General features: G+C 34.6%; 46 protein-coding genes, 1 tRNA gene and 1 pseudogene (2 of these 48 only partly in view). 22 read left to right on the top strand and 26 right to left on the bottom strand.

Translation table 11 applies throughout. From position 1 onward, the window contains the following. Positions 1-20, bottom strand: a pseudogene (locus PI23P_RS01340) (M20/M25/M40 family metallo-hydrolase); its annotated part reaches 677 nt to the left of the window's first position; the annotation flags it as partial. Between the two features lie 127 nt (positions 21-147). On the opposite strand from PI23P_RS01340, the gene PI23P_RS01335 reads away from it, so the two are divergent. Together PI23P_RS01335 and PI23P_RS01330 are read left to right on the top strand one after the other, a co-directional pair. Then, positions 148-229: transfer RNA gene (locus tag PI23P_RS01335), tRNA-Leu, on the top strand. A 422-nt stretch (positions 230-651) separates the two neighbouring features. Continuing rightward, the gene (locus tag PI23P_RS01330; RefSeq protein WP_004568901.1) at positions 652-1,629 is read left to right on the top strand and encodes a type I phosphomannose isomerase catalytic subunit; all 978 of its coding nucleotides are present in this window, start codon (positions 652-654) and stop codon (positions 1,627-1,629) included. Positions 1,630-1,632: 3 nt separating this feature from the next. Here PI23P_RS01330 and PI23P_RS01325 read toward each other — a convergent pair whose 3' ends face one another. Further along, on the bottom strand, positions 1,633-2,076 hold the full coding sequence (locus tag PI23P_RS01325) for an acyl-CoA thioesterase (protein WP_004568900.1): 444 nt from the start codon (positions 2,074-2,076) through the stop codon (positions 1,633-1,635). 65 nt (positions 2,077-2,141) lie between these two features. Beyond that, positions 2,142-4,271, bottom strand: coding sequence for a carboxy terminal-processing peptidase (locus PI23P_RS01320; RefSeq protein WP_004568899.1), 2,130 nt, complete (start codon positions 4,269-4,271; stop codon positions 2,142-2,144). A gap of 225 nt (positions 4,272-4,496) precedes the next feature. On the opposite strand from PI23P_RS01320, the gene surE reads away from it, so the two are divergent. The 4 genes from surE (at position 4,497) to PI23P_RS01300 (ending at position 8,865) form a co-directional block, all read left to right on the top strand. After that, a complete protein-coding gene (gene surE / locus PI23P_RS01315) occupies positions 4,497-5,267 on the top strand; it encodes a 5'/3'-nucleotidase SurE (RefSeq protein WP_004568898.1) in 771 nt (256 codons plus the stop codon). Continuing rightward, positions 5,255-5,542 carry a hypothetical protein gene (locus tag PI23P_RS01310; RefSeq protein ID WP_004568897.1) on the top strand — a complete coding sequence of 96 codons (288 nt, stop codon included), beginning with the start codon at positions 5,255-5,257 and terminating at the stop codon, positions 5,540-5,542. Before surE ends, PI23P_RS01310 begins: the two co-directional genes overlap by 13 nt. A gap of 78 nt (positions 5,543-5,620) precedes the next feature. Then, entirely contained in the window at positions 5,621-6,739 is a 1,119-nt protein-coding gene (lpxB, locus tag PI23P_RS01305) for a lipid-A-disaccharide synthase (protein WP_004568896.1), read from the top strand. A 185-nt stretch (positions 6,740-6,924) separates the two neighbouring features. Further along, entirely contained in the window at positions 6,925-8,865 is a 1,941-nt protein-coding gene (locus tag PI23P_RS01300; protein WP_004568895.1) for a ComEC/Rec2 family competence protein, read from the top strand. Here PI23P_RS01300 and PI23P_RS01295 read toward each other — a convergent pair. The 4 genes from PI23P_RS01295 to PI23P_RS01280 all read right to left on the bottom strand — a co-directional run bounded on the left by PI23P_RS01295 (position 8,862) and on the right by PI23P_RS01280 (position 14,218). Next, positions 8,862-9,380, bottom strand: coding sequence for a thioredoxin family protein (locus tag PI23P_RS01295; RefSeq protein WP_238299958.1), 519 nt, complete (start codon positions 9,378-9,380; stop codon positions 8,862-8,864). The genes PI23P_RS01300 and PI23P_RS01295 overlap by 4 nt on opposite strands. 114 nt (positions 9,381-9,494) lie before the next feature. Next, positions 9,495-10,919 (bottom strand): peptide MFS transporter, encoded by a 1,425-nt coding sequence (locus PI23P_RS01290; protein WP_004568893.1) that lies wholly within the window; start codon positions 10,917-10,919, stop codon positions 9,495-9,497. Positions 10,920-10,924: 5 nt separating this feature from the next. Beyond that, a complete protein-coding gene (locus PI23P_RS01285) occupies positions 10,925-13,153 on the bottom strand; it encodes a S9 family peptidase (RefSeq protein ID WP_004568892.1) in 2,229 nt (742 codons plus the stop codon). Between the two features lie 204 nt (positions 13,154-13,357). After that, the gene (locus tag PI23P_RS01280; RefSeq protein WP_004568891.1) at positions 13,358-14,218 is read right to left on the bottom strand and encodes a prohibitin family protein; all 861 of its coding nucleotides are present in this window, start codon (positions 14,216-14,218) and stop codon (positions 13,358-13,360) included. A gap of 251 nt (positions 14,219-14,469) precedes the next feature. Between PI23P_RS01280 and PI23P_RS01275 the strand changes: the two genes are divergently transcribed. From PI23P_RS01275 to PI23P_RS01250, 6 genes are all read left to right on the top strand, one after another. After that, positions 14,470-15,744: a hydroxymethylglutaryl-CoA reductase, degradative gene (locus PI23P_RS01275; protein WP_026288474.1), complete on the top strand. Its 1,275-nt coding sequence runs from the start codon at positions 14,470-14,472 to the stop codon at positions 15,742-15,744. 34 nt (positions 15,745-15,778) lie between these two features. Continuing rightward, the gene (locus PI23P_RS01270; protein ID WP_004568889.1) at positions 15,779-16,705 is read left to right on the top strand and encodes a GYDIA family GHMP kinase; all 927 of its coding nucleotides are present in this window, start codon (positions 15,779-15,781) and stop codon (positions 16,703-16,705) included. Positions 16,706-16,714: 9 nt separating this feature from the next. Next, positions 16,715-17,929: a BaiN/RdsA family NAD(P)/FAD-dependent oxidoreductase gene (locus PI23P_RS01265; RefSeq protein WP_004568888.1), complete on the top strand. Its 1,215-nt coding sequence runs from the start codon at positions 16,715-16,717 to the stop codon at positions 17,927-17,929. A gap of 197 nt (positions 17,930-18,126) precedes the next feature. Beyond that, positions 18,127-18,681, top strand: a complete 555-nt coding sequence (locus PI23P_RS01260; RefSeq protein ID WP_004568887.1) for a thioredoxin family protein — start codon at positions 18,127-18,129, stop codon at positions 18,679-18,681. Positions 18,682-19,118: 437 nt separating this feature from the next. After that, on the top strand, positions 19,119-19,445 hold the full coding sequence (locus PI23P_RS01255) for a nucleotide pyrophosphohydrolase (protein ID WP_004568886.1): 327 nt from the start codon (positions 19,119-19,121) through the stop codon (positions 19,443-19,445). Next, the gene (locus tag PI23P_RS01250; protein ID WP_004568885.1) at positions 19,446-19,694 is read left to right on the top strand and encodes a hypothetical protein; all 249 of its coding nucleotides are present in this window, start codon (positions 19,446-19,448) and stop codon (positions 19,692-19,694) included. Between the two features lie 100 nt (positions 19,695-19,794). On the opposite strand, the gene PI23P_RS01245 is transcribed toward PI23P_RS01250, so the two are convergent. After that, the gene (locus PI23P_RS01245; RefSeq protein WP_004568884.1) at positions 19,795-22,902 is read right to left on the bottom strand and encodes a WD40/YVTN/BNR-like repeat-containing protein; all 3,108 of its coding nucleotides are present in this window, start codon (positions 22,900-22,902) and stop codon (positions 19,795-19,797) included. Between the two features lie 55 nt (positions 22,903-22,957). Between PI23P_RS01245 and PI23P_RS01240 the strand changes: the two genes are divergently transcribed. The 4 genes from PI23P_RS01240 to PI23P_RS01225 all read left to right on the top strand — a co-directional run bounded on the left by PI23P_RS01240 (position 22,958) and on the right by PI23P_RS01225 (position 27,886). Continuing rightward, positions 22,958-24,187 carry a 3-phosphoshikimate 1-carboxyvinyltransferase gene (locus PI23P_RS01240; RefSeq protein ID WP_004568883.1) on the top strand — a complete coding sequence of 410 codons (1,230 nt, stop codon included), beginning with the start codon at positions 22,958-22,960 and terminating at the stop codon, positions 24,185-24,187. A gap of 72 nt (positions 24,188-24,259) precedes the next feature. After that, on the top strand, positions 24,260-25,309 hold the full coding sequence (gene queA / locus PI23P_RS01235; protein ID WP_004568882.1) for a tRNA preQ1(34) S-adenosylmethionine ribosyltransferase-isomerase QueA: 1,050 nt from the start codon (positions 24,260-24,262) through the stop codon (positions 25,307-25,309). A 113-nt stretch (positions 25,310-25,422) separates the two neighbouring features. Further along, a complete protein-coding gene (gene rlmN, locus PI23P_RS01230) occupies positions 25,423-26,460 on the top strand; it encodes a dual-specificity RNA methyltransferase RlmN (protein ID WP_004568881.1) in 1,038 nt (345 codons plus the stop codon). Positions 26,461-26,908: 448 nt separating this feature from the next. Further along, positions 26,909-27,886, top strand: a complete 978-nt coding sequence (locus PI23P_RS01225) for a polyprenyl synthetase family protein (RefSeq protein WP_004568880.1) — start codon at positions 26,909-26,911, stop codon at positions 27,884-27,886. A 28-nt stretch (positions 27,887-27,914) separates the two neighbouring features. Here the strand turns inward: PI23P_RS01225 and PI23P_RS01220 are convergent, their stop codons facing one another. Beyond that, a complete protein-coding gene (locus PI23P_RS01220; RefSeq protein ID WP_004568879.1) occupies positions 27,915-29,423 on the bottom strand; it encodes a GH3 auxin-responsive promoter family protein in 1,509 nt (502 codons plus the stop codon). A gap of 82 nt (positions 29,424-29,505) precedes the next feature. Between PI23P_RS01220 and PI23P_RS01215 the strand changes: the two genes are divergently transcribed. Together PI23P_RS01215 and PI23P_RS12635 are read left to right on the top strand one after the other, a co-directional pair. Continuing rightward, on the top strand, positions 29,506-30,297 hold the full coding sequence (locus PI23P_RS01215) for a DUF2797 domain-containing protein (RefSeq protein WP_026288475.1): 792 nt from the start codon (positions 29,506-29,508) through the stop codon (positions 30,295-30,297). Positions 30,298-30,627: 330 nt separating this feature from the next. Beyond that, entirely contained in the window at positions 30,628-30,792 is a 165-nt protein-coding gene (locus PI23P_RS12635; RefSeq protein WP_004568876.1) for a glycine zipper domain-containing protein, read from the top strand. Positions 30,793-31,168: 376 nt separating this feature from the next. Here PI23P_RS12635 and PI23P_RS01210 read toward each other — a convergent pair whose 3' ends face one another. The 7 genes from PI23P_RS01210 to PI23P_RS01180 all read right to left on the bottom strand — a co-directional run bounded on the left by PI23P_RS01210 (position 31,169) and on the right by PI23P_RS01180 (position 40,028). Continuing rightward, positions 31,169-31,984, bottom strand: coding sequence for a Cof-type HAD-IIB family hydrolase (locus PI23P_RS01210; protein WP_004568875.1), 816 nt, complete (start codon positions 31,982-31,984; stop codon positions 31,169-31,171). A 3-nt stretch (positions 31,985-31,987) separates the two neighbouring features. Continuing rightward, entirely contained in the window at positions 31,988-33,016 is a 1,029-nt protein-coding gene (locus PI23P_RS01205) for a LacI family DNA-binding transcriptional regulator (RefSeq protein ID WP_004568874.1), read from the bottom strand. A gap of 59 nt (positions 33,017-33,075) precedes the next feature. After that, positions 33,076-34,449 (bottom strand): MptA/MptB family glycosyltransferase, encoded by a 1,374-nt coding sequence (locus PI23P_RS01200; RefSeq protein WP_004568873.1) that lies wholly within the window; start codon positions 34,447-34,449, stop codon positions 33,076-33,078. Next, the gene (locus PI23P_RS01195) at positions 34,449-35,939 is read right to left on the bottom strand and encodes a cellulose synthase family protein (RefSeq protein WP_004568872.1); all 1,491 of its coding nucleotides are present in this window, start codon (positions 35,937-35,939) and stop codon (positions 34,449-34,451) included. Before PI23P_RS01195 ends, PI23P_RS01200 begins: the two co-directional genes overlap by 1 nt. After that, the gene (locus tag PI23P_RS01190; protein ID WP_004568871.1) at positions 35,939-36,634 is read right to left on the bottom strand and encodes a glycosyltransferase family 2 protein; all 696 of its coding nucleotides are present in this window, start codon (positions 36,632-36,634) and stop codon (positions 35,939-35,941) included. Before PI23P_RS01190 ends, PI23P_RS01195 begins: the two co-directional genes overlap by 1 nt. Positions 36,635-37,052: 418 nt before the next feature. Continuing rightward, positions 37,053-38,675 (bottom strand): 4Fe-4S binding protein, encoded by a 1,623-nt coding sequence (locus PI23P_RS01185; protein ID WP_004568870.1) that lies wholly within the window; start codon positions 38,673-38,675, stop codon positions 37,053-37,055. Positions 38,676-38,678: 3 nt separating this feature from the next. Beyond that, positions 38,679-40,028, bottom strand: a complete 1,350-nt coding sequence (locus PI23P_RS01180; protein WP_004568869.1) for an NAD(P)/FAD-dependent oxidoreductase — start codon at positions 40,026-40,028, stop codon at positions 38,679-38,681. A gap of 271 nt (positions 40,029-40,299) precedes the next feature. Here PI23P_RS01180 and PI23P_RS01175 point away from each other — a divergent pair, with 271 nt between their 5' ends. The 3 genes from PI23P_RS01175 to PI23P_RS01165 all read left to right on the top strand — a co-directional run bounded on the left by PI23P_RS01175 (position 40,300) and on the right by PI23P_RS01165 (position 43,563). Further along, positions 40,300-41,310, top strand: coding sequence for a glycoside hydrolase family 113 (locus tag PI23P_RS01175; protein WP_437438058.1), 1,011 nt, complete (start codon positions 40,300-40,302; stop codon positions 41,308-41,310). Continuing rightward, positions 41,300-42,703: a hypothetical protein gene (locus tag PI23P_RS01170; protein WP_004568866.1), complete on the top strand. Its 1,404-nt coding sequence runs from the start codon at positions 41,300-41,302 to the stop codon at positions 42,701-42,703. The genes PI23P_RS01175 and PI23P_RS01170 overlap by 11 nt, the downstream gene beginning before the upstream one ends. 131 nt (positions 42,704-42,834) lie before the next feature. Continuing rightward, positions 42,835-43,563 (top strand): metallophosphoesterase family protein, encoded by a 729-nt coding sequence (locus PI23P_RS01165; protein WP_004568865.1) that lies wholly within the window; start codon positions 42,835-42,837, stop codon positions 43,561-43,563. A gap of 57 nt (positions 43,564-43,620) precedes the next feature. Here PI23P_RS01165 and PI23P_RS01160 read toward each other — a convergent pair whose 3' ends face one another. The 3 genes from PI23P_RS01160 to PI23P_RS01140 form a co-directional block, all read right to left on the bottom strand. Further along, positions 43,621-47,073: a pyruvate carboxylase gene (locus PI23P_RS01160; protein ID WP_004568864.1), complete on the bottom strand. Its 3,453-nt coding sequence runs from the start codon at positions 47,071-47,073 to the stop codon at positions 43,621-43,623. Between the two features lie 96 nt (positions 47,074-47,169). Then, positions 47,170-48,054: a sterol desaturase family protein gene (locus PI23P_RS01155; RefSeq protein ID WP_004568863.1), complete on the bottom strand. Its 885-nt coding sequence runs from the start codon at positions 48,052-48,054 to the stop codon at positions 47,170-47,172. Between the two features lie 1,332 nt (positions 48,055-49,386). After that, positions 49,387-50,241, bottom strand: a complete 855-nt coding sequence (locus PI23P_RS01140) for a hypothetical protein (protein WP_004568860.1) — start codon at positions 50,239-50,241, stop codon at positions 49,387-49,389. Positions 50,242-50,598: 357 nt separating this feature from the next. On the opposite strand from PI23P_RS01140, the gene PI23P_RS01135 reads away from it, so the two are divergent. Continuing rightward, positions 50,599-51,327, top strand: a complete 729-nt coding sequence (locus PI23P_RS01135; RefSeq protein WP_004568859.1) for a heavy-metal-associated domain-containing protein — start codon at positions 50,599-50,601, stop codon at positions 51,325-51,327. Positions 51,328-51,382: 55 nt separating this feature from the next. On the opposite strand, the gene PI23P_RS01130 is transcribed toward PI23P_RS01135, so the two are convergent. The 7 genes from PI23P_RS01130 to PI23P_RS01100 all read right to left on the bottom strand — a co-directional run. Next, positions 51,383-52,198: a purine-nucleoside phosphorylase gene (locus PI23P_RS01130; RefSeq protein WP_004568858.1), complete on the bottom strand. Its 816-nt coding sequence runs from the start codon at positions 52,196-52,198 to the stop codon at positions 51,383-51,385. Positions 52,199-52,284: 86 nt separating this feature from the next. Beyond that, positions 52,285-52,887: a TIGR04282 family arsenosugar biosynthesis glycosyltransferase gene (locus PI23P_RS01125; RefSeq protein ID WP_004568857.1), complete on the bottom strand. Its 603-nt coding sequence runs from the start codon at positions 52,885-52,887 to the stop codon at positions 52,285-52,287. Positions 52,888-52,949: 62 nt separating this feature from the next. Further along, complete coding sequence (gene arsM / locus PI23P_RS01120) at positions 52,950-53,918, bottom strand: arsenosugar biosynthesis arsenite methyltransferase ArsM (protein ID WP_004568856.1); 969 nt, start codon at positions 53,916-53,918, stop codon at positions 52,950-52,952. Between the two features lie 35 nt (positions 53,919-53,953). Further along, entirely contained in the window at positions 53,954-54,781 is an 828-nt protein-coding gene (locus PI23P_RS01115) for a metallophosphoesterase family protein (protein ID WP_004568855.1), read from the bottom strand. Further along, positions 54,766-56,100 carry a sodium:solute symporter family transporter gene (locus PI23P_RS01110; RefSeq protein WP_004568854.1) on the bottom strand — a complete coding sequence of 445 codons (1,335 nt, stop codon included), beginning with the start codon at positions 56,098-56,100 and terminating at the stop codon, positions 54,766-54,768. Before PI23P_RS01110 ends, PI23P_RS01115 begins: the two co-directional genes overlap by 16 nt. A 6-nt stretch (positions 56,101-56,106) precedes the next feature. Further along, complete coding sequence (locus PI23P_RS01105; protein WP_004568853.1) at positions 56,107-57,546, bottom strand: SusD/RagB family nutrient-binding outer membrane lipoprotein; 1,440 nt, start codon at positions 57,544-57,546, stop codon at positions 56,107-56,109. A gap of 10 nt (positions 57,547-57,556) precedes the next feature. Then, positions 57,557-57,671, bottom strand: the 3' end of a protein-coding gene (locus PI23P_RS01100; protein ID WP_004568852.1) for a SusC/RagA family TonB-linked outer membrane protein. Its footprint extends 3,080 nt past the window's final position; only the last 115 of its 3,195 coding nucleotides appear in the window; the start codon falls outside the window, past its right edge; the stop codon is at positions 57,557-57,559.

Below are 57,671 nucleotides of genomic sequence, written 5' to 3'. Positions count from 1 at the left end.
TAGTTTTGAATTGTACTCATAAATGGGTTTTTTTTAATTCTAGATCAAAAGTAGAAAAATTATAATGAACACGTTTGTAGTTTAGAACTATTGTTTATATTTGCATCCCGAATCTAGGGAATTATTGCAAGTTTACTTGCAGTTTATGCAGGCGTGGTGGAATTGGTAGACACGCTAGATTTAGGATCTAGTGCCGCAAGGTGTGAGAGTTCGAGTCTCTCCGCCTGTACAAGTAAAAACCTCAACAAATTGGTAAACAATGCGTTGAGGTTTCTTGCTTTTAGTAGCAGTGTGATTTCTGTGGTTCCATCTTCTTTTCTCAAAAATTAACACAAATATATTTTGGGCACGAAATTAATATTAGAAATCGATAAAACGTGAAAGATTAAGTTTGTTGGTAGCTACTTGTTTGATGCACAATCCTTAAAAACATGAATGGTGTTCTCTTCTACTGGTAACGCTTTGTCAATTTATTCTTATTTTTTGTTATTAGACCTACTGAAAGCCTTTGTTGTCTATCTTTGCATTTAGAAAGAGAAAGCTGTAAGTAAACGTTAAGTGTATAGTGCTGTTCGCGTGTTTTAAGTGTCTAGCGATGCTTTTAAATTGGAAACTTTGGCTTTTTCATATAAAAAAATAAAAATTTAGATCATGGAATTATATCCTTTAAAATTTGTTCCTATTTTTAAGTATCGACTTTGGGGTGGAGAAAAGTTAAAGTCGGTATTAAATAAAGATTATTCTGAGACCAATATTGGAGAGTCTTGGGAGATTTCTGATGTAGAAGACGGTGAAACTGTAGTTGCTAATGGTAATTTACAAGGGAGAACACTGCGTAATTTAATAAAAGAGTACAAAGGGTCCTTTTTAGGAAAGCCGGTATATGAGCAATTTGGGAACGACTTTCCATTGTTGATAAAGTTTATAGATGCCAAAACACCCTTGTCTATTCAAGTACATCCAGGAAATGAAATTGCGAAAGAACGCCACAATTCTTTTGGTAAAAATGAAATGTGGTATGTGATGGAGGCAGATACAGCTGCAGAATTAATTGTCGGTTTTGATAAAAAGCTAGCAAAGGATGCATACCAAAAGAGCGTGGCAGACGGCTCAATTTTAGATCTTATGCACCATGAAAATGTGGCAGAAGGTGATACCTTTTATATTCCTACTGGAAGAGTGCACGCTATTGGAGCAGGTGTTTTATTAGCAGAGATTCAGCAGACTTCAGACATTACTTATAGAATGTTTGATTATAATAGAGTAGATGCGAAGACGGGTGCGTTAAGAGATTTACACAATGACTTGGCTATCGATGTAATCGACTTTGAATGCCATGAGTCCTATAAAACAAGGTATGAAACAAAAAAGAATGTTTCGAATACTTTAGTACACTCTCCTTACTTTACTACGAACATATTAATTATTGAGGGTAGCCTTCAGAAAGACTTTTCAAAATTAGATTCTTTTGTAATCTATATTTGTGTGTTGGGTGCTGTAGAATTGAATTGCAAAAATGAAACATTCTCACTTAGAAAAGGAGAAACTCTGCTTTTGCCAGCAACAATAACACATATAGATTTAAAATCGATTTCAAAAGAAAGTAAACTTTTAGAAGTGTATTTGTAATATTTATTTTTTTAAAGAGATTGCTTCAAAATCTGCTGTTCTTTCTGCAAAATCAAACATTTCTTTTGTTTCTATTGGAGGTATGCATAATTTTCTTTTGGTAAGATCGATCCAAGCTCCATAGACCTTTATAATTGCAGAAAGTTTTCCCGCCTCGTTAAAAACTTCGTGCACAATTTTCCAGCGTTCGTTGTTTTCAGAAACTCCTTGTAGTTTTAGATTTACGGTTATATTTTCGCCAATATGAATTTCCTTGCGAAAAGAGGTCTCTTCTGTAAATAAGATAGGGCCCAAATTGTGCTTTGTAAATACAGCAATTGAAAAGTTGTGTTCTGCAAAATAGCGCACTCTAATTTCTGCAGCATATTCGTTGTAAGCAGTATGACGCATGTGTCTGTTTGGATCAAAATCAGACCATTTTGTGGGGAAAGTTACTTGGAAAGTCATGGTTTAAAAAATAAAAAGACCTGAAAAATTTTAGATTTTCTCAGGTCTTAAAGATTATTATAAATTTAATTCTTTGTAATTTTACGGGTATTTTTAAGCTTTAAATCTTGTAGTACATTGAGGGCTTCTGCCACATACATGTCTTTTGCTAGATTGGTATGCCACGCAGCGCGTTTGTCACCCAAAACACTGTCCTTTTTTATCAAAGGAAATTCATATTTAGGTGATTTAAAATGAAGGTTAGAGTTGTATTCAAAAGCGGCAGCGTATTTTTTCGATGTTTTTTCGAGTACTTTACTTTCTGTAGAAAACATTGCTGTGCTCAGTGAGTATGTAGTGTTTTCTTGGTTTGATTTCAACCATTTTGCATACTCATTTATTAGTTTGAACTTCGGATCTGACGCAACCCGATTTTTGCTTTTATTTACAACCTCTGAAAAATTTTCATAGGAATTTGTCTTGGTGTATTTTGCTTGTGGAACTTTGTCCCAAATTAAAGCACCTTCTAAATCGCGTTCTCCAAATTTCATATAGCTGTATTTATTTGGCATCGCAATATCAGAATATACACCTTCAATTTGTGTAGAACCACCATTGACTCTGTAGAACTTTTGAATGGTCATCTTTATAGCACCTAAATCTTTTTCGTAATTTGGATAAAAATTATTAATGGGAATTACGCTTTGTACAGTCCCTTTACCATAGGTTTGATTTCCTCCAATAATTACAGCTCTCCCATAGTCTTGCATGGCTGCAGCAAAAATTTCTGATGCCGAAGCAGACAATTCATTTACCAAAACAACCACTGCACCATTCCATTGCATTTTAGGGTCAGTATCGTTTTTCACCTCAGGTGCGCGTCCTCGAAATTTTACCTGGACAATAGGACCCTCGGGTATAAATAAACCAGCAATTTCTATGGCTGTTTTTAAAGATCCTCCACCATTATTTCTTAGGTCTATTAGGAGTCCAGAAACATTTTCACTTTTTAAGCGTTCAATTTCCTTTTCCATATCTTTTGCGGAGTCCCTAGAACTGATGTCAGAAAAATCAATATAAAATCTTGGCAAGTCAATTAACCCGTATTTTCTGCCCTCTTTTTCGACAATCGACGACTTCACAAAAGTTTCCTCTAACTCAACAACATCTCGTGTAATAGAAATTATTTTTGTAGAACCATCTAATTTCTTTTTCACGGTAAGACGCACTTCCGTTCCTTTTTTGCCTTTGATAAATTTGATAGCGTCATCCAAACGCATGCCAACAATGTCTAAAGGTTCTGCTGCTCCTTGTGCCACTTCTAATATAATGTCACCCGCTTCAAGGTCGCCTTGTTTCCATGCTGGCCCTCCTGAAACTAATTCGAAAATTTCCGTGTAGATGCCTTTTTTTACTAAACGTGCTCCAATTCCCTCCAATTTACCAGACATATCTTGATCAAACCGTTCTTTAGTTCTAGGCGCCATATACGTAGTGTGTGGATCAAAAGCGCCAACAACACTGTTTAAAAAAGTAGAAAACCAATCTTCATGCTCCAACTCTTCAATTCTTAAATACAGTTCATCCATGTTTTTTAAAATGTTTGCTCTGGCCTCTTTTTCTAAAATTTTAAATGACTTGATATTAAACTTTTTATCTTCTTTTAGTTGCGCTTCTTGTTTTTCTAGTTTGTCTTGAATTCTACTAAGGACATTTAATTTTAATTGTTTGCGCCAATAATCAATTAGTTCTTTTTCGTCTTTTGCAAATGGAGTTTTCTCATAATCGATGTCTATACTTTCATTTTTATTAAAATCAAAAGGGCTTGCTAGTAGTGCGCCATAATAGGATTTTGCGTTTTTAATTTTCTTGATAAAACTTTGATAGACCGTATTGTAGAAAGCAACGTCGTCTGCTAATAATTGATTGTCTATTTCATACTTGAACCTTGAAAACTTCTTTAAATCTACTTGTGTAAAATAACGTTTACTGGGATCTAAACCGTCAATAAAGTTTTTGTAGACCTGCTCTGAAAAAGCATCGTTCATATCTTTTTCAACAAAATGTCCTCTGGTTAAAATATTTTTTAAAACATAAATTAATATTTTATCCTTTTCTGGATCCGAATCTGTATCAAACGTATTGTTTGCCTGTAAGCTTGTGAAAATTAGTAAAAATGCAATAAAAGCAATGGTGAATTTATTTGTGATTTTCATAAACCTGTTGTGTTGTGTGTAATTTTAATATTACTTTTTTATTTCTGAGTTTCTAGAATAAAACCTTTTTTAAACGTGGCACTGGCAAACGTTTTTTTGGTATTTTGTCATGTATCTTAAAATATTCTTTACAAATTTAAAGAAAAATGTGTTCTTATATTCTTTACAAATTGTTAAAAAGAAAATAGTTTAAATAAAGTACATTTGCAGTTAAAAGAAAGCAATATGCAAGAAAAACCGTTGATTTTAGTCACAAATGATGATGGAATTACAGCTCCGGGAATTAGAGCGTTGATAAAGACAATGAATGCGATTGGCGACGTGGTAGTAGTTGCCCCTGATAAAGCACAAAGTGGTATGGGACACGCAATTACAATGGATACGGTATTAACGTGCAATCCAATTACTATTGATGACGGTCCACAATTAGAATATACCTGTTCCGGTACTCCAGCAGATTGCGTAAAAATGGCGATTAATGAAGTTTTAAATAGAAAGCCTGATTTATGTGTTTCTGGAATTAATCACGGAGCAAATTCTTCTATTAATGTTATTTATTCAGGCACAATGGGTGCTGCAATTGAAGCTGGTATCGAAGGAGTGCCAGCAATCGGTTTTTCTTTATTGGATTATAAATGGGATGCTGACTTTGAGGCATCCGAGGAATACGTGAAGAAAATCGTGCTGAATGCCTTGTTAGAAGGAATTCCGGAAGGGGTGGTTTTGAATGTAAACATTCCTGATTTTAAAAATCACGAAATTAAAGGTATTAAGATTTGTAGACAGGCAAATGGCTCTTGGAAAGAAAAATTTGACAAACGTACAAGCCCATTTGGCAAGGAGTACTATTGGCTTTCAGGAGAATTTGTTTGTAAAGACAAAGAACAAGATACTGATATATATGCATTAGAAAATGGGTATGTTTCTGTGGTACCGGTTCAATTTGATCTGACCGCACATCATATGATTCAAAAATTAAATGCTTGGGAGTTGTAAAAAAAGATTTTATTATTGGTTATTTAATAGCCATATTTGCCACGTTGGGAGGTGCTTTTTTATATTTAGAGTACTGTATTGTCTATAGTTTTGAAGTCTCTTTAGAAATGATAAAAGAACGTGGTTTAGAAGGGGGAGTTCTTTCTTTGGCTGCGATTCCTAATCTATTTGTATTTTTTATTTTTATTAAAAAGAGACAGGATAACAGGGCAAAAGGAGTACTTTTTGCCACGATAATGATCGCATTGATAACATTAATTTTTAAGCTAAATTAAAAAGTATCATTTCCTTGGACACAGTTTAGCACTTTTCATTATAAGGCTGACGGTGTTCGACTAAATAGTTGAAGAGGTATGAAATATTATATAATTGCTGGCGAGGCTTCAGGTGATTTACACGGTGCAAATCTGATGAAAGAATTGTATTGCCAAGATGCCAGTGCAGACATTCGCTTTTGGGGTGGGGACTTAATGCAATCTGCTGGAGGTTCTCTTGTCAGTCACTATAAAGAGAGAGCTTTTATGGGTTTCTTTGAAGTCTTGAAAAATCTATTTAAAGTGTTGAGCTTTATAAAATTATGTAAAAAAGACATTGCACTTTTTTCTCCTGATGTGCTTATTTTTATAGACAACTCTGGTTTTAATTTGCGAATTGCTAAATGGGCAAAAGAGCGGGGTTTTAAGACCAATTATTATATTTCTCCACAAGTATGGGCAAGCAGGGCGCGGAGAATAAAAGATATTAAAAGAGATATTGACGCGTTGTTTGTCATTCTTCCTTTTGAAAAAAGTTTTTATAAAGAGCATGGATATTCAGTCGAGTTTGTAGGGCATCCTTTAATTGATGCTATTGCAAATAGGGTGCAAGTAGCTGAGGTACACTTTAGAAAAGAGCACCATCTGAGTAATAAAAAAATTATTGCCTTGTTGCCAGGAAGTAGAAAGCAAGAGATTACAAAGATGCTGTCTGTAATGCTGACCTTAGTTCCTAATTTTTCAGACTATCAATTTGTGATTGCTGGAGCTCCAAGTCAGGATTGGTCTTTTTATAAAAAAATTATAGGTGCTACAGAAGTGGCATTTATCAATAATAAAACCTACGATTTATTAAGTGTTTCTTATGCTGCTTTGGTTGCTTCTGGCACGGCAACTCTGGAAACAGCATTATTTAAAGTGCCACAAGTGGTCTGCTATAAAGGCGGAACGATTTCATATCAGATTGCAAAAAGGATTATTACGCTTAAATTCATCTCTTTGGTAAATTTAATTATGGACAAAGAAGTGGTTAAAGAATTAATTCAATCTAATTTTAACAAGAAGGATTTAAAAGCGGAGCTCACAAAGATTTTAGAGTTTTCCAATAGAGAAAGCATGTTTTTATCTTATTTTGAATTAGAGAAAAAGTTAGGAGGAAAAGGGGCCTCAAGAAAAGTAGCATCTCAAATTATAGCGGGACTAAAAATATCAAAATAAGATCTTGCCTATAGGTTTTTTGGTTGTAAAGGATTTTAATTAGAAAGAAGCTGTGTAAGAAAAGTGCAGGTTGCTATTTATTTTTAGTAACTTCAGCCTGCTATGAACCCTTTATTCAAATATGTGCCTTTGCACTTGTTGGTGTTTTTGATTTTTGGAATCACAATTCAATTTTATAGTCAAATTTGGACTTTTGGATTCCCGAAGATCTTCTTTGTTTTTTTTATTTTATTACTTTTTCTAATTGGGGTCCAAAAAAAAAAGAAAGCACACTTCTTGCTTTTCTTTTATTTTTTATTATCGGAATTTCCTCGGTATATATCCATGATACTCGAAATTTCAAAAATGCGTATTCTTCCTTTTTAAATAGAGATTCCAAAGTTGTTTTAAGAATTTCAAAGATTCTAAATCCTACTTTTTACCACAAAAAATATAGGGCCGAAGTTATTCAAGTAAACAAAGAGGAAACAAGGGGAAGTATTTTGCTAAACCTACAAAAAGACAGCACCATTAAAAATCTTAAAGTGGATGAGCTAATTCTAGTTTCTTCTTTTTTCACAAATGTGTTGCCTCCGTTAAATCCAAGTCAATTTAATTACAAAGCATACTTAGCAAAACAAGGCATTTATCATCAGTTGTTTTTAGAGAACTATCAGTTTCTTAAATATGCAAAATCGCAGATTACACTTCAAGGCATTGCAGGAGGGTTTAGAGATAAAGTGCAATATTCTTTGTCAAGTCAAGGTTTTAAAAAGGATGAGCTTGCGGTACTTAGTGCCCTATTATTAGGTCAAAGACAAGCCGTTTCTAAAGAGTTATTATCGCATTATGCAGCTGCAGGCGCAATCCATATTTTGGCTATTTCAGGGCTACATGTGGGCATTATCCTACTGATTTTAACCTTTCTTTTATCTCCTTTGGAAAAACGAAAGAACGGGAGGTATTTAAAAGCTTTTAGTATTGTTTTGATGCTTTGGGCGTTTGCTTTTATTGCGGGACTTTCTGCTTCTGTGGTGCGGGCCGTAACCATGTTTACTTTTGTAGCCGTTGGGCAGGCAGTAAAGCGCCGGAATCGTGTTGAATTTTCTTTAATATCTTCGATGTTATTACTGTTAATTGTCAAGCCAATGTTTCTTTTTGATGTAGGGTTTCAGCTGAGTTATTTAGCTGTTTTTGGAATTGTATGGCTGCAACCAAAACTAGTGGTCCTGTATTCACCAAGGTTTATAATAAGTAGAAAAATTTGGCAGTTAATTACAGTATCAATTGCTGCACAGGCAGGAATCTTGCCCCTAAGTATCTATTATTTTCATCAATTTCCTGGATTATTTATAGTGTCTAATGTCGTTATTATTCCTTTTTTAGGGTTTATTTTAATGGGTGGAATTGTAGTAGTAGTATTGTCACTACTGCAGTTGCTTCCTTCTTTTTTAGTGGTGATTTATGGAGGTTTAATTTCTTTAATGAATGGTTTTGTGAATTGGATTTCACTTCAAGAGAGTTTTTTGTTTAAAGATTTAGGAATTTCATTTTTAATGCTATTGGTTTTTTATGGGCTCCTTTTTACAGGCGTGCTGTTTTTAATAAAAAAGAACACTTGGCGTTTGGGTTGCTTTTTACTGGCAATACTTTGTCTTCAAAGTGCATACTTATTTGAAGAAATATGCGCAAATGATGCGGAGACTTTCATTGTATTTCATAAAAGTAGAGCTGCCATTATCGGTTTAAGAAATGGAAAGGAATTGGAAATTCAATCCTCTGTAGATTCGGTGAAATTAACAGCAATGAAAGTATTAAAGCCTTATCTAAGTGGCAAGCGTTTTAGCACAATAAAAAAAATAAATTTTAAGAATTATATCCGTTTCAATTCTCAAGATATTTTACTTGTCGATAGCTTAGGTATGTATCAAATCCAAAATTTAAGAAATCCGATCGTCATATTACAACATTCGCCAAAAATTAATTTGGAGAGACTTTTCGAAACTTTAAAACCAAGTCTTATTGTAGTCGATGGTTCCAACTATAAAAGTCAGGTTGATCATTGGAGAACGGTTTCCGTCGAAAATAAGATTCATTTCTACAACACGGCCCAAAAAGGTGCTTTTGTTTTAGAAAACGAGCCTTAAAAGTTGCTTTTGAAATTATTTTCAAAATCTTTCCATTTGTAGTTCTTATAATTTTCATTCGTGAAAAAAGTGAGCAGTACTTCAAATTCTTCCTTTTGGTGATAGCCAGGTACATTTTGAATCAACTCTTCTTCCTTATTCATAAAAACTGTGGCAGGGTAGGAGAGATTTCCATTCAATAATGCCCCTGCTAATTCGTGATAGCCTTTTTTTCCGTTTTCTTGGAATGTAAAAGTTTGTTTCTTGTAGATAATATCTTTTTTCCCTTCGCCATCTAATTTTACTGCATAAAAATTATCATTGATAATTTTTGCAATGATTTGATTTGAATAGGTATCGCTGTCCATTTTCTTGCACCATCCGCACCAATCCGTATACACATCAATTAAAATTGGTTTTGGGGTATTTTTATTTAGGGCAATTGCTTCCTCAAAAGTAAGCCAGTTTACTTTTTCTTGCGCCTTTGATTTTGCGATGGATACCACAATTATTAAAATGAACAATATCTTTTTCATATGTTTTGTTTTCGTGTATATCATAAGGAGTTCAAAAATAAACTTTTTTTGCATACTGGTTTAGAGCACAAAAAAAACCTCATAATTTTTTAAAGTATGAGGTTTTAAATATTTTTAGTTCTCTGCCAATTCAAAACCTCCTGTTTCTTCGTTTTTCGTTCCTTTGTAATCTTCAGCACCATGGGTTAACCGTTTCAAAGGTTTTAATATTGCAATGATCAAAAGACCAAAAAGAGTACAAGTCACTGCGATGCCCGTAAAAATTTCAAAATCCCCAGCATTTTCTGAAAGGCCACCAATAAATCCTGCTACTTTGTTACCTAAACCAGTTGCGGCAAAGTAAGCACCCATCATAAATGAGGCATATTTTATTGGCGCTAGTTTTGTGATAAATGACAAGGCAACGGGTGAAGCACATAATTCTCCTATTGTGTGAAAAAGATAGGCAAGAACAAGCCAAATCATTGCTGATTTTTCTGCTACTTCGTCGCCGTTCATTAATATTTCAGAGGCTGCTTTACTCATAAATAAAAATCCAAAGGCCATTATAATAACACCAATGGCCATTTTAAATAGAGAAGAGGATTCTTTCCCTTTGTTTTTCCATTTGTGCCAGAAACTTCCAACAGCAGTTCCTAAAACAATAATGAAGAAGGCATTGATAGATTGGAAGACAGCGGCTGGAATTTCATTGCCAATTAGCGGTAATGAAAATGATAATATTCTGTCAGTTTTTTGATCGGTATACAAGCTCATTAACCCACCAGCTTGCTCAAATGCTCCCCAAAAAACAATGATGATTAAAAAAGATAAAAACATAACAAGCATTCTATCTTTTTCTATTTTATTTAGAGGCTTTTTTAAAAGATCTTTATTCGGCGAGTCTGCTTTTCCTATAAATTCGCCAACAGTTCCTAGGTATTTTGTCCCGTACATATACACTATTTGACCTAATGCCATTCCTATTCCAGCCAGACCAAAACCGGAATGCCATCCGTACTTAGCAGCAACGGCTCCTACAATTAAGGCACCTAAAAAAGCGCCTAAGTTAATACCAATGTAAAAAACATAAAATCCTTTATCTCTTCTATCATCGCCTAGTTTGTACAAGCCACCCACCATTGTTGAAATATTTGGTTTAAGAAATCCAACACCAATCACAATAAAAAGTAATCCCGTAAAAAATGCCCATTGTGCATCAATCGCTAAAATACTGTGACCAATACACAGTAAAATACCTCCTAACATCACTGCTTTTTTCTGACCAATAAATTTATCCGCAATCCAACCCCCGGGAATAGAGGTGAGGTAGACAAACATGGTATATGTGCCGTAGAAAGAGAGTGTTTCTCCATTAGACCATCCAAAACCAGATTGAGGGTCTCCAAGAATTATTGGTGCTGCAAGATATAATGTTAAAATAGCGCGCATTCCATAATATGAGAATCGTTCCCACATTTCAACAAAAAATAATACATACAAGCCTACAGGGTGTCCAAAAAGCTCTTTTTCATGTGGCTGTTTCACTAAATTATTCATATTTTTTATTCTTTTATATTTGTTGAATTCTTCGATTTATTAATTAAATGCATTTCTACAAAATTTGTCATTTTTGTATATAAATTGAGTCGCACGTTTTTTCCTTTGCTAATAGAATGTGTTCTGTCTGGCACAATAAACATATCAAATTGTTTATTTGCTTTAATTAATGCGTTTATCATTCTATAGCTGTTTTGTATGTGTACATTGTCGTCTCCTGTCCCATGCACTAATAAGTAATTTCCTTTTAGTTTTTCTGCGTAATTGATGGGAGAGTTTTCGTCATATCCTTCTGGGTTTTCTTGTGGAGTTCTCAAAAAGCGCTCTGTATAAACAGTGTCATAAAAACGCCAAGAAGTTACAGGAGCAACCGCAATAGCTGTGGTAAAAACAGCACTTCCTTTTAACAATGCGTTTGTGCTCATATGACCTCCAAAAGACCATCCCCAAATACCAACATTATTGCTGTCAATATAAGAACGCACCGCTAATTTTTTTGCAACTGCGATTTGATCTTCAGTTTCGTATTTCACCAAATTTAAATAGGTAGATTTTTTGAAATCACTTCCTTTAAAACCAGTTCCTCTTCCATCCACACAGGCAATAATCATTCCTTTTTGAGCCAACATATTGTGCCAATAGTCATTACTTCCGTTCCATGTATTGGCCACTTTCTGAGATCCTGGTCCAGAATACTGAAAGAGTAACAAAGGATATTTTTTAGTTGCATCAAAATCTACAGGCTTTACCATCCACATATTTAATTCATTGCCATTAATTGTAATGGTAGAAAATTCTTTTTTACTGATTTTATATGCTGATAAGGTTGTCTTTAAGGCGGTATTATCTTTTATTATTTGCAATATTTCACCTTCGGCAGTAATTAAAGAATATATAGGTGGAATTTCTGAAGTGGAGTGCGTATTGATAAAATAGTTTAAGTTTTTGCTAAAAGAAGCGGTGTTTGTTCCTTTTGGGCTGCTTAATAACTTTTTATTATTTCCATCTAATTGAATAGAGAACACACTTCTGTTTGTAGAGCCATTTTCTACAGATTGATAATAAATAGTTTTTTTACCTTTATTATACCCATAATAATTGGTTATCTCCCAGTCTCCTTTTGTTATTTGATTGATTAATTTTCCGTAGAAATCGTAGTGATAAATGTGGTTAAACCCGTCATTTTCACTTGTCCAAATAAAGCTATTGTCGTCTAAAAAGGTAAGGTTGTCTGTAATGTCGAGGTATGCTTTATCAGTTTCATTGAGAAGCAAAGTAGCGGTACTTTTGGAAGCATCTACTTTGTGTAACTTTAAATTATTTTGATGGCGGTTTAAAGTGGTTGCAACTAAAGTAACCGCATCATTAGACCATTTTATCCTGGGAATGTATTCATAGGCGCCAAGAGAAATTCTCTTGGTGCTTTTTGAAGAGACAGTATACACATGCAAAGTTACTTCTGCATTTTTTTCTCCAGCTTTCGGGTATTTAAAAACTTGTTGCTCTGGATAATTGTCTTCTCCAACTAGATCCATAGAGAACGTTGGAACATTGCTTTCATCAAAACGCAAAAAGGCTATATATTTGCTATTCTTGCTCCATTCGAAGGCGCGGACAAAGCCAAACTCTTCTTCATAAACCCAATCAGTAATTCCATTTATAATTTTGTTAAACGTGCCGTCTGTTGTAATTTGAGTGCTGGTATTGCCATTTGTAAGATTCAATACAAACAGGTTGTTGTTTTTAGCGTAGGCTATTTTATTACTATCTGGAGAGAAAGTGGGTTCTTGAATATCTTTGCCGATGAGTATTAGTTTTTTAGAAGCAATCTGATAATAGTAAAAAGTACCTGTAAAAGAGTGTCTGTATATTTTTTTAAAATCAGTTCCCAAGATTAAAGAAGATTCCTGTTCATTAAAACTGTAGGAAGAAAAACGGTTTATTTCTTTTAGATTGGCACTATTTACAATCGTTTCAACTTTCTCTAAAGTTTTGTAACTGTATTTGTCTACTGTTGTGTTTCCAGTAGTATCCACATTTAAGAGCGCATAAAAGTCACCATTCATAGAATTTAAAGAATTCATTTTTTCTGGAGAAAAAGTGCCGTTCCAAATTTCGTCTAAGGTAATTTCTTTTGATCCTGTACTGAAGTTATTGGATATTGTAGGGTTTTGTTTGCAACTAACAAGCAGCACTATCGCTGCTAAAATGAAGGTTCTTTTTATGAATAACATCGTTTGAATAAAAGTTTGTCAAGGTTACGAAAATAATGCTGAAAAACGATTAAAAGAGGCTGCTATCTGCATATTATGTGAGGTGCGTTCTGTTTCGCTCAAAGCGGTAATTAATTTTGGTCTTTTGAGGTGCAGACATAAAAAAAACTCGAGAAGCACAGCGGCTTGTCGAGTTTCGTTCTATTTATAACTCCTTGTTAAGATTTACTTTTTTACTTCAGTCTCTTGGCTACCCACAATAAAAGGTGTTTTTCCATCGGTAATAATAATTTTAGCATTGGTAGATTTTGAGAGCTCTCTGAAAGCCTCAATTGCTTTAATTCTGATGATTTCTTTTGTTAGTCCTTCTGAGATAATAATTTGAGCATCTCTTTCTCCCTTGGCATTAATAATTTTTCTATCTGCTTCTAACCTTTCTTGATCCAAAACAAACTCCATTCTCATGGCATCTTGCTCTGCTTGCAGTTTTCGTTCGATAGAGTTTGCCAAACCACTTGGCAATTGAATTCTTTTCATCAGCACCGCAATTAAATCAACACCGTCGGCTTGCAGCTCTAAATTAACTTTCATCTTTTTTAAGATTTCATTTTCTATATCTGCTCTCATTCCAGAATGCATATCTTTTGCAAAGAATTTTGCACAAACATCAGAAGCTGCAGATCTAAAAACACTCGTAATTACATCTTCATAATTTTGACCTAAATTCTCTAAAACAGAGGCTACTTTATTTGCTTGTAATCGGTATAAAATTGAAATTTCAGAATTCACACTCAAACCCTCTTTACTTGGCAAGCTTAAAACGAGTTTTATATTGCTGGTTTTTGTGGATTCTTTTATTACTCTACTGATAAACGGATTATAAAGCACAGTACCTTGCACTTTAACTTCTTTAGAAAATTTTCCTAAAGTTTGTTTAATTCCAACCTCTCCTGGTCTAACAACTGCACAACTCGTGCAAAAGAGCCCTAAAACTAAAATAGTAATGCTTACATTTTTCATAATTCTATCGGTTTTATATATTCTATTATTCTGATATAAATTTACGTCCAAAATCCTTTTTTCCATAGCTTTTAGAATTAGACTTTTTTATGAAGTATATCAATAAATATTATGGTTAATTGATAATTTTCTCATTTTTATTCAAACAAATCGCAGGTATTTATATCTATTCATAATAAAGCAATCTTTTTGTTGAATATTATTTAAAAAGGGTTCTCCCCATGCTGCGAACAATGAATAAAAAAGACTTTTTTAAGAAATTTTTAACTAGTGTGTTAGATTCATCTATCTTTGTAGCAGTTTATTTAAAGCATAGAATGACAAAGATGATATCGGGTTTTTCCAAATTAACAAAAGAGGAAAAAATAAATTGGTTGGCAGAAAATTATTTTAAGAATAATTCAAACGCCGTCAGAACCATAAAGCAATATTGGCACGAGGATAAAAAATTACAACAATTACACGATGACTTTATAGAAAATACAATTTCTAACTTTTACTTGCCCTTGGGCGTCGCGCCAAACTTTCTAATAAACGGGAAAGAATATGCAATACCAATGGTAACCGAAGAGAGTTCTGTAGTTGCTGCAGCATCGCTGGTTGCTAAGTTTTGGAGTACAAAAGGAGGTTTTAGAACTACAATTTTAGGAACTACCAAGGTAGGACATGTGCATTTTATGTTTGCAGGTGCTTCAGCAGCTTTGGAAGCGTATTTTATAAATAACAAAGCACGATTATTAGCAGCTACAAAATCCATTACGAAAAACATGGAAAAGCGTGGTGGTGGAATTTTAGACATCGATCTAGTCGACAAAACCGACAAACTAGCAAACTACTATCAACTACATATTACTTTTGAAACAATGGACTCTATGGGTGCAAATTTCATTAATTCTTGCTTAGAGGCAATTGCAGCTGAGTTTAGAAATGATGAAATTGAAATTGTAATGAGTATATTATCTAATTATGTTCCAGAATGTTTGGTACGTGCAGAGGTGTCTTGCAATATCCTTGACTTAGGAGTTGAAAATCCGCAAAAATTTGCAGAGAAATTTTACCAGGCAGTTAAAATTGCAGAAATAGAACCATATCGCGCTGTAACACACAATAAGGGTATTATGAATGGTGTGGATGCTGTTGTTTTAGCCACAGGTAACGACTTTAGAGCTGTAGAAGCGGGAGTGCATGCCTATGCAGGAATTTCCGGGAATTATACAAGTTTATCTCACTGCACTATCGATAATGGTGTTTTTAGATTTTGGTTAGATTTGCCGCTGGCTTTGGGAACCGTTGGAGGTATTACAGCATTGCATCCTTTGGCAAAGTTGTCTCTAGAAATGTTACAGCAACCTTCTGCCAAAGAATTAATGCAAATTATTGCAACAGCAGGATTGGCTCAAAATTTTGCAGCTATAAGAGCTTTAACAACCATCGGTATTCAGCACGGTCACATGAAAATGCATTTGCATAATATTTTAAATCAGTTAGGAGCAACAGTGCACGAAAAAGAAAAAATAACACACTTTTTTGAAGGGCAAACAGTTTCCCATGCCGCTGTTGTATTAAAGTTTAAAGAAATTAATAAGAGGTAATTAAGCTGCCAGTCAAACTTATACAGATAAATTAATGAACTATTATTCCAACGGAAAACTTTTACTAACTGGTGAGTACTTAGTCTTAGATGGTGCAAAATCTTTGGCTTTGCCAACACAATTTGGTCAAGATTTACATGTCGAAAACATCAAAGAACCACAATTAATCTGGGGTAGTTTTACACATACCGGTGAATGTTGGTTTGAAGCCGTTTTTGAGCTTCCAAAATTACGTTTGTTAAATTGCACTTTTGATTCAAATACCGAAGGAAATGCAGAAGTGATTGCAGAGACTTTATTATCCATTTTACAAGAAGCGCAGCGTGTGAATTCTGGTTTTTTAAATTCAGAAAATGGTTTTCTTGTGAAAACGAATCTTACATTTCCTCGAAATTGGGGTTTGGGAACGTCTTCTACATTAATAAATTCGATTGCCAGTTGGGCAAAAGTAGATGCGTTTCAATTGTTGTGGAACTCTTTTAAAGGAAGTGGGTATGATATTGCTTGTGCACAAAATAATACCCCATTATTTTATACGATTAAAGACGCAAAACCAGTAGTAGAGCCTGTCGTTTTTAACCCGATTTTCAAAGAGCAGTTGTTTTTTATGCATTTGAATCACAAGCAAGATTCTAAACAAGGAATTGCAAAATTTAGAGAAAGTGGGATTCATTTTCAGAAAGAAATTACAGCGGTTTCCGAGATTGCTGAGACGTTTTTAAAGGTCGATTCAATTGTAGATTTTAACAAGCTAATTGTGCAACACGAGCAAATAATCAGTTCCATTATAAAGCTTCCACCGGTAAAGGAAAAATTATTTTCGGATTACTACGGGGAAGTAAAAAGCTTAGGAGCGTGGGGTGGTGACTTCGTATTGGTCACGGGAAATGAGGACACACCAGCATATTTTAAAGACAAAGGTTTTGAAACAATGTTGAGGTATTCAGAAATGATTTTATAATAGTAGAAAATGAATAAAATAGTAATTATTGGAGGTGGAGCAGCGGGATATTTTACGGCCATAAATGCGAAAGAAAAAAACCCTGATCTAGATATTACGATTCTTGAAAAAGGAAAGGATGTTTTGCAAAAAGTGAGAATTTCTGGTGGTGGAAGATGCAATGTTACCCATGCATGTTTCGAACCAAAAGAATTGGTAAAATTTTATCCGAGAGGAGAAAAGGAAATGCTAGGGCCTTTTCATCAATTTATGACGGGTGATACTTTTGAATGGTTTGATGATCGTGGAGTTCCTTTAAAAATTGAGGGTGACAATCGCGTTTTTCCAGAGGCCAACACAAGTCAGGCAATTATAGACTGTTTCCAAAAAGCAATTGATACTTTAGGAATTAAAGTGTTGACAAATTATGGGGTAAATTCTGTTAATCTCTTGGACGGAAAATGGATGGTTCATACCAAAAAGCAAACTTTTGAAGCGGATAAATTAGTGATTGCGGCAGGGAGTTCTAAAAAAGTATGGGAATTGTGTGAAACACTAGACCACGCAGTTATCGAACCCGTTCCTTCTTTATTTACTTTCAATATTAATGATAAAAGATTGGTAGACCTGCTGGGGATTTCTGTTCCAAATGCAACCGTTAACATTGTAGGAACAAAATTAGAAGCATCTGGACCTTTATTAATTACCCATTGGGGAATGAGCGGACCTGCAGTTTTGAAGCTTTCTGCCTTTGGCGCACGAATTTTAGCGGAAAAAAACTATCAATACAATGTAGAAGTAAATTGGTTGTCAAGGCCAACAGATAAGGTGTTAAATGTCCTGCTGAATTTGAAGAAGAAAGAACCGCGCAAAACGGTTATTTTAAAATCTCCTTTTAAAGAGGTTTCTAGAAGATTGTGGGAGCGTTTTGTGTTGTTTTCAGATATTTTTAAAACCCAAAATTGGGCAGATTTAAATAGTATTCAATTAGATAAATTAGCAAACGAACTTACAAAAGGGAGGTACAATGCAAATGGCAGAACCACTTTTAAAGATGAATTTGTAACTGCTGGTGGCGTTGACTTAAAAGAAATTAATTTCAAACGTTTTGAAAGTAAGAAACACAGTGCGCTCTTTTTTGTAGGGGAAGTTTTAAATATTGATGCCGTTACGGGTGGCTTTAATTTTCAGAATGCTTGGACTGGTGGCTATATTTGTGCAAAGGCGTTGGCCGAAGAGATCTAAGTTTTTTCAGAAGGTACTCAGAAAAAAAGAGAATGAATAATCTTTGCATTTAAACAAGGTATTTATTCGTTTTAAAAACGAGATGTTGTCTTTCGCCGAGAGTCTACAGGATGACAATCATTGACGAAAATTCGTTAGTTTTGTATACTTCTCATATTTTATACGACAGAATTTAATAATCTTATAAAAATAAAACAATGGCACTAACAGAATCTAAAGAATTTACAATTGGAAAAAAAGCGCCTGCTTTTGAATTGGTAAATGCGGTAAACAATACATTACTTTCTCTAGTGAAAGCAAAAGGAAAAAAAGGAACGGTACTGATGTTTATCTGCAATCATTGTCCTTTTGTGATGCATGTCAATGAGGGACTGATACAACTAGCAAATGATTACCAATCAAAAGGCATACATTTTGTGGCGATTAGCACTAATGAAATTGAAAATTATCCGCAAGATGGTCCACAATTTATGAAAGAGGTAGCAGAAAATTTAAACTATCCTTTTCCGTATTTATTTGATGACACACAAGAAGTAGCAAAAGCCTATGATGCCGCCTGCACTCCAGATTTCTATGTTTTTGATGCTGATTTAAAAGCAGTGTACCATGGACAATTAGATGCTTCTAGACCGGGGAACGGTATACCTGTAACAGGGGAAGATATTCGAAATGCGATGGATAATTTGTTAGAAAATAAAGGTGTTTTAGAAAATCAGAATCCTAGTGTTGGTTGCGGTATAAAGTGGAAATAAACGCTTTGTAAAATCCTAGAATGTGTATTTTCTTGAAAATTGAGAAAATATAGCTTCGGGGTATCAGGCCGCAATGATTTATCTTTTTATTAAAAAGGATAAATCATAATTTTGTTGCGTTTTAAATGGAGTTGCAGCGTTTCTGATCGATGTTGTGTTTTATTTTAAGAGCGCAGTTTTTATATTTCGAGAATAGCAAAGCATTTTAGAGAAACACAACATGTTGGTCATGAATGTAATATTTGCTGTATTAATTTAATTGTATTGCGCACGCACCAATATTCTTGTTGTGCTAACGGTACAATCGGGCTGCGTTTAAGTTTCGAAGGACCTATCACTTTGTTCGTAATTTTCTTTTTAAATACACAAACAAACGAAGTTCTTATAGAAAAACTATCTTTGAGCCTTAGAATCTTCAATCTTTTAAAAAAAGAAATATGAATATAGAAAACGCTCAAAAACAAGTAGACGATTGGATTAAAGAGCACGGTGTGCGATATTTTAATGAGCTTACGAATATGGCGCAGTTGACCGAAGAAGTTGGTGAGGTTGCACGTATCATCTCTAGGCGTTACGGAGAGCAAAGTGAAAAAGAATCAGATAAAAATAAAGATCTTGGAGAGGAGTTAGCAGATGTCTTGTTTGTTTTGCTTTGTTTGGCGAATCAAACGGGTATCAATTTGCAAGACGCTTTTGAAAAAAAATTAGAGATTAAGACACAACGCGATCACGACCGCCATCACAACAATCAAAAATTGAAATAAATGACTTTTTTAGAAAAAACAAAACAACCGCTTTTTTGGAACAATGTATCAAAAGTTGCCATTCCGTTCTTTGTAATGGTTACTGCGATTTCATTATTAATGAATAGCTGGGAAGCAATATTTGCAGGAGATTTTGACCTCGTAAACGAAGTGAATTTTGCTGATGGAAAATGGATGAATTTTTGGGCACTGAAGGTGTTTTTAAGCACTTTTTACGGGATTTATGTCACCAATAAAAAAACGAAATAATTAAAAAAGCGACTTAAAAGTCGCTTTTTTGTTTTTGTCTATCGCGCTAATTTCCCCCATTGAAAAGAGTATATTTCCCTTCTCGATAAGAAATTAACAACTACTCCAATCGAATTAAATCAATATCACTTTCTTTTACTTGCTTGTTAAGCTCTTTCACACTGTTTTCGAAGAGTACTTTTAGTTGTGCCAATTCAGCATCAATTTCTTTTGTAATTTCATTTTTAAAATCGATTGCTTGTTGCGTAGGAGCGTAGTGTCCAATTCTGGTTAAAGAATTTAAATGCGCCAGCTTATTATTCAATCGAATTGGAAAATTCAGCGGATCTTGACCACTTTTAGACTTTGTTTGGTACAAGGTTTCTTCGATTGTAGTTAGATCTTTCACTAAGCTATCTGCATACGCTAGCAGCACTTTGTACTTTTCCTTATCTTTGATAGATTTCTTTAAGGCTTTCACTTGATTGCTAACTTTTTTCACGTTTTTTAATGCCTTATGAATTTCAGTCATTTTTGAGTTGATATCGTTGATGAAGTCAAACTGCATTTTCATGTCACTTTCAGTTGTTTCGGAAGTTGGATTGCGTAAAATGTTGAAATTTTTAGATGTCTTTTTACCATTCACTGACAAATCAACTTTATAAGCTCCAGGTAAAGCCATTGGTCCATTTAATGAAGCCCACCAGAGAATCATTCCTTCTACAGATTCTGCACCTGGATACATCATATCCCAGTTGAAAACATTATTTCCATTCTCAATTTTCAATAGTTCCTCTTTTTTTTCCTTATCAAAGTTCGTTGCATATTTCTTGATCAGTTTGTTATTCGTGTCATAGAAAGAAAGAGCGATGGTATCCTTATCATTTTTCTTTTTGATGAAGTAGTTTACTGAAACCCCACCGGCGTGGTTGGTGCCGGCAGTTCTAGAAGTTTTACCATTGCCACCGGGCATATTGTAGGCATCTTTTGGTTTGTATAAAATAACATCTTGTTCTATTAGAGCTGAATTTAATTGATGTAAAGGAGTTAAATCGTCAATAATCCAAAGCGCCCTACCTTGTGTTGCTGCAATTAAATTATCATTTTTAATGGACAAATCTGTAATGGGTACAATGGGTAAGTTTTGTTGAAAAGAATCCCAGTTTTCACCATCGTCAAAAGAGATATACATTCCTTTTTCTGTTCCTGCATATAACAATCCTTTTCTTTTGGGATCTGCTCTTAAAGCTCTTGTAAAACTTTCTTCTCCTATTCCTTGGGTAATCTTTTCCCAAGATTTTCCGTAATTTTCTGTTTTGTAGAGATACGGTTTGTAATCTCCAGATTTGTATTTTGTTCCTACAACATACGCACTTCCTTTTGTAAAAGGATTGGCTTCAATGCAATTTATCATCATCCATTCTGGCATTTTCTTCGGCGTTACATTGTCCCAAGAGGCACCATTATTTTTAGAAATATGTATCATTCCATCATCAGAACCTGTCCAGATTAAACCTGGTTCTAGTGCAGATTCTGTCGCTGCGAATATAGTTCCGTAATATTCTACACCTGTGTTGTCTTTGGTAATTGGTCCGCCAGAGCTACCTAAGGTTTTAGGGTCGTTTCTTGTTAGATCTGGGCTGATTAATTTCCAAGATTGTCCTTCATTCTCTGTCATATGTAAGTGATTAGAGGCTGCATACAGTCTTTTCTTATTATTTGGTGAAAAGAAAATTGGAAAGTTCCATTGAAATCGATATTTAAAATCTTCTGCTCCATGCCCCATTGGGTCGTCTGGCCAAACATTTACAGCTCTTGTCTCTCCTGTTTTATGATTTTTTCTCGTTAACAGCCCACCATAACTTCCACCATATACAATGTCGTCATTTAATGGATCTACGGCAATATGTGCACTTTCGCCACCAGCTGTTTCTTCCCAATTGGATGCTGTGATATATTGACCTGAAGTTCTGTGAGAGATTCGGATGGTAGAGTTGTCTTGTTGTGCTGCTAAAATCCGGTATGGAAAATGATTGTCTGTAGTAACTCGATAAAATTGAGAAGTAGGCTGGTTGTTCATAGTGCTCCAGTTTTCACCGGCGTCAAAAGAAACTTGTGCACCACCATCATCGCCAATAATCATTCTTTGATTGTCTTCTGGTGCAATCCATAAATCGTGATGATCACCGTGAGGAGCATTATAAGTCTGGAATGATTTTCCACCATCGGTAGATTTATGATACCTTACATTTAGCACATATAAAATATTTTGATCTTGCGTGTCTGCGTATAAACGCGTGTAATACCAAGCTCTTTGTCTTAATTTTCTTTCAGAATTAATTAGTTTAAAAGTCTTACCAGCATCTATAGATTTATAGATACCTCCCTTTTCATTTTCTATCAATGCCCAAACAATATCAGGGTTTACCGGTGAAACGGTTACCCCACTAATTCCCCAAATTCCTGCTGGCAAGCCTTTGTTTTCCGAGATATTTGTCCAAGTTTCCCCTTCGTCGGTACTTTTCCAAAGTGCAGAACCGTCGCCACCAGAAGACAAACTATAAGGAGTTCTTCGCACATTCCAAGTGGTAGCATATAAGTTTCTAGGATTGGTTGGATCGATTATTAAGTCTACAACTCCTGCATTCTCATTTGAAAACAATACTTTTTTCCAATGTGCTCCGCCGTCAATGGATTTATAAACACCTCTTTCTTGAGTTGGTTTGTATAAGTCCCCTAGCACTCCTGCAAAGACAATATCTGGGTTTTTTGGGTGAATTCTCATTCTTGGAATGTGTCGAGAATTTTTTAATCCCATTTGTTTCCATGTTCTACCTGCATTTTCAGATTTCCAAATACCGTTCCCAGAAGACACATTGCCACGAACGGTTTTTTCGCCCATACCTACATAAATAACATTAGGGTCCGATTCAGAAACGGCAACGGATCCAACAGATCCACCAAAAAAGCCATCAGAAATATTTTGCCAACTGTTACCCGCATCTGTGGTTTTCCAAACACCACCGCCAGTAGCACCCATGTAAAAAAGATTTGCTTTATTGGAGACACCCGTAACAGCGGCACTTCGCCCCCCTCTAAATGGACCAATATTTCTCCATTGTGCCGTATTAAAATATTCGCTAGAAACTTTGGTAGCATTTTTTTGTGCAGTAACTTTGACCTGTGTAACAAGAAGCATGCAAATAGTTAAGAAAAAGTATTTTTTCATAGTATTTCGGTATCAATTTGAGCGTTAAAAGTAAGAATTAAAATCAGTTTTTAGAATGGACATATTGTTAAATGTTTTAGAGCAGCAGAAAATAAATGAAGAAATCACCATTTCTGGGTCTAAAAGTGAATCCAATCGATTACTAATTTTACAAAACTTATTTTCAGAGATTACAATTGATAATTTATCAGATTCAGACGATGCAGTGCACATGCAGCACGCACTTTCTTCAAATACTGAAACTATAGATATTGGACATGCAGGAACGGCAATGCGGTTTTTGACTTCTTATTTTGCTGTGAAAAGTGGGAGAGAAGTTGTGTTAACGGGGTCTGAAAGAATGCAAAACAGGCCTATTGAAATTTTAGTAAATGCTTTGAAAGATTTAGGAGCAGAGATCTCTTATGAGGAGAAAGTAGGCTACCCACCGATTAGAATCAAGGGAAAAAAAGTGACCAAAGAGACAGTGCAAATAAATGGAAATGTAAGCAGTCAATACATTTCTTCGTTGTTATTAATTGCTGCGAAATTAGAAAAGGGTTTAGAAATTGAATTGCTAGGTGAAATCACATCCATTCCTTACATTCAAATGACGCTGAGTTTATTGAATCAATTAGGTATTGAGGCTAGTTTTGTTGGGAACAAAATTAAAGTATTGTCAAAAAAAATAATAAAAAAACAAACGGTTATCGTCGAATCAGATTGGTCGTCTGCAAGTTATTTTTACTCCATAGTTGCCTCTTCAGAAATTGGTACATCCATTCAGTTGTCCGCATACAAAAAAGAAAGTCTACAAGGCGATTCTTGTTTGGCAGAAATCTATACGCATTTTGGAGTAACCACTGTTTTTGGTCAAAATTTTATTATTTTAAAAAAGGAGCAAAAGTCTCGTTTAGAAACTTTAGAAATTGATCTTAAAAACGCTCCAGACATTGCACAGACAATTGCCGTAACTTGTTTTGCTGAGGGAATTTCTTGCAATTTATCAGGGTTACATACTTTAAAAATTAAAGAAACAGATCGATTAGAAGCATTGAAAGATGAATTAACAAAACTTGGAGCTGTGATTGAAGTGACAAATAAAAGCTTGCATTTAGGTCGTTCTTTTGACATGCATGCAAATATTGCTATTAAAACCTATAATGATCATCGGATGGCCATGGCTTTTGCACCGCTAGCTTTAAAAGTTCCAATTAAGATTTTAAATGCAGAGGTAGTGACAAAATCCTATCAGAAATTTTGGGAAGACATGCAACAAGTTGGCATACAAATAGAAGTAGTGTAAATTAAAAGGCGAAACACTTGACAACGCCTATTCCGATATCGTATCTTTGCATCTTTTATAAGATATAAATATATGAAATTATCGCATTTTGAATTTGAATTACCAGAAGAATTGTTGGCAATTTACCCAGCTGAGCACAGAGATGAGTCTCGTTTAATGGTGTTGAACAAAGCAGCAGGAACGATAGAACACAAGCAGTTCAAAGATGTAATTAATTATTTTGACGAGGGAGATGTCCTGATGTTAAACGATACGAAGGTTTTTCCTGCAAGAATGTTTGGGAATAAAGAAAAGACGGGTGCTAGAATCGAAGTATTTTTATTAAGAGAACTAAATGCAGAAAATAGATTGTGGGATGTTTTAGTAGATCCTGCAAGAAAAATACGGATTGGAAACAAGTTGTTTTTTGGAGAAGATGATAGTTTAGTAGCTGAGGTAATTGACAATACGACCTCTAGAGGTAGAACTTTGCGCTTTTTATTCGATGGTTCTTATGAAGCATTTAGAGCAAAGTTATTAGAACTTGGGCAAACGCCACTTCCAAAAGCAATTGCGAGAGAGGTTGAGCCTTCAGATACAGAAAGATATCAAACTATTTATGCTAAGAATGAAGGAGCTGTAGCCGCGCCAAGTGCAGGTTTACACTTTTCGAAACACTTGCTAAAACGTTTGGAGATCAAAGGTGTGGATTTTGCTAAAATGACATTGCATGTTGGTTTGGGAACTTTTAGTGCGGTAGAAGTAGAAGATTTATCAAAACATAAAATGGATTCTGAGCAGATTGTCATTCCTGAGAAAACAGCTGTAATGATTAACAAAGCAAAAAAAGAAAAAAGAAGAATTTGTGCGGTAGGTACCACAGTAATGAGAACTGTAGAGTCCTCAGTTTCTTCGAAACAAGAATTAAACGCATTTGAAGGATGGACTAATAAGTTCCTTTTTCCTCCGCATGAATTCAGTATTGCCAATGCTATGATTACAAATTTCCACTTACCAAAGTCTACTTTACTCATGCAGGCAGCCGCTTTTGGTGGTTATGACTTTATTATGGAAGCTTATAAAGTAGCCATAAAAGAAGGGTATAAATTCTCCACATATGGAGACGCGATGTTAATTATATAAGCATTAAAAAACGAATAGCTTAAAACTGGCACTTGACTCAAGTGTCAGTTTTTTTATGCATATTTTTGCAGTGAAGTTCAATTCGAATCATTTTATATTTAAAGTATTTTATTTTGAGTAAAAAGAAAGACATCAGAGCATTGACAAAAGAAGAACTGCGGTTTTTCTTTGTTGAAAACAACGACCAAGCCTTTCGCGGGAACCAGGTTTATGAATGGCTTTGGAGTAAGTCTTTGCATACATTTGACGCGATGACCAATATTTCTAAGGAAACGAGAGAGATGTTAGCTGCTAATTTTGTGATCAATCATATTAAAGTAGATTCCATGCAGAAAAGTAAGGATGGGACTATTAAAAATGGAATTAAATTACACGACGGTTTGATTGTCGAGTCTGTATTAATTCCAACAGAAAAGAGAACAACAGCCTGTGTTTCTAGTCAGGTGGGTTGTAGTCTAGATTGTAAATTCTGTGCAACTTCTCGATTGAAAAGAATGCGGAATCTAAATCCAGATGAAATTTATGACCAGGTAGTGGTAATAGACAAACAGAGTCAGCTGTATTTTGGTCATAAATTGTCAAATATTGTTTTTATGGGCATGGGAGAACCCCTAATGAACTATAAAAACATGATGAAATCCATACAAATGATTACCTCTCCTGAGGGATTGGGAATGTCTTCAAAAAGAATTACAGTTTCCACTTCTGGTGTGCCAAAAATGATTAAAAAGATGGCAGATGAAGAAGTGAAATTTAATCTAGCCGTTTCATTGCATTCGGCAATAGATGAGGTTAGAACTTCTATAATGCCGTTTAATGCGACCTTTCCACTGAAAGATTTAAAGGAGTCTTTGGAATATTGGTATGAAAAAACAGGTAGAGCGATTACCTATGAATATATTGTTTGGGACGGAATTAATGACCGCAAAGAAGATATTAAGGCTTTGGTAGCCTTTTGTAAGGCAATCCCTTGTAAGGTGAATTTAATCGAATACAATCCAATTGACGATGGCGAGTTTCAGCAGGCGAGTTCTGCTGCAATAAATAACTATATCTCTAACCTTGAAATGCACGATATTACTGTAAACGTTCGAAGAAGTAGAGGGAAAGACATTGATGCTGCTTGTGGGCAGTTGGCGAATAAAAGTTAATGGAAGTTTCGTTTCCAATGTAAAAGATTATAGTAAAAAACCAAGTCAAAAATTAAATGTTTTACTTTGTTTTTTTTGTTTGGAAAAACACAAAATGCTCAGATATAATTGGTCTTTTTATGATTGGAATACATTGTGTATTGTTTTTGTTTTAATGCGTATTGTATAAAGATCATGCACAGTTTTGGAATCTGTATCGTATTATTCTGAGTTGATTTTAAAATATAAACTGTTTATTTAGTTGGCTTTTAGTAACTATTTGAGGAACAATTTTATGGAAGCAGATTTTGCTATCCTTTCTTAGTTTAATTCTTATTCAAAAAAAAGATAGTATTTTATTTTTTGTATTGTGGTCTTCTTTTTAGCGTTTGCCGAGGCCCTTTTTTTAAGATAAAAATAACCAAAACGCCTTTTACAAATTAGAAAATACCCATATCTTTGCTACTCTATGAAACCAGTAGAACTAATAAAACTTCCCATTCAAAATGAGATGGAACTCTTTGAAGAGAAATTCAAGGATTCCATGCTTTCTAAGGTCCCCCTTTTAAATAGAATTACCTATTATATTGTTCGTAGGAAAGGAAAACAAATGCGTCCCATGTTTGTTTTTTTGGTTGCAAAAATGGTTTCCAACGGTGGTTTTGATGAACGGACTTACAGAGGAGCTGCCGTAGTAGAACTCATTCATACGGCAACTTTAGTGCACGACGATATTGTGGATGACAGCAATATGCGGAGAAGTTTTTTTTCAGTAAATGCACTTTGGAAGAATAAAATTGCAGTCTTAGTCGGTGATTTTTTATTGTCAAAAGGTTTGTTATTATCCATTGATAATAATGATTTTGATTTATTGAAATTAATTTCCATTGCTGTTCGCGAAATGAGTGAAGGTGAATTACTACAAATAGAAAAAGCAAGAAAACTAGATATTACGGAGGCCATTTATTTCGATATAATTAGAAAGAAAACGGCGACACTCATTGCTGCTTGCTGCGGAATTGGAGCTGCTTCTGTAGGTGCAAATCAAGATTGCATTCGTAAAATGAGAAAATTTGGTGAGTATATAGGGATTGCTTTTCAGATAAAAGATGACTTGTTTGATTATTCTGATGCTAAAATAGGAAAGCCAACAGGTATCGATATTAAAGAGCAAAAAATGACGCTGCCATTAATTTACACTTTAAATACCTGTTCAAAAAAAGAGAAAGCTTGGTTGATCAATTCTATAAAGAAGCACAACAAAGATAAAAAACGGGTGAAAGAGGTAATTGCTTTTGTCAAAGATCATGGCGGTATTGCGTATACCATGACAAAAATGAATGAACATAAGCAAAAAGCCTTGGCATTATTGCAAGATTTTCCAGATTCAGAGTATAAGAAATCTTTGGAAACAATGATCGATTATGTGGTGGAACGTAAGATTTAGCACTATTTATAAACTATAAATCGTTTGTTTACAAGGTCAAGAGCTCTTCTATAAATGCCCTTGAGTTAGAAAGTCTCGGTACTTTGTGTTGTCCACCTAGTTTGTTTTTTTTCTTTAACCAACTATAAAATAATCCATCTCTTGCTTGGTGTATTTTTGGTGGCATTAGGGTGATATTTAAATTCCGTTTTGCTTCATAATCTGAATTGATGTCTTTTAATGCTGTGTCTAAAAAGGTAGCGAAAGCACCTAAAACACTGGGTTTTTTACTAAACTCAATTATCCATTCGTGTCCACCTTTTTCTTTTCCTTCCATGAAGATTGGTCCTACGGTGTAATCTAAAATTGAAGCCTGTGTTTTGTTGCAAGCCACTTTTAAAGCGTCTTCGACATTTTCAATATTCAGTTCTTCACCAAAAACATTTATATAGTGTTTTGTACGTCCTGTAATTTTAATTCGGTAAGGCTTTAATGCCGTAAAACGGATGGTATCTCCAATTAAATAGCGCCAGAGTCCGGCATTTGTTGAGATTATTAAGGCATAATCCACATCGATTTTTACTTTTGATAGCGTAATTGTTTGCGAGTTTTCGCCCTTGTATTCTGTCATTGGAATAAACTCATAGAAAATTCCATAATCTAACATGAGCAATAGCTCTTTAGAGTTATTGATATCTTGCAAAGCAAAAAAGCCTTCAGAAGCATTGTAGATTTCGTAATATTTGAAATCTGCTTTCGGAATCATTTTTTTATACTGTTCTCTATAGGGATTAAAATTCACACCTCCATGAAAATAGACTTCGAGGTTTGGCCACACTTCTAAAATATTTTTTTTCCCAGTGCGCTCTAGCACTCGATTTAAAAGAACAAGCATCCAGCTTGGCACTCCTGCCAAGCTTGTGATGTTTTCATGAACAGTTTCATCAATAATGGCATCCATTTTAATTTCCCAGTTGCTCATTAAGGCTACTTCTTGTGAAGGGGCAGAGCTATAATCTGCCCAAAAAGGCATGTTTTCAATGATGATAGCAGACAAATCGCCAACATAAGAGCCATTGTCTTCATAGACTTCTGAGCTACCTCCTAAGCGCAAGCCCTTTCCGGTAAACAAGTGGGTTTCTGGATTGTTGTGGATGTAGTGACAAAGCATGTCTTTACCAGCTTTCATATGGCAATACTCTAAGGCATCCTCCGAGACTGGAATAAATTTACTTTTTGCGTTGGTGGTGCCACTAGATTTTGCAAACCATTTAATGGTAGATGGCCAAAATAAATTTTGTTCTCCCTTTCTACAGCGCTCAATTAAGGGTTCGAAAGTTTCATATTTTTGAATGGGAACGTTGGCTGCAAAATCTATGTGACTTTTGATTGCAGCAAAATTATTTTCTTTTCCAAATTCCGTGTTTTTAGCAGTCTGCACAAGCTGCAATAATAATTCTTTTTGAACTTCGATTGGGTATTTTAAAAATAGCTCAATTTGATGTTTTCGTTTTTTTAAAAACCAAGAAATTATAGAGTTGATAATCTGAAAAGCCATGAAAATTCGTAAATTTGTTTTGTTCGATATGGAAACGAAGATAGCTTTAAAATCGAAAACTATAAACAGTAAAACCTATTATATGAAGTACCAGGGAGTTTTAAAAAAAATGATGACTGAAAATGCTACTGAAATTCAGTATTATTTAGATATGCGTGCTGATTTTTTAAATATGAATCAGTTGCTAAATAAAGAAATTTCTTTGAGTTTTGTAAGCTATGAGTGTTTAAATTGTTATTCAGATAAGGAAATTTACAGGCAGGGTTATTGTAAATCTTGTTTTTTTGATGCGCCAAACGCTGGAGATTGGATCATGCGTCCTGAGTTAAGTACGGCACATCTAGATAAGGAAGACCGGGATTTAGCATATGAGAAGTCTGTGCAATTGCAGCCACATATCGTGTATTTGGCCAATTCTGGAAATGTAAAGGTTGGGGTTACAAGGGAAACACAAGTGCCTACGCGTTGGATAGATCAAGGTGCTCACGAAGCCATAGAAATTGTAGCTGTTCCAAATCGGTATTTAGCAGGTATTACAGAGGTGGCCTTAAAGAAGCATGTTGGCGATAAAACCAACTGGCGAAAAATGCTGAAAAATGAAATTGAAGAAGTAAGTTTAGTAGAATGGCGCGAGCGGCTAAAAGAGTATATTCCTGAGGAAGCAGCCTCGTATTTTATCGAAAATAGTACAGTAACCAATTTGAATTTTCCAGTGATAAAATATCCAGAGAAACCAAAAAGTTTAAATATTATAAAGACACCCTCTTATAAAGGTGTTTTGGTTGGCATTAAAGGGCAGTATTTGATTTTTGAAGATCAAACAGTTTTCAATGTGAGAAGTAATGAGGGGCTCGTTGTGTCTCTTGAGCTGTAAATTATAGCAAAAAAAAAGAAGAGCGCGGTAGTTTAAAAAGTCTTAGAATATAAGATATTTGTCTTGTCCGGCATCGTTCTTTTATGGTTGCATTTAAAAGTGGAATTAAAGAAAAAGGGATTCAAAAGTTTGAAAAAATTAATGCGAACTGATGAGCGTGTTATTTTTAGAGCAATTTTCCCTGCATTCTGCTATGTTTGACATTCTAAATAAGTTGTGTTTACAGGCGATATCGGGTAATATTCGACGACCGTTATTTTTGAAAATGTTTAATATTTTATGCTTTTACGTAAGTAATTAAGTTCATTTGGAATACTAATTAAAAAGAGAATGAAAGAAAAAAACACACAAAAAGGACGCTTTATTGGATTGGGATTGGTATTCGGAACTGTAGTTGGGGTGCTAACAGATAATATAGGGTTGTGGTTATCGTTAGGAATTGTTTTTGGAGCAGCATTGGAAATGAAGAATAAAGATTTAAAAAACAAAAAGTAACTACAGTTTCAATTATGAATGCAGTGCCCCATTTTAAACACTGCCAATAATTAATTTATTTTACTTTTTGTTTTGAGCATTACTAGGTTTCAAACTAAAAGATTTGCTTTTAGTTTAAATACAAGCATTCAATAGCGCTAGCGCTATTTTAAATGTATTATATGCGATAAATAGTCCTTAGTTTTGAAGTTTTATAGAGCGCGAATTGAATCAACAGATTCTTTGAAAATTTAACATGAAGGCATAAGTATATGTATTCTATGTAGGCTATAAAATGGATGCATACAAATATGAAGGAGGCATTACTTATCTTAAGTTAATGGCAATACGTTTAAAAATATGCAAAGAAACACTAGAGATCGTGTTTTTTATGAATTTAGGAAGGGGTGTTTGCTTGCAGTAATTTTTCTAATACTTCTTCAACACCAAATTCTGTATTGCTTTTAGTAGTATATTTTGAAATTTTCTTTAGTGATTTATGTGCGTTTTCCATAGCAAAACTAAAGTCTGCTTCTTCAAACATTTCAAGATCATTGAGATAATCTCCAAAGACCATTGTTTCTTCTTTAGAAATATCTAAAAGTTGTTGTATTTCTTTTAATGCACTTCCTTTGTGCACACCATGGGTAGAAATATCTAGCCAGTTTGGTCCAGAGACCTTTAGGAGATATTCATTTTCTAAGTGTTTAATGTTTGGATATATAAAAGTTTCTGAGGAGGAAAAATGATACACAGCTATCTTTAGAACAGGATTTGTTTTTACTACCTCCGAGAGATCATTTACGATGCGATAGCTGCTGTAGTACTCCTGAAATAAATGTATAAAGTGGGGGTCTGTACTCTCTATAAAAGCTGTTTCTAAAGTGCATAAAACAATATTTGTGTCTTTTATATTTCTTAAAACAGGTAGGATCTCATTTACTTTTGACGGTGCAATATTTTTTAATAATAAAACTTCATCTCCCTTTTTAGCAACGCCACCATTTTCTGCAATAACGTGTATAGCTTCCTTAATGGGTGCGAGCTTTTCTACAATGCTATTGTATTGTCTTCCGCTAGCAGCACAAAAAATTATTTGTTGTTTTTGTAGCTTTTCAAAAAGCTCAAAAAAATATTGACTTACTCGGCCTTGTGTATTTAACAGTGTGCCGTCCATATCAAAAACGACTAGTTTTACTTTTTTTAGATTCATGTATTAAGACTTCTTAGTCGAGTTTCGTTCTACTAAATCTGTTTTGATAATCACTGTTTTTGGAGCTTCTTTTTCTTCAGATTTATTTTCTAATCGGTCAATCAGTAATTTTGCAGCCGTAGCGCCCATTTTTTCCCCGTGTTGGCTTACAGTGGTCATTTTAGGTTGTGAGTGTCTTGCAAGAATACCATTAGAAAAACAGACAACTGCAAAATTTTCAGGTACTTTATGACCTTTTTTCTGTGCTACTTTCATGGCTGCAATTGCAGAAGATTCATCGGTAGCAATCACAGCATCGATAGTATTCGTTTCAAATATTGGGGTTAAAATATTTTCGTATTCTTTGTAGTCGTCTTCCAAAATATTTATGATGAGATTGTTATTCACCGTTAATCCTGCTTTCTCTAGACCTTTTAAATATCCTTGATGTCTTTTTTTACCGACTTCTAGATTACTAATCGTAGAGACGAAAGCAATGTTTTTACTGCCAGATTTGGTCAAGTATTTCACAGCTTTTGAGGCCCCTTTAAAGTCGTCAGTAATTACTTTGTCGCATTCTATAGTTTCTGCAATCCTATCAAACATTACAATAGGAGTTCCACTTTCTAATATTTCTTCAAAGTGTTTGAAGTCGCTATTTAATACAGTTTCTTCTGCTAGAGAAAGAATAAAACCATCAATACTTCCATTGGAAAGCATTTCCATAGTTTCTACTTCTTTTTTGTAGGATTCATTTGAAATACAAGAAATTATTTTATATCCTTTTTCATTTGCCACTTTTTCAATACCGTTAAATACTTGGGCAAAAAAGTAATTTAGCATGTTTGGAATGATAATTCCAATTGTTTTTGTTTGCCTGTTTTTTAAACTTAATGCATTGAAATTTGGTTTGTAATTATGTGCTTTTGCGTATTTTTTTATTTTTTCTTTGGTGCTTACGCTGATTTCATAGCTGTCGTTTAGAGCCTTTGAAACCGTCGATATGGAAACACTAAATTCTTTTGCAATGTCTTTTATGGTAAGTCTTTTCATAATGTGTAGAAAATAAGTTGTCAAAATACGAAATTTCTTGTTCTTTTAGTAGAAGAAATTTATAATTTTAATTTTTTTTGTGCTTTGTATTTGCTGTATGTTTCGTAAACAAAAAAAGAATACAAAAACAAATACTCCACCCCTAAGAACCACAAATTTTCTTTCCATGTGGTCTGCGAATATGTCTGGTATGTTAAAAAAAGCAGTAAAGACCAGAAAACAGGAAATTTGTAAGTGCTAAATACACCCAGAATCAATGGTGTAGCAATGTACCAAGGATGCACTGTAGCGGCAGTAAAATAGTAAAAGCTAATTCCAAATAAAAGGGAGGTATAAAGCTCTAGCCCTTTGATGGAGTTGACAAAGATACTGCGATACAGTAAATATACAATCGTTAGTAAGGCTGTTATTTTACTAATAATAGCAATTTCATTATATCCTCGAAAAGTATACCCTATTTCTCTTAATACATAGTATAAGCTTCCGTTAAACTCAAATTTACCAAACCATAAACCGATAGATTTAGTATAATTCCCAATGAGTTCGTGGGTGTAAAAAGGCAGAAATAGGAGTAGTAAAGTTCCAAATATTAGGGCATAAAAGCAAACTAACTTTTTTAATTTTTGAGCTTTTGATTGTTCCGAATGATTTTCGTTTTTCATGAACCACTGAAAGAATATGGGTAAAAATAACAATGGAATTAATTTAACAGCGATAGAACAAGCAATTAATAGCGCTGCCCAAACCCATTTTCGTTTTTGTAATTTATAAAAGGCCCAAACTAGAAAAAAGAGCATAACGGGCTCAAAGTGCAAGTTTCCTGTCATTTCTATGATTATAAATGGGTTTAAAAAATACCAAAAGATGTTTTTAACAGGTAAATTTAAGTGGACTAAAATCTTTTTTCCAAAATAGAGAATTCCGATGTCGGCTAAAATAATTATGATCCTTAGCACAACGGTTGCGCCTAAAATACTTTTACTAGCAAGAAGAGCAGCAATAAAAAAGCACAGTTGATTAAGTGGAGGATAGTTCGTGTAATGGCTACCATTCAGAACACCCATTCCGTCGTACAAAGCTTGTGCCTGCGCGACTGGTTCTAGGTTTTGTTGTATCCACGCCTCTGGAAGATATAAATAGGGATTAAAGCCATTTAAGAGCATGCGTCCATCCCAGATAAAACGGTAAAAGTCTTGTGACAAGTTCGGGATAGCGAATAAAAAGATAAGTCGAAATAAGATGGCAGCTACTGCCAACATGCAAAAAGTGTTATTTTTTTGTCGTAGCAGTATATAGAATATTGCAAACAAAGCAAACCATAAAACACAGAGTGTAGTAAAATCTGATCTTTCTAAAGAGTACGCAAAGACACCATACAGAATAATACTAATTGTAGTAATAAAAAGTGCTTTATATTTTTCTAAAAATAGCATTACGCTTTCGAGAATACAGATTTAAAGAAGACATAACTAAATCCAATTGTGAGCATAAAGTGAAAAGGGAAAAGACCAAAATCTCCACCTTGGTTACCTACAATGAAGGCACTGTACATTCCAAAGATAAAATAGAGGACCAACAGACCTTCTAAAATAACGTGAACTGAGGGTTTATTAGTGATGTATTTATTTTTTTTCCAGCCATCCTTTGCCGTTTTTATATTGAATTTTGGTGTTCTTACAAACTCACTTTTTTTACCAAAATGACCTTCTAATACTGCAATCGTATTGTGCAGAGAGAACCCCATGGCAATAGAGAAAAACGTAAAAAAGGCAGCAATGTATTTAAAGAAATTTTTGAGACCACCGCCATAGCTATTTTTATACATGTACCAATAGCATACAAAGAAAATAATAGAACTAACGATGAAGAAGCTCATCACATAAAAATATACTTTTAAGTGCGCATATTCATTTTTTATATACAACATTGGAATACTCAAAATTGCTACTAAAAAGATACACGTAAACATAGAACTATTCAAAAGGTGCAATATGCTGTGTATTTTTGTTTTTACAGATACATTTTCACTTTGAAGCACTCTTTTCATCATTTTTTGGAAATTCTCTGCACCTCCTTTATTCCATCTAAATTGCTGTGATCTTGCCGCACTAATGATCACTGGTAATTCTGCTGGTGTTTCTACATGTTCTAGATATTTGAATTTCCAGTTTCTTAACTGTGCTCTATAACTTAAATCTAAATCTTCAGTAAGGGTGTCTCCTTCCCAGTTTCCTGCGTCATAAATACATTCTTTGCGCCAAAGGCCAGCTGTTCCATTAAAATTGATAAAATGTCCCTGACTGTTTCTGCCCACTTGCTCTAATGTAAAATGCGCATCCAAAGCAAAAGCTTGAATCTTTGTTAGTGTAGAATAGGATCTATTAATATGACCCCACCTGGTTTGTACAACGCCAATCTCTGCATTTTTAAAGTACGGTACTGTTTGAAGTAACCATTCTTTTTGTGGTAAAAAATCGGCATCAAAAATAGCAATGAAATTGCCTTTTGCGGTTTTCAAACCTTCCTTTAAAGCACCTGCTTTAAAACCCTGTCTGTTGTCTCTTCTTATATGCTGAATGTCAATTCCTTTTTCTTGGATTTGTTTGATGTATTTTGCAGTTATCTCGACAGACTCATCTGTAGAGTCATCTAAAACTTGAATTTCTAGTTTGTCTGTTGGGTACGAAATCCTTGCGATGTTTTTTAGCAAACGCTTCATCACATACAATTCGTTATATACTGGTAATTGAATGGTGACAAAGGGAATTTCTTCAATATTCGAGAAGTCGTACTTTTCTGACGTGTCAGGCATTTTTCTGGCTTTTAAATAATTAAAAAGCAGATTTAATTGCGCTAATGCATACATGAAAATAAGTAGAAGAGCGATCGAATAAATGAGTATAATGCTATATTCTAAAATCATTATTTAAAACTGTATTTAAAGATCCAACCTAAAATTTTTATCCCCGCTAATATACTACCTTTTATCGTTCCTGATACTTTAGAGACGCCTATTCTATTTCGATACCTCATTGGTACTTCTGTGTAAGTTCGTTTTTGTTTTAAAATTTTTAATTGCATTTCAACAGTCCAACCATAGGTGGTGTCTTCCATTTCCAAATCGACTAGAGTCTGGTATTTAATTGCTCTAAAAGGCCCTAAGTCTGTGAATTTAGATTGAAAAAAAAGGGTCATTAAAAATGTAGCTAGCCAATTTCCAAAAAGTTGTTGCGGTGCCATGGCTCCAGCTTCTCTAAACTCCTTTACCCTACTACCAACAACAAAGTCAAAATTGTCCGCCAATATTGGAGCAATAAGTGCTGTCAATTGTTCTGGGTGATCAGAGTAATCACCATCTAAAAAAACAACTATTTCTGGTTTTTTGTCTTGCTTTTTGAGGTAGTCTATTCCTTTTAAACAAGCATAACCATATCCTTTTTTAGATTCTTTTAAGACCGTAGCACCTGCATTTTGTGCATTTAATTCTGTGTCATCCGTAGAACTATTACTAACGACAATAATTTCATCTACTATTTTGGGAACGGCATGTATCACATTTGCAATGGCGTTTTGCTCATTGTATGCAGGGATAATTACTTTTATACTAGGATTTACCATTTTAGAAAAAACTTTAATCAAGTTTATTTATCGCTATTTAAAGGGGATATAGCGCTCTTTTTTTAGTGCTGCATTCATTTTTTTGTGTTACAACACCAAAATATGGATAGGTTATTTTTTACTACATTTTTGTTTTTTATGATGGGGCGAAAGTAGCATTATTTTAGTTCTAAATTGTAGTTGTTTTTACCTTCTTGACATAACTGCAATAAGAAATATCTATTTGTTATTGCAGTTATGTCAATTTGAGTAGTGAATACCAGGAAAAAGTGGTTTAAAATTTGGATATTTTACTTTATTTAAGGCCAAAGTTTACCTAAATATAATATCGCGAGGAAATACAGCAATCTAAGAAGTAGATCGCTACTAGTATTCCTTTTAGGTCTTTATTCGAGCAGCTATTGTTTTTAAAAGTTTTTTATTTCCTAGTTACCAATTCCATTAAGTTGACATCATTCCCTAGTAAAATTTCTGTTGGATTTATTCTACCATTTTCAGGGCCATTTTCTAGTTTTAAAACTCCTCTAGGACATACGGCTGAACAAATACCACAACCTACACAGCTAGAGCGAACGATATTTTCTCCTTTTTGTGCATATGCTCTTACATCAATTCCCTGCTCGCAGTATGTAGAACAGTTTCCACAAGAAATGCATTGACCACCATTCGTGGTAATTCTAAACCGTGATTTAAAGCGTTGAATAAAGCCAAGGTAAGCCGCAAGTGGACATCCAAAGCGACACCATACCCTGTTTCCGAATATTGGATAAAAACCAGTACCAATCACACCTGCGAAAATTGAACCGATCAAAAATCCATAGACATCTTGAATGGTTTGTGTTTTGATACCGATGACACTGCTTGCACCAGAAAAGAAAGTGTACAAAGCAAATCCGGTCATGACCAAAACAAAAACAAGTACGGCATGTATTATAATGCGCTCAAATCTCCAAGAGAGCAATGTTTTACTTGAAAGTTGTCGGTACGGATCACCTAAAGTTTCTGCCAACCCACCACAGCCGCAAACCCAAGAGCAATACCACCTTTTTCCAAAAAAATAGACCATTACTGGCACTATTACAACAGTTAAAACGGTTCCCCAAACTAAAATAAATAAACCAAACCCACCACTAGAGAGCAGTTCTTCTAAATTCCACCTGAAGAAGAAATCATAGTCCAAAGGAAATGCGTTTTTAAAATCATACCAAGGTTTTTCAAAACGAACTAGGATCTCTGGGATTAAAAAAGCGAATACGATTTGAAAAAATAAAACAGAAGTAGTTCTTAAAATTTGATATTTATTGTGGCGGTATTTTATATACATTCTTACTGCCATCACCGTCATTACGGTACAGTACAGAAATCCATACAAAAACCATTGGCTTCCTGGGTTTCCACTAATAGACAGGCTAATGGGGTCTACTAAGAACACCCAATTTACAATGAAATCAGGATAGAAGTACAGTAAGATGTAAAAGCTGACTAGAAAGATAAAAGCAAACCAACCTATCCACCCGCGGTTAGTAGCAGCATTTAAAAAAATGCCGTCATTCTTGATGCCTGGTTTTCCTAATAAAATAACATCAGGAACAATATACATCAGGGCCCCTAAGATGCCCAAACCAAAAGTTAAAAACCACATGAGAGCTGTATTTTCTGCGGCAAGTCCTTTTCCAGCTTTTTTAGCAAGTGTAAAACTTAAGCTATGTGGCTTTCCAGAAATTTTATACTGATATTGTTTTCCTTTTTCTTCCCAGTTTTTTTCTTTGCTAAATTGAGCAATGCGCGCATCATAATATTGATTAGAAGTTGCATATGCTGCTCTAACACGACTTGAAAACTCGAAAATATTCAAGTTTTCAACGTTTACAACTGCTTTTTCTAATGCATCTTTTACTAGGGTGCTTTTGTACTGTTGCTCTTGGAGGAAAGTATCGAGTTCATTTTGCTTTAAACTAAATGATCCGATAAAAATAGTCCCTATAAAAAAAGTCAATCCAATTAAGAAAACGATGAGACCTGTCTGTTTTATTTTTTTCATATATTATGATTTACTGAAAATGCGTTTCCAGCTTTTCTTTTTTGGCTTTATATTGGTATTGTTTTCACGATTGAATTTTGCAATTATTTCAGGTTCGTGCATTTTGTAAAATTCAGGATCAAAATTAGCATCTGCTAAATATTCTAAAACGTGTGCAATCGTTTTGCTTTCCGTTAACCAAGTGTCAAAGATTTCATGACGCATCCGTATTCCGAAAGTGTTAATCCCCAAAAATTGTTGCGTATTTTTATCAAAAGATATGGTAATGCATGTTTGCTCTTTTGGATGCTTCCATTGAAAATACGCTTCATTTTCTTTTTTATTCTTTTCACTAAACACCCAACCGTACGTTTGGTATTCAATGTCTAAAAATTTTGCTGAATTGAACCAATGTCCTGGTGTGTATGCTGTTTTGTTACCACAAATAATTTGGGCGATTGTTTCTCCCATCATTCTTCCTGTATACCAAACGGCTTCTATATTTCTTCTTTGGCCAATAGCTTTCTCTTGTTCCGCGCAATCTCCAATAGCATAGATATTTGCGACATTGGTCTCAAAAAAACGATTTACTTTCACTCCGCGACCAAGGGCGATTCCAGCGGTTTTTACAAAGTCAATATTGGGAGTGACACCAGCGGTTAGACCAACGACATTGCATTCAATTTCCTCGCCAGTTTCTGCTAAGACAACAGAGGATACACGACCATTTTCGTCTGCTATGATTTCCTTTAAATTTGTGTTTAATCGCAAGTCGATGTGGTGCTCTCTAATATGCTTATTGAGCATTTCAGATTCTTGTGCAGGCAAAACACCATCCCAAAAACTAGCTTCACGAACTAAAAACGTGACCGGAATTTTTCTACTGCGAAGCATTTCAGCCAACTCAATACCTATCAGTCCACCTCCAACAATGACTGCTCGTTTGCAGACTTTATTATTTGGAGCAAGTACTTCTAATTTTTCTAAATCTTGCTTGTGATACATGCCAAGAACGCCATTTAAATCTTGTCCTGGCCATCCAAATTTATTTGGCTTAGAGCCCGTAGCAATAATCAATTTATCATAGGACATTCTTGGCCCATTTGTAAAACTGATTTCTTTTGTGTCGGGATGTATCGCTTCTACAAAACCTTGTTTCAATTGAATGTCGTTCTTTTCCCAAAACCAATTTTCATAAGGTTGGGTGTGTTCAAACTTTAGGTGCCCCATATAGACATACATCAAGGCAGTTCTGGAGAAAAAATAGGTAGATTCCACAGAGACAATCGTAATTTCTTTATTGGAATTCTTTCTGATATGCCGAGCAGCAGTGACTCCTGAGATGCCATTGCCAATAATTACAATATGTTCCATGGTTCGTTGATTGTTGCCAGTAAGTCGAAGTTAAAAGGAAGAACTTAATTTTAAAATCTCAAAGATTTAAAATTTAGAATAATTCTAAATAAAATTCTTATTCCCCTTGATTGTTTCTCACTTTTAAAGAGCACAATTTAGAGATTAATAAAGAACAATTGGTATGAATTTAAAAAAATAGCAAGACATTTTATATTTAAAGATGCGTTTTAATTTTATGCCTCCTTTTTACAATGCTTTCAGCGCTATTTTGCTAAAAAGAAGTATTTTTATGAAACGTATGAAATTTAAAAAATATTCTTTTCTACTAATCATTTCTTTTAGTCTTTCTTTTGTTAGTCAAACAAAAAAAATAAAAGGTCTTAGTTTTGTTGCTTCTGGCGATTCTATTAGCAGCCAGCACGTGCATCCAGTGTTAAGAACAAATAGCAATTTTGTAGCATTGATGCCCTATGGTTATATTAGAGAATTGACAACCCCTGAAATTATTTACAAGAACAATTGGCAGTGGTTTGGGGAAACTAAAAAGGGTTTGTTGCAGTATGCGAAACGTTTTCAGGAAGAGAAGATTCGGATAATGGTCAAACCGCATATTTGGGTATCGAAGGGATCTTATACAGGCAATATAGAGATGGAAAATGAAGAGGATTGGATCCTTTTAGAAGACTCTTATCGCACTTATATTTTATATTATGCAAAAGCAGCAGCTGAATTAGATGCAGAAATATTTTGTATTGGAACTGAACTGGCAAAGTTTGTTGCAAAGAGACCTGAATATTGGCGGCAATTAATTCAAGAAATTAGACTGCTATACAAAGGCAAATTGACGTATGCTGCCAATTGGGACGAGTTTAAGAGGGTTTCTTTTTGGAGCGATTTAGATTTTATTGGCATTGATGCCTACTTTCCTTTAAGTGACAAAAGAACACCAACAGTCGCTGAGTATGAATTGGGTTGGTCTGAACACAAACAACAAATCATAAAAGTGCAAAAACAGTTTAAAAAACCTGTTATCTTTGCAGAGTTTGGATATCGAAGTGTTGATTTTAATGGAGAGAAACCTTGGGATTCCGAAGATATTGAAGCAACTATCAATTTACAGGCGCAGGTAAATGCGCTTCAGGCAATTTACAATCAATTCTGGAACGAACGGTGGTTTGCTGGAGGATTTATTTGGAAATGGTTTCACAATCATACTGCGGTGGGCGGCGAAAAAAACAATAGATTTACACCTCAAAATAAGCCAGCTGAAGAATTAATTAAAAAATTATATGGTCTTTAAAAAAACGGTATTTCTAATTATTGTTGGTGTTGTTTTTTGCGCATGCTCGCAAGACTCAGATCTGACGATTGCAAGAAATCTTCAGGAGTATATTGCAGAAAACACAACAGTTTCTGAAGGTACAGTGTTGGCTTGGGCTGCGAATGAAAAAGGGAATACAAATGTAGCTTATATCTACTACCATCCCGAAGTAGGTGCATCAGACTTTCGGTATTACGAATTAAAGGAAGCGAGTTTAGAAGTGGATAATTTTTTAAATTACGAAAGAAAAAGTTTAGAGAATAGCGTTGTTTACGAGGCTAAATTAAATCGATTTTCGCGTCTAGGTTCCTCAGAAAATTGGTGTTTAGTCACTTATAAAAAAGATGGGGGACTTCAAATTTCTGCACCGATAAAATTAAAGAGTCAAACAAAGACTACTGTTTATACTAGTGATGTCCAGATGTCTTACAAAACGACATTAGAGCCCAATTTTAGTTGGGATGATGCTGCTATAGACGACAACACTTATTATTTTCAGACAATCTCTGATGAGACAAATATGTTTATTTCAGGAACTTTTACCCAAGATACTTTTTTTCAGTATTACGATACTGCTAATGTATTGGTATCTCCAAACCTAAATATAGAAACACCCAAAATATTAGTAGCAGACGAGATTTATAATTTTATGATGATGGGCATTGGATCTGATAATTGGGTAAATATAATTGTAGAAGAACAATTTATCCCAAGAAATTTAGATGAATATGTTTCTGTAAATTCCGAAAAAGAAATAACTGTTACCCGTGCTTTCGCAGGCACAGCAAATGGTAACAACGGAGAAACTTACATCTATTTTGAGCCTATTGGTGCTGCATTCGATTTTCGTTATTATGAAACTGAAGATGCGACCGTATCGCCAGATGATTTTTCAAATTATAAGAGAAGAAGTTTGGCAATTGCACCGCAGTTTGGAGGTGCGTTTCAAAGGTTTTCTCACAATTCTGGTGCTGAAGTTTGGTGTTTGGTTACCTATATATCTGAAGGAAAGCTTTATGTATCAGCGCCTATTAGAACTAAAAATCAGACCAGACCAACAGAATGGAAAACAACCGTAACGATAGACTATTCAACAATTTTAAAACCAGTTTTTAGTTGGTTGGATGGGAGCTATGCAGAAAGCGAAACCTATTTTCAGGTTTTTACAAAAAAAGACGCTACGCTTTTATCAGGTACATTTACTGTAGAAAATACTTTTCAGTTCTATAATGAATCTAATATAATAGATAAGATACATTCAGGCACTCCGGAAGCCTTAGTGTTAGATGAAAATTATAAATTCTTTTTGTACGGCCTTAGTTCAGATAACTGGATCAATATTGTTATTCAAAATATATTTATAGCACAGTAAACCTCGTTCAGAGCAGTTCGTTTTTAAGGGTGTTTTTTAGAAAAATACAGATGTATGGTGATATTTTTTACAGCTTGTTGAGTTTGTAAAAGGATGCGAAATATATCCCGATTAGATAGTGAAAATTTATGATGAAAAGAACATTTGCAATTGGTGACATTCACGGCGGTTTAAAAGCCTTATTACAGGTTTTAAATAAGTTAGAAGTAACAGACGATGATACCTTAATCTTTATGGGAGACTATGTAGATGGTTGGAGTGAGTCCGCGCAGGTAATTGAGTTGCTGATCACCTTGTCTCAAAAAATAAATTGTATTTGTATCAAGGGGAATCATGACGTTTGGTGTCAGAATTGGTTGGAAACTTCAGTTGTTAAGCCACTCTGGTATTTACACGGTGGAAAAGAAACCATGGACAGTTACGAGGACTTTTCCAAAGAACAAAAACAGCAACATATTGATTTTCTTAAAAAGATGCCTCTGTATTATTTAGATGCTAAAAATAGGCTGTTCTTGCACGCAGGTTTTACGGCAATGCAAGGGGTAGAAAACGAAAAAAACACAGCAACCTTTTACTTGGATAGAACCTTGTGGGAAATGGCATTGGTTGCAGATGAGCGCATAGACAAAGAACATAAAAGGTATCCTAAAAGATTGCTACAGTATGCTGAGATTTATATTGGGCACACCCCAACCACTAATCTGAAGGAAACGGAACCAATGCATGCAATGAATATTTGGAATGTCGACACGGGGGCTGCTTTTAAAGGCAGGGTATCCGGCATAAATATTGATACAAAGGAATTTTTTCAAAGCGATTTGTTGCCAAGCCTGTATCCAAACGAAAAAGGACGCAATTGACAAAGATCACAAAAAAATGCGATGGCTTGGAATCTTTCTTTTGAGCCTTTTACAAGACTACTCAAATGTTAAAATTAGATCTTCAGAGTTTACTAAAGTGCCCGGTGACAGGCATAACTTGTAAATTTTAGCAGCCTTTGCTGCCGTAATGGTAGTTTCCATTTTCATAGCTTCAATAATAAAAAGTGGTTGATTTTTAGTTACTTGCTCACCTTTTTTCACCAGAATAGTTGATAACAGCCCTTGCAAAGGGGCACCAATTTCTTTTCCATTGTTTTTATCAGCTTTTGCATTTGCAACTGTATCAATTTTAATGGAATTATTTTTTATCTGAACTGCTCTTCCTTGCCCATTTACCTTAAAGTACACTGTTACCATTCCTTCACTGTCAGGTCTTCCCACAGAATCTAAAGAAATAAGCATATTTTTTCCTTTGTCTAATGCAATAATAATTTCTTCGCCTCTTTCCATTCCATAAAAGAAATTTTTAGTAGGTAAATTGAGAAGACTGTCATATTTTAAGTGCTGATTGTAGGCTTCAGTAAATACTTTTGGATACAATTTGTAGGACAAGAAATCTGTAAAATCAATGGGTCTACTCAAATCGTTTTCAAAGATTTTTCTAAATTTTTTATATTCTTCTTCAATATCTAAAGGTGCTATATGGGCATTAGGTCTATCTGTGTAAGGTGTTTGATCTTTTAGAATTAATTTCTGTAAGTCTTTTGGAAAACCACCAACAGGTTGGCCTAAGTCACCTTTGAAAAAGCTCACCACAGACTGCGGAAAGGAAATACTGTCTCCACGTTCTAAGACATCCTGAATGGTTAAATGATTACTCACTAAATACTGGGCCATGTCACCTACGACTTTAGAGCTGGGTGTTACTTTTATAATGTCTCCAAAAAGTAGGTTTACATCACCATACATTTTGGTAATTTCGTGAAAGCGGTCTTCCAATCCTAAGGCCTCTGCTTGCGGTTTTAAATTCGAGTATTGACCTCCTGGAATTTCATGTTTAAATACTTCTCCAGAACCAGATTTTAGGCCCGACTCAAATGGATAGTAATATTCCCGAACAGTTTCCCAATAATTTGAATATGCGTCTAAAGAATCGCCATTTAAATGGCTTTCTCTCTCATTAAATTTCATCATTTCTATCACTGAATTAAAGTTGGGTTGCGATGTTAATCCAGAAACGCCACCTAAAGCAACATCGATGACATCAACACCTGCTTCAATCGCTTTTAAGTACGTAGCAGATTGTATGGAAGAAGTATCATGAGTGTGTAGATGAATTGGAATCTGTACCGTTTGTTTTAACGCCGAAACCAATTCGAAAGCTGCATAGGGTTTTAACAAGCCTGCCATGTCTTTAATAGCTAGAATATGGGCGCCTGCATTTTCGATATCTTTGGCTAAAGAGGTATAATATTTGAGGTTGTATTTTGTGTTTTTAGGATTTAAAATATCACCAGTGTAGCAAATGGCACCTTCTGCTAAGCCGTTGGTCCTTTTGCGCACATGTTCAATACAAGGAGCTATTGATTGCATCCAATTTAAAGAATCGAAGATCCTAAAAATATCTACACCATTTTCCCAAGACTGTTCTACGAATTTTTCGATAAGATTGTCTGGGTATGCAGTATAACCAACACCATTTGAGCCTCTAATGAGCATCTGTAGCAATACGTTGGGCATTGCTTTTCGCAACAATCTCAGCCGTTCCCACGGATTTTCTTGCAAGAAACGCATACACACGTCAAAAGTTGCACCTCCCCAAACCTCCATGCTGAAAATACCTGGGTTATTTTTAGCATACCCTTCTGCAACTTGCAGCATGTCATAGGTGCGCATTCTGGTTGCCAACAAACTTTGGTGCGCGTCTCGCATCGTAGTGTCCGTAAAATGAATTTGCTTTTCATTTTTCAACCATTTAGAGAACTTATCAGGACCTAACTTTGTGAGTAAATCCTTAGTTCCTTTGGGGTATTCTGCACGGGCATCAAATTTAGGAACGATCGGTTTTACAAATGTCTTTGTAAGATCTATCTTCTTTACATCGGGGTTTCCATTTACGATGATATCCCCTAAATAGGTAACTAGTTTGGTCGCTCTATTGCGAGGGGCTTTAAAAACAAATAAATCAGGATTTTGGTTGATAAAGTTTACAGTAACAGCTCCTTTTCTAAAGGTATCGTGCTGTAATATATTGTCTAAGAAGGGCATGTTTGTTTTTACACCTCTAATTCTAAATTCTGCTAATGCACGACGTACTTTTCTACAGGCACCGTCCAAAGTTCTGCTATTTGCGGTAACTTTAACTAGCATAGAATCAAAAAATGGCGAAATAATTGCCCCCTGATACACACTACCAGCGTCCAAACGAATTCCAAAACCAGAAGCACTTCTGTAGGTAGTTATCTCACCATAATCTGGTTTGAAATCATTTTGAGGGTCTTCCGTGGTAATTCTGCATTGCAGTGCATACCCGGTTACTTTTATGGCAGCTTGATTGGATATTTTTATTTGTTGGTCTGCCAATTTGTATCCCCCAGCAATAAATAGTTGAGTTTTCACTAGATCAATATTTGTAACAACTTCAGTCACGGTATGTTCTACTTGTATGCGCGGATTTACTTCTATGAAATAGATTGCATCGTCGTCATCTACCAAGAACTCTACAGTTCCAATGTTATTATAGGCTACTGCTTTGCAAATATTTATTGCGTAGGTATAAAGTGCCTCTTTTATTTCTTGTTTTAAGTCAAAAGAAGGAGCAAATTCGATTACTTTTTGATAGCGACGTTGTACAGAGCAATCTCGTTCATAAAGGTGGACAGTATCTCCATAATTATCGGCAACTATTTGGATTTCTATATGCTTCGGATTCATTACGTACTTCTCAAGAAATACCGTGTCGTCTCCAAAAGCATTCAAAGCTTCTCGTTTGCTTTCATGAAAAGCACCAGTTAATTCAGAGGCTTTTCTGATAACGCGCATACCGCGTCCACCGCCGCCAGAGGCTGCTTTTAGCATTACAGGATAACCGATTATGGCAGCTTCACTTAAGGCTACTTCGACATTAATTAAAGGTTTTTCATTACTCCTAATAACTGGAATATTATTAGCAACTGCCACTTTTTTGGCAGTGATTTTATCTCCTAAAGCTTTTAGTACTGATACCTTTGGACCCACAAAAACAATTCCGTTGTCTTCACATTTTTGTGCAAGATTTGCGTTTTCTGATAAAAAACCATATCCAGGATGTATCGCATCTGCGCCGCTTTCTAAAGCAACACGTATAATTTCATCAATGTTTAAATAGGGCTTCAAGGGGGCTGTATCCTCTCCAATTTGATAAGATTCGTCTGCTTTGTAACGATGCAGTGAGTACCGATCTTCAAAGGTATAAACACAGACGGTTTTGACATTTATTTCTGTACAAGCTCTAAAAATTCGTATGGCGATTTCACCTCTGTTGGCAACAAGTACTTTTTTAATTTTCATCGTATCAATTTTTTGGTATCCCAGAATAACTCTCGTTGCCTAAGATACTAAGACAAATAAAAGGATGTCCTACTTTTATTGAAAATTATGAAAATTTTATTTTTGAGAAAAAGGATAAAGTTCCTGTCTTAGGAATCCTTTTGGAAAGTTTTCGTCATCCTCGAAACCGATTTCAATATCTCTACCCGAGTGAGGAATATAGTTTGTTTTGAAGAGATAGTCCCAAATACTTAATGTTAATCCAAAGTTTACACCACTTTTCTTTTCTATTGGTAGCACTTTAGAGTGATGCCAAATGTGCATTTTTGGGTTGTTCAAAATGTATTTTAACCACCCGTAATCCCAATTAATATTGGCGTGGTTTAGATGGCCCATGGTAATATTAAAGAAATGAACAAGTGCTACATCTTGTGCGGAAAAACCTCCGATAATTGCTAGAGGTATGTATCTTAAAGAATTATAAATTATAGGTTCCATCCAGTGATAGCGCAAATGTGCTGCAAATCCCATTTGTTTCGCAGAATGATGTACTTTATGAAAAGTCCAAAGAAATTCTACCTTGTGGATTAATCTGTGAGTCCACCACTGCGTAAAGTCGACCACGATAAAAAAGATTAAAATTCTTGCAAAAAAGGAGAGCGAATTCAATTCGATGAGCTGAAAACTAAAAACGGATAAGCCTGCAAGTCCAAGAAAGTCTTCAAAAAGTTGCGCTGCAGTATTCGACAGTGCGATTAGCACAATTAAATTCAGTAAGAAAAAATTAAAAAACATGTAAAAAGTGTCTAACCAAAAATCCTTTCTAAATAATGATTGCTCTTTACGCCAAGGAAAAATAAGCTCTAATGTCCAAACGAGTAGAGAAATTATAAGAAGTCCATAAAAGTAATTCTCCCAATTGAGTTCCATCAAAACAGATTGTTTTAAATAGTTCCAGTAGTTAGTGTAAGCTGCCTTTATAAGATCTAAGTAGGTATTCATATTCACTAGTTTTGCAATTCTATAAAAGTTAAAATTTATTGGTCAGGTTTAATATACAATACTTACAAATCAACTGCTTTTTAAAGTTTAGTATTTTAAGGGTACTGATCTTAATGTGGCACTGAAAATATTTGGCTACAAAATTATAACAATTAAAAGTAAAATGATTCTTTCTCAAAGTGATTGTAAGAGATTTTTTCTTTTTAATCTTCTAAGAATTTATCTTACCACAGTATTAAAAAAATAGATGGATGGTTCAATTAATCTAGAGTAAAGAATAGTCTAACTACCTCCTTTATTAAATGGGAAATTTTAAATCTGCTCAAAATAATTATTTTGGGGACCGCGTAAAAGTTTCCCCCTCGGCATGCAACTTTATACTGCCATCATTTTTTAAAACAAGCTGTAAAGGTTTATTTAAAGAGTCTTCCATTTTTTAAGGATTCTAGGAGGCGTATTCGCGATTCATTCCGTATTATTCTCTGCAGATATTAATAAGCTCATTTCTAGTTGTAATATTAATTGACCTTTTTTTAACTATGATTGAGAAGAACACCACACAAAAGGATGTGGAAAGTTGTGATTATTTTTGGACACATAAAGATTCCTACGAATTGCTTGTATTTTTAAAATATAGGAATATTTTGCAGAGTAGAATGTTGATTCTGATTTTAATATTTTTTGTTTAAAGGGTGTTTTTTTATAAATAGAATGCGGTATTTTCTTTTTACTTTGAAAAAAAAATAAGTACACTAGACATGCGGATGTCATGATTAAAAACAGCACAAACATTAAATTGATTCTTTTAATATTTTTTTGTTTCTCTTTTTTTTTCATTTGTAGAGGTCAACTTATATTTCCCATAAATAGAAAAGGATTGAAAAAGTACTCTTTTATTTATCGTTGTGTTTATAAAGATATTTTTTACGTTATTTAAAATCAAGTTAGAATCTACTATAGAGTATTTAGTAGACTTTTTTTTTCGCAAAACTTGAAAATTAGACAGTTTAAGTCACGATAGATATCTGTCTTTGAAGCTCCATGTTCAGCTTGCTGGTGCAAGTAGTTTCAAAAAACACGTCAGTTATTTTCAATGTTTTTGCTTTTGGGTGCAGGATGGTTAAGAATTGCCAAGTGATTCTTAATAGTTTCCCTTAGAACCTTTTTATTTTAATAAAGTTAATCTTTTTTGACTAGAATTGAGCATATAAACACTGACAAATAGTTGACAGTTTATTTATTGTTTAGTAAGAGTTTTAATTTTTACGTTTTAAAAGGATGCTATTCTAAATTCTATTTTAAGAGATGATGTTCATACAAACCTATTTGCGATTATAGTATTTTTATTAAGGCATTTAATTCTTCGTTCGTACAAAGTAGTTTCTGTCGAATTCGACTGTTGGTTTTATGCACAGCGTTGTTTCCAACACTTTGACTTCTAGCCATATCTTGGTTAGAAAGATTTATTTTTTGAAGCATCATAAACCGTATTTCTGCCGTAGTTAAATATTTGTTTTTAGCTACAAGCTGGTTTGTGAAATTTGGATAACTTTTATCAAATAATAGTTTAAAGGTAAGCCAATCTTTGTGCTTTAATATTACGGATGCTCGTAGTGCTGCTATTTCCTCTTGACCGTTAAAGCTGTTCATTTGCTTTTTGAGGATAAGGAGTTGCGCTGTGGTTTGAATGAAAGCTGTTTTAAGTTCTTCCAAGCAGCCTTTGTAGTATTTGCTAGTTTCTTTTTCTTTTTGTAATTCAACTACTTTTAATTTTAGAATGCCTTTTTTTTGTAGTTCAGTTTGCTCATTTTTTCGATTTCGTCCTCGTATTTTTTTATAGCTAAGTATGAAAAGACCTATCAAAGCTAATGGTATGGTACTGGAGATTGCTTTTTTTATTGTTTCCGCTTCAGTGAGCGTATGGTTTATTGAAGCAGTAGTGACAATAAAATACCGCACTGCAATTTCTACTACTGCTGCTGCTATTTTTTTCAGTGGGAAGAGGTGTTTTAAGGAACTATTGGGGGATAGATAGTTTGTAGTGATAAGATTTCCATGAAATGGCAAAGTGTAAATATGAGGCGCTCGTTTATAGAGGTTTTTATGGTATTGATCGCTCTTATTTATTTTTGAAAAAATAAGAAGGGGATATACCAGGGCAATTGTTAAAAAGAGCTTTTTATTCATGGAATAATGGGGATGTTATCCTTTAGAATAGATAGTAGTTTGAATTTGTAGCACTATGAAACAAATTATTAAAAGTTTATTTATAAAATGTAACTAAAGGTACTGCAAAAAGCAAATGGTTAAAAGCGTATTAATACCCGTTTTGACGTTATTTAGAAATTAAATAGTAGGGTCACCCAAGAATACGCCCTTATTACTTTTTAATACCTGAAATTAATCCTATTTTTATCTACTCTAAATAATCTCATTTTGTAAAAAATAAAGATGTAAGAAAAGCGAGATATTTTTGAGAAAGCTGGATGCCGTGTAAAAAAAATATTTTGGCTTTTTGAACATCAAAAACTTAAAAAGGATTTAATGGAAAAGTATTACAAAATAGAGGGTATGACTTGTGGTGGCTGTAAAGCTACTGTAGAAGAGTCTTTAAACAAGATAGAAAGTACAGCGCGTGTTCTTGTTGATCTCGAAAAAGGTGAAGCAACGATTCTAATGAATTCATTAATTCCAACGAATAAATTACAGGAAGCACTGCCAAAGAAATTTGTCATTACAGAAAAGTCAAAAGGGCTGTTTCAGAAAGATATAAACATAGAGATAAGTTCAAAAAAAGAGAGCAATAAAGTGCAGCAGTTAAAACCGTTGTTTATTATTCTATTTTATATTACAGTGGCAAGTTTAATGTTGAATTATAAAACATGGGATTGGAGGGCATGTATGCTCGATTTTATGGGATTATTTTATATTGTTTTCAGCTTTTTTAAAATGCTAGATTTAAGAGGTTTTGCAGTGTCTTTTCGCATGTATGATCCTGCAGCGAAAAGAGTTCCTATTTATGGTAAAATTTATCCATTTATAGAGACGAGTCTAGGGCTACTTTTTTTATTGCGCTTTGAAATAGATATTGCGTTGGTATTGACTGTCGTTATTTTGGGAGTTACCACTGTTGGGGTCACTAAAACGCTCTTGAGTAAAAAAACGATTCAGTGTGCTTGTCTTGGAACTGCATTAAAGCTCCCGATGACTGAAGCTACTTTTATAGAAAATGCAATTATGATAGTAATGGCAATAGGTATGCTAATAATTTGATAATCGTGGACATTCCATCTTTGTTATATCTACAATATTTTTAGTTCTCTTGCACTTAGAGCAATTTAAGTACTTCTTTAAAAAGAACAATCATTTTAGGCTCTGCTGTTCCTGCAATGGCGATAATTTCTGCAATATTTACAGGTTGTAAATTTTTAGGATCACACTCATCTGTCAATACAGAAATAGCTACGCAAGGCAAATGTAGCTGTTTTGCAACGATAACTTCTGGCACTGTACTCATACCAACAGCATCTACTTCTAAAATTTGTAACATTCTATATTCTGCTCTTGTTTCTAGTTGCGGTCCTAAAACACTTGCGTATACGCCCTTGTGCAAAAGAATATTGTGAGCTTTTGCAATGGTTGTAATTGTAGCATTGATCTTGCTGGAGTAGGGGGCTAGCATGTCTGCGAAAATAGCACCAAAATCATTGGCTCCTTGAAAGGCCAAAGGAGAACTTCCCTGCAAATTGATATGGTCATCAATTAACATTAAATCACCTTTTTTATAGCTGAGGTTTATGGCGCCAGCAGCGTTCGAAATTAGTAAATTTTGAATACCGAGGCCGTGCATGGTCCGGATACCATAGGTAACTTCCCAAGCACTATAGCCCTCATATAAGTGAAAACGGCCTGCCATTACCAGTACTTTTTTACCTGATAAAATGCCATATATTAACTTTCCTGAATGGAATTCAACCGTTGCCACTGGAAAATTTGGAATGTCTGAATAGGGAATTTCTATTTCTATTTCAATTTCATCTACGAGCTTGCCAAGTCCAGTTCCCAAAACAATACCAACCTCAGGAGTTGTAATGCCTTTTACTTTTAAAAAATTGATGGTTTCTTGTAATTGTTGTATTTTCATAGACTACTATTTCTTCTTTTTTTAGGATGCAAAACATACGTATCTGCTTGCACTTACAATATTACCGAGACTTCTTGCAATGAGGGTTATTTTAAAAAATGTTGAAATGCTGGGTGGTGTTCAATATCCTCAAAGATATCAACATCATTTAACAGCGGCAACAAAAATACTTTCTTATCTTTTAAGTCATTTAGCGTGTCTTTTCGCACTGTATTTGTACCCCATTTTTTATTTTTAAAAATTTCAGAATGTAAAGACTTCATGCCTAATAAGTAATAGCCTCCATCTTCTGCAGGCCCAAGTACCAAGTCATTTTTCGTCAACTTAAGAAATGCTTTTGTTATGATTTCAGGGGTTAAGTCATATAAATCGCTACCAATTATTAGCACTTTTTTATACCCAGCTGCAAACCCATTTTGAAAAGCATGCAACATTCGAATGCCTAAATCTGATCCATTTTGTTGGTGTTTTTGAAAAATAGCAGCATCCCAAAGGTCCTTTTCTTGGATGTCTACAGAATAGTAAATGGCCTTATCTGCCAGAACTTTAGAGGTGATCTCTTTAGTCTTATGTAGTAAAAAGGTATAGATAGAAAGTGCCGTTTCATCGCCCACTTTTTTTGCCAAGCGCGTTTTTACTTTTCCTAATTCAGGATTTCTTGTAAATATTAAGAGTAAGTTTTCATCCATAGGTTTGTTGTACTTATTTTCTAATTATTCTTTATTCTTGCACCATGTATGTCCATTTTTAGCTAGCAGCAGCCACCACCGTCATAATGAAAGGTAGGCTCAGAAAAAAAGATGTCATCTCTGTTTAACGCTTGCAGCGCTGCTGCTGTTTTGTCACAGATGGCCAACGGTTGATTTTTGAGTAAAGTATGCCCTAATCCGTCATCAAAATAAGCTGCATCACCAAAATAAATAGCTGCTCTTCCTGTAAAAATACAAGGTCCGTCCGCAGGCATTGGATCTTTAATAGCGGCAACTTCTATCGATTCGATATAAATTAATTCGTCTGTAGGGTAGTTTTTAGTATCTAAAATACGGTACGGTTTTCTAGCCCTAATTTCAACAGTTCCAAAACCAGCATCTGTTAATGCTTTTACATAATCTGCAATAGATAAACTTCCGCTTAGACATAAGGCACGCAAGCGGGCATCATTTCGCAAAGCGTCATTCATAGGCTGTTCACAAGTTGGGTCGCTCATAACCAAACGTCCATGAGGTTTTAGTACGCGGTACATTTCTGCAATTGCTTTTTTCAAATCATCAGATTTAAAAATATTGAACAAGCAATTTTGAGCCGCAACATCGATCGAGTTGTTCGCTACGGGCAAGGCCATTGCATCCCCTTTGCGCAAGTCTACAAAATCACTCTGAAACCATTCATTTTGTTCTTCTGCAATTTTAAAATTCTTACGCGATGCTTCTAACATTTCGTCTACAACATCCAACCCAATTACGCCTCCTTTGCTTCTGTTAAAATATGAAAACTGTAACAATTCCATACCACCTCCCACGCCCACATACAGCATTTTTGGATTGTTTGTTAGGTCTCTTGCATGCACTGTAGAGCCGCAACCATAGTTCATCTCTTGCATAATTCTTGGGATTTTTAATCCTGGCAATTCCCAAATAGGATTTGTCGTGCAGCAAAGACCGACATCGGGTGTTAAAGCAGCTTCTCTGTATACGTCGTTTGTAGTTTCTAAATAACTCATAAATTTTTATTTAAATATTTTAAATAGTTCTTTTGTTAAAGTTGAATTCCAAATCCCTGCAAACCAGTTTCAAATGGGGGTAAAATTTCTGTATTGTCCCATATTCCTGTAATGATAGTTCTCGCGTATTCTTGAGGAAGTATACCATTTTGCATTAATTTGCTGGTCAACTTGTAATTGTAGTTCAAAGTTTTATGCTCAAAGTTAAAGTTTTCTTTTGAATCATCTAAAATGGCATACCAAACATTTGGACTTCCGTCATTTGGAGGCATTCCAATAACACCTGGATTTAGCCAGGTTTTACCTCCTTCCAAATCATGGAAAGGTAGGCCACAATGGCCTGCAATTATCACATCTGCTTTTGTAGCTTCGAAATTTGATTGTTTTACAGTCCAAAGGGTAGATTTAAAAATAAATTCTGATACATTAAAGTAAGACCCATGCAACACTGTTACCTTTTTTTTAGCAAATTTAAAATGCAGATTATTTGGCAATGTTTTTAGAAAGTCTAAAGAGTTCTCAGATAATTTACTTTGTGCAAAAGGATACCAAAGTTGAGAAAATCCGTCGCACCGAGATCCCTCTTGAAATTCGCAACCGCAATCTTCTGCATGTTCTCTTAATTGAATTTCTACATTACCAACGATACTTTTTGCGCCCCATAATTTAAAAAGTTGCACTGTTTCTTCAGGTTGCGCACAATAGCCAACAATATCACCAGTGCAAATGCAATTTCCTGGAGCAATATGCTCTTTTTCTGCAATTTGTTTCAAAGCTTCTAAAGCTTGTAAATTGCTATAAACGCCTCCGAAAACTAATATTTTCCCAGAGAGTTTATCGATATGTGCTATTTTTTGATCCATTTTGGAATAAAATATAAAATGATGCAACTACTAATTCCCCAAATATTTACCCATAATAAAGAGGCGTATTTTCCTTTTGTAAATATCAATGCCGCTGGAAAAATTTCAAAAATCAGAAAAGACCCAAATACCAATCCACAGAAAACACTCAAATAAAAACTAATTTTTGGGACTTTTACTTTCCAGAAAATAAAAACAGGTGTTAATCCAATCACCATCGTTCCTGAAATAGTGGTTGCTGATAATATTTCAGCATTTAAAAATACGGGAATGGTTCCTAAAACAGCAATGATAATCATTGTAATTCTTCCGAAGGAGACAGATTTCCCTAAACCTAAATCTACTGCTAATAATTTAGAAAAAGAAGAGAATGTAGAGTCTAAAGTAGAGGCTGCCGAGGTGATCATTATAAAGTTAATTACTAATAAAATAACAACACCAAATGCTTTTCCTACCTCTACAGCTGCTTGCCCTGACATTCCTTTTGTTTTCGCATACACACCAATTAAACTAAATAATACGATACAAATTGCACCTAAAATACTTGCCCACAAAAAACTTCTTTTCGTTACTTTAGGTGAGGAAATAAAGCCTCTGTCGGTTAAAATAGGATCGTGAAAAGGGTAACTAAAAGATTGAATAATTGCAGCAAAAAATAAATTTAAACCCAATTCAAAGCTCCAAGTTCCTGAGGAAATAAGTTTTGTAGCAGTTACAGTATTCGAAGCAAAAATAGTTCCTAAAATGATGATTAATAAGATAGAAAATAGCACCATTTGAATGACGTCAGTAAAAATAGAACTACTCAAACCACCTTTTATAGCGTAAGACAATGTTAATACTGTAAAGATAATAATAGCCAAATAGTAAGAGCTACTGCCTTGTGTACCAAAGTAGCTGCCAATCACGATGGTATTGCTCCATACTTCATTAAAAAGGCGAAAAGCAATCAATACTGAAAAAATTGCCATGGCTTTTTTTCCAAATTTTGAGATTAAAAATTCATGGATACTTTTAAAGCCTCCTTTTGTTCTCAATTGATAAATAATAATCCCTGCAACGGCAAAAGATAAATAGTACCCAGCATACGCAATGCCGCCTACTAGACCAAAGCTCAGGCCGAGGTTCGCAGCGTTTGTGATACTTTTTGCAAAAATCCAAGAAATAATTAAACTTCCAGTCAATACCAACGTATTGGGTGCTTTTTTTTTGTGTACCGCTTTAAAAAACTGATCTGTTGTTTTTGCAAATGGAGATAAAAAGAACAAGAGTAAACTCGAGCTAATGATTAAAAGCCATTGCCAATTAATTACATTCATAATTTATTATTCATTCCACCAAACTTGTACGTCTAGACTATTTCCATTTGTTGCGGTTTCTGCTACTTTATAATTTTCTAAGTTCAAGGTTGCGGCTTCTGCCGGATATGGCATTCTTACCGGAATATTTCCGTTATTTAAGCTTGCTGAGATATTTTTTAAAGTAGGAAATCCTGTTCTTCGATATTCCACCCAGCCTTCGTACCCATTAATTACCGAGGCAATCCATTTTTGAGTAATAATTTGTTCTAGAGGAGAGGTGCCTTGAGCCTTGTAATTTGCATTTTTCAGTAAATAAGAGGCAGATAAATTTGTGTTCCAGTATTCAAAAGCCTGGGTAACCCCAAGATTGTATAAGGTTTCTGCATTGCTTGTTATCAATCCTTTTTCTGCAGCCTCTGCAAGTAAGAAACTAGTTTCCCATGCCGTACTAAAATTGGCATCCAAGGTAGAAGTATCTTCTCTGAATATGTTTCCAGACAAAGAAAAATTAGACAACACAATAGAACTAGAGGAGGCATCAATTCCGTTTATTAAACCGTTAAACTCGTTAGAAGCGGAATTTGAAAAAGGTCTAAAAAAAGTGCCAATTCTCTCATCATTTAAATTGGTTAAAATTTCATTCATAGTTTCGGAGAGTACAAAATTATTGAAATCTCCTACTCTTAACTGTGCCAATCTAAAACTGTTTGGTTCTGAATTGGTGAAATCAAAAACGGCATTTTCTGTATTATTTTTGATGTAATTTCCATTGGCAAATAGTGCTTGCAATTGTGCAGAAACGTCTACTTTACCAGAAATTCGAATGAGGTATTTAATTTTTAAAGAAGTAGCAAACTTTATCCATGCATTTAAATCTCCGTTATATAAAATATCTCCCTCTAAAGGTATTGAGCCTGTATAGGCGTTTATTGCTGCAATTCCTTTGTCTATGTTGTCGAGAATACCATTTTCATTTTGATAAATGTCTTCTTGCAAATCGTATAAAGGAGTTACTGTTCCGTCAATTCCGTTGAATGCTTCAAAATACGGGACATCACCAAATAAATCAGTCAAACCGGCAGCCATGTATGCTTTTAAAATTAAAGCAGGACCTTCATATACTGCGAAAGCAGGTGTTGCTCTGGCTTGTTTTAAAATGATTTCATTGTCACGTAAATTGGTAAAAAAGATTGGCCAAGGATTCCCTCCTAATTGTGGACTTTTTAGATCGTGTCTGTCAAATAAATTAAAATCTAAAGCGGTTCTGTGTTGTGCCAATAAATCGCCAGCAACAAAACCCTCAAAACTCATGTTTGCACCAAAATCATAAATTACCTGTCTTAATAGTACCTTTGGTTGCACAGAAACAGGTGCATTTGGATTGGTATTAATTTCTTCAAAATCTGTGGTGCAACTTGCAAATGTGAATGCAAATATTACAATTATGTATTTAATTTTTTTCATTGTAAATTTCTTAAAAATTAAATCCTACTTTAAAACCTAAACTTCTACTCGAAGCATAACTTAAATCTTCAACGCCGCTCACAAAACCGTCTCCTTGAACCGCTAATTGCTCTGGATCAAAATGT

This window comes from Polaribacter irgensii 23-P, from assembly GCF_000153225.1.
GTDB classification, from domain to species: domain Bacteria; phylum Bacteroidota; class Bacteroidia; order Flavobacteriales; family Flavobacteriaceae; genus Polaribacter; species Polaribacter irgensii.
The sequence above is the reverse complement of the archived record's forward strand: the minus strand, read 5'-3'. Positions and strand labels throughout refer to the sequence as shown.

What these genes read in the sequence shown, in the direction of transcription:
- PI23P_RS01200 (WP_004568873.1), bottom strand. Translation starts at nt 34,449, where the DNA reads ATGCTATTTTTAGAAAAATATAAAGCACTTTTTATTACTACAATTAGT.
- PI23P_RS01295 (WP_238299958.1), bottom strand. Translation starts at nt 9,380, where the DNA reads ATGAAAAAGATATTGTTCATTTTAATAATTGTGGTATCCATCGCAAAA.
- PI23P_RS01275 (WP_026288474.1), top strand. Translation starts at nt 14,470, where the DNA reads ATGACAAAGATGATATCGGGTTTTTCCAAATTAACAAAAGAGGAAAAA.
- queA (WP_004568882.1), top strand. Translation starts at nt 24,260, where the DNA reads ATGAAATTATCGCATTTTGAATTTGAATTACCAGAAGAATTGTTGGCA.
- PI23P_RS01155 (WP_004568863.1), bottom strand. Translation starts at nt 48,054, where the DNA reads ATGAATACCTACTTAGATCTTATAAAGGCAGCTTACACTAACTACTGG.
- PI23P_RS01210 (WP_004568875.1), bottom strand. Translation starts at nt 31,984, where the DNA reads ATGAATCTAAAAAAAGTAAAACTAGTCGTTTTTGATATGGACGGCACA.
- PI23P_RS01290 (WP_004568893.1), bottom strand. Translation starts at nt 10,919, where the DNA reads ATGAATAATTTAGTGAAACAGCCACATGAAAAAGAGCTTTTTGGACAC.
- PI23P_RS01170 (WP_004568866.1), top strand. Translation starts at nt 41,300, where the DNA reads ATGGTCTTTAAAAAAACGGTATTTCTAATTATTGTTGGTGTTGTTTTT.
- PI23P_RS01265 (WP_004568888.1), top strand. Translation starts at nt 16,715, where the DNA reads ATGAATAAAATAGTAATTATTGGAGGTGGAGCAGCGGGATATTTTACG.
- PI23P_RS01215 (WP_026288475.1), top strand. Translation starts at nt 29,506, where the DNA reads ATGAAGTACCAGGGAGTTTTAAAAAAAATGATGACTGAAAATGCTACT.
- PI23P_RS01135 (WP_004568859.1), top strand. Translation starts at nt 50,599, where the DNA reads ATGGAAAAGTATTACAAAATAGAGGGTATGACTTGTGGTGGCTGTAAA.
- PI23P_RS01330 (WP_004568901.1), top strand. Translation starts at nt 652, where the DNA reads ATGGAATTATATCCTTTAAAATTTGTTCCTATTTTTAAGTATCGACTT.
- PI23P_RS01165 (WP_004568865.1), top strand. Translation starts at nt 42,835, where the DNA reads ATGAAAAGAACATTTGCAATTGGTGACATTCACGGCGGTTTAAAAGCC.
- PI23P_RS12635 (WP_004568876.1), top strand. Translation starts at nt 30,628, where the DNA reads ATGAAAGAAAAAAACACACAAAAAGGACGCTTTATTGGATTGGGATTG.
- PI23P_RS01130 (WP_004568858.1), bottom strand. Translation starts at nt 52,198, where the DNA reads ATGAAAATACAACAATTACAAGAAACCATCAATTTTTTAAAAGTAAAA.
- PI23P_RS01125 (WP_004568857.1), bottom strand. Translation starts at nt 52,887, where the DNA reads ATGGATGAAAACTTACTCTTAATATTTACAAGAAATCCTGAATTAGGA.
- PI23P_RS01255 (WP_004568886.1), top strand. Translation starts at nt 19,119, where the DNA reads ATGAATATAGAAAACGCTCAAAAACAAGTAGACGATTGGATTAAAGAG.
- PI23P_RS01180 (WP_004568869.1), bottom strand. Translation starts at nt 40,028, where the DNA reads ATGGAACATATTGTAATTATTGGCAATGGCATCTCAGGAGTCACTGCT.
- PI23P_RS01220 (WP_004568879.1), bottom strand. Translation starts at nt 29,423, where the DNA reads ATGGCTTTTCAGATTATCAACTCTATAATTTCTTGGTTTTTAAAAAAA.
- PI23P_RS01140 (WP_004568860.1), bottom strand. Translation starts at nt 50,241, where the DNA reads ATGAATAAAAAGCTCTTTTTAACAATTGCCCTGGTATATCCCCTTCTT.
- surE (WP_004568898.1), top strand. Translation starts at nt 4,497, where the DNA reads ATGCAAGAAAAACCGTTGATTTTAGTCACAAATGATGATGGAATTACA.
- PI23P_RS01160 (WP_004568864.1), bottom strand. Translation starts at nt 47,073, where the DNA reads ATGAAAATTAAAAAAGTACTTGTTGCCAACAGAGGTGAAATCGCCATA.
- PI23P_RS01110 (WP_004568854.1), bottom strand. Translation starts at nt 56,100, where the DNA reads ATGAATGTAATTAATTGGCAATGGCTTTTAATCATTAGCTCGAGTTTA.
- PI23P_RS01240 (WP_004568883.1), top strand. Translation starts at nt 22,958, where the DNA reads ATGGACATATTGTTAAATGTTTTAGAGCAGCAGAAAATAAATGAAGAA.
- PI23P_RS01270 (WP_004568889.1), top strand. Translation starts at nt 15,779, where the DNA reads ATGAACTATTATTCCAACGGAAAACTTTTACTAACTGGTGAGTACTTA.
- PI23P_RS01325 (WP_004568900.1), bottom strand. Translation starts at nt 2,076, where the DNA reads ATGACTTTCCAAGTAACTTTCCCCACAAAATGGTCTGATTTTGATCCA.
- PI23P_RS01195 (WP_004568872.1), bottom strand. Translation starts at nt 35,939, where the DNA reads ATGATTTTAGAATATAGCATTATACTCATTTATTCGATCGCTCTTCTA.
- PI23P_RS01115 (WP_004568855.1), bottom strand. Translation starts at nt 54,781, where the DNA reads ATGGATCAAAAAATAGCACATATCGATAAACTCTCTGGGAAAATATTA.
- arsM (WP_004568856.1), bottom strand. Translation starts at nt 53,918, where the DNA reads ATGAGTTATTTAGAAACTACAAACGACGTATACAGAGAAGCTGCTTTA.
- PI23P_RS01205 (WP_004568874.1), bottom strand. Translation starts at nt 33,016, where the DNA reads ATGAAAAGACTTACCATAAAAGACATTGCAAAAGAATTTAGTGTTTCC.
- PI23P_RS01260 (WP_004568887.1), top strand. Translation starts at nt 18,127, where the DNA reads ATGGCACTAACAGAATCTAAAGAATTTACAATTGGAAAAAAAGCGCCT.
- PI23P_RS01320 (WP_004568899.1), bottom strand. Translation starts at nt 4,271, where the DNA reads ATGAAAATCACAAATAAATTCACCATTGCTTTTATTGCATTTTTACTA.
- PI23P_RS01245 (WP_004568884.1), bottom strand. Translation starts at nt 22,902, where the DNA reads ATGAAAAAATACTTTTTCTTAACTATTTGCATGCTTCTTGTTACACAG.
- PI23P_RS01285 (WP_004568892.1), bottom strand. Translation starts at nt 13,153, where the DNA reads ATGTTATTCATAAAAAGAACCTTCATTTTAGCAGCGATAGTGCTGCTT.
- PI23P_RS01175 (WP_437438058.1), top strand. Translation starts at nt 40,300, where the DNA reads ATGAAACGTATGAAATTTAAAAAATATTCTTTTCTACTAATCATTTCT.
- PI23P_RS01185 (WP_004568870.1), bottom strand. Translation starts at nt 38,675, where the DNA reads ATGAAAAAAATAAAACAGACAGGTCTCATCGTTTTCTTAATTGGATTG.
- PI23P_RS01280 (WP_004568891.1), bottom strand. Translation starts at nt 14,218, where the DNA reads ATGGAAAAAAGGATTTTGGACGTAAATTTATATCAGAATAATAGAATA.
- PI23P_RS01225 (WP_004568880.1), top strand. Translation starts at nt 26,909, where the DNA reads ATGAAACCAGTAGAACTAATAAAACTTCCCATTCAAAATGAGATGGAA.
- PI23P_RS01190 (WP_004568871.1), bottom strand. Translation starts at nt 36,634, where the DNA reads ATGGTAAATCCTAGTATAAAAGTAATTATCCCTGCATACAATGAGCAA.
- lpxB (WP_004568896.1), top strand. Translation starts at nt 5,621, where the DNA reads ATGAAATATTATATAATTGCTGGCGAGGCTTCAGGTGATTTACACGGT.
- PI23P_RS01105 (WP_004568853.1), bottom strand. Translation starts at nt 57,546, where the DNA reads ATGAAAAAAATTAAATACATAATTGTAATATTTGCATTCACATTTGCA.
- PI23P_RS01250 (WP_004568885.1), top strand. Translation starts at nt 19,446, where the DNA reads ATGACTTTTTTAGAAAAAACAAAACAACCGCTTTTTTGGAACAATGTA.